The 57,671-nt window shown below is 44.8% G+C and carries 58 protein-coding genes and 1 pseudogene (2 of these 59 running past the window's edge); 23 read left to right on the top strand and 36 right to left on the bottom strand.

What is annotated here, in order from left to right; genetic code table 11:
- Nucleotides 1-116: the 5' end (the start) of a hypothetical protein gene (locus tag AACR11_RS23870; protein WP_017189428.1), read on the bottom strand. Its footprint begins 595 nt before the window's first position; 116 of the gene's 711 nt are visible here — the first part of the coding sequence; the start codon lies at nt 114-116; its stop codon lies beyond the left edge, outside the window.
- 86 nt (nt 117-202) lie between these two features.
- Nucleotides 203-2,659 carry an EAL domain-containing protein gene (locus AACR11_RS23865; protein ID WP_029790934.1) on the bottom strand — a complete coding sequence of 819 codons (2,457 nt, stop codon included), beginning with the start codon at nt 2,657-2,659 and terminating at the stop codon, nt 203-205.
- 408 nt (nt 2,660-3,067) lie between these two features.
- Between AACR11_RS23865 and AACR11_RS23860 the strand changes: the two genes are divergently transcribed.
- The gene (locus tag AACR11_RS23860) at nt 3,068-5,452 is read left to right on the top strand and encodes a YgiQ family radical SAM protein (protein WP_029790933.1); all 2,385 of its coding nucleotides are present in this window, start codon (nt 3,068-3,070) and stop codon (nt 5,450-5,452) included.
- A gap of 84 nt (nt 5,453-5,536) precedes the next feature.
- On the opposite strand, the gene AACR11_RS23855 is transcribed toward AACR11_RS23860, so the two are convergent.
- The 8 genes from AACR11_RS23855 to AACR11_RS23820 all read right to left on the bottom strand — a co-directional run bounded on the left by AACR11_RS23855 (nt 5,537) and on the right by AACR11_RS23820 (nt 15,661).
- Complete coding sequence (locus AACR11_RS23855; RefSeq protein ID WP_079325146.1) at nt 5,537-6,859, bottom strand: CoA-disulfide reductase; 1,323 nt, start codon at nt 6,857-6,859, stop codon at nt 5,537-5,539.
- Nucleotides 6,860-6,935: 76 nt separating this feature from the next.
- On the bottom strand, nt 6,936-8,342 hold the full coding sequence (locus AACR11_RS23850) for a cation:dicarboxylate symporter family transporter (RefSeq protein WP_029790931.1): 1,407 nt from the start codon (nt 8,340-8,342) through the stop codon (nt 6,936-6,938).
- Nucleotides 8,343-8,382: 40 nt separating this feature from the next.
- Nucleotides 8,383-8,766, bottom strand: a complete 384-nt coding sequence (locus AACR11_RS23845) for a RidA family protein (RefSeq protein ID WP_005444990.1) — start codon at nt 8,764-8,766, stop codon at nt 8,383-8,385.
- A gap of 24 nt (nt 8,767-8,790) precedes the next feature.
- A complete protein-coding gene (locus AACR11_RS23840; protein ID WP_005444988.1) occupies nt 8,791-9,459 on the bottom strand; it encodes a helix-turn-helix transcriptional regulator in 669 nt (222 codons plus the stop codon).
- A gap of 580 nt (nt 9,460-10,039) precedes the next feature.
- The gene (locus AACR11_RS23835) at nt 10,040-12,136 is read right to left on the bottom strand and encodes a methyl-accepting chemotaxis protein (protein WP_029790928.1); all 2,097 of its coding nucleotides are present in this window, start codon (nt 12,134-12,136) and stop codon (nt 10,040-10,042) included.
- Nucleotides 12,137-12,518: 382 nt separating this feature from the next.
- Nucleotides 12,519-12,911 carry a GtrA family protein gene (locus tag AACR11_RS23830; RefSeq protein ID WP_029790926.1) on the bottom strand — a complete coding sequence of 131 codons (393 nt, stop codon included), beginning with the start codon at nt 12,909-12,911 and terminating at the stop codon, nt 12,519-12,521.
- Nucleotides 12,912-13,148: 237 nt separating this feature from the next.
- Nucleotides 13,149-14,618, bottom strand: a complete 1,470-nt coding sequence (locus tag AACR11_RS23825; protein WP_029790924.1) for an ArnT family glycosyltransferase — start codon at nt 14,616-14,618, stop codon at nt 13,149-13,151.
- Nucleotides 14,615-15,661, bottom strand: coding sequence for a glycosyltransferase family 2 protein (locus AACR11_RS23820; protein WP_029790922.1), 1,047 nt, complete (start codon nt 15,659-15,661; stop codon nt 14,615-14,617). The genes AACR11_RS23825 and AACR11_RS23820 overlap by 4 nt, the downstream gene beginning before the upstream one ends.
- 152 nt (nt 15,662-15,813) lie before the next feature.
- Here AACR11_RS23820 and AACR11_RS23815 point away from each other — a divergent pair, with 152 nt between their 5' ends.
- Nucleotides 15,814-16,491 carry a response regulator transcription factor gene (locus tag AACR11_RS23815; protein WP_005444974.1) on the top strand — a complete coding sequence of 226 codons (678 nt, stop codon included), beginning with the start codon at nt 15,814-15,816 and terminating at the stop codon, nt 16,489-16,491.
- Entirely contained in the window at nt 16,488-17,774 is a 1,287-nt protein-coding gene (locus tag AACR11_RS23810; protein ID WP_029790921.1) for a sensor histidine kinase, read from the top strand. The genes AACR11_RS23815 and AACR11_RS23810 overlap by 4 nt, the downstream gene beginning before the upstream one ends.
- A gap of 99 nt (nt 17,775-17,873) precedes the next feature.
- Here AACR11_RS23810 and AACR11_RS23805 read toward each other — a convergent pair whose 3' ends face one another.
- Nucleotides 17,874-19,127, bottom strand: a complete 1,254-nt coding sequence (locus tag AACR11_RS23805; RefSeq protein WP_029790920.1) for a leucine-rich repeat-containing protein kinase family protein — start codon at nt 19,125-19,127, stop codon at nt 17,874-17,876.
- Between the two features lie 233 nt (nt 19,128-19,360).
- Here AACR11_RS23805 and AACR11_RS23800 point away from each other — a divergent pair, with 233 nt between their 5' ends.
- Nucleotides 19,361-20,257, top strand: a complete 897-nt coding sequence (locus AACR11_RS23800; protein ID WP_005444968.1) for a 1-aminocyclopropane-1-carboxylate deaminase/D-cysteine desulfhydrase — start codon at nt 19,361-19,363, stop codon at nt 20,255-20,257.
- A gap of 11 nt (nt 20,258-20,268) precedes the next feature.
- On the opposite strand, the gene AACR11_RS23795 is transcribed toward AACR11_RS23800, so the two are convergent.
- Nucleotides 20,269-20,811, bottom strand: a complete 543-nt coding sequence (locus AACR11_RS23795) for an isochorismatase family protein (RefSeq protein ID WP_009698436.1) — start codon at nt 20,809-20,811, stop codon at nt 20,269-20,271.
- A gap of 179 nt (nt 20,812-20,990) precedes the next feature.
- Nucleotides 20,991-21,851, bottom strand: coding sequence for a LysR family transcriptional regulator (locus tag AACR11_RS23790; RefSeq protein ID WP_005444964.1), 861 nt, complete (start codon nt 21,849-21,851; stop codon nt 20,991-20,993).
- A gap of 114 nt (nt 21,852-21,965) precedes the next feature.
- On the opposite strand from AACR11_RS23790, the gene AACR11_RS23785 reads away from it, so the two are divergent.
- The gene (locus tag AACR11_RS23785; protein WP_009698437.1) at nt 21,966-23,030 is read left to right on the top strand and encodes an HlyD family secretion protein; all 1,065 of its coding nucleotides are present in this window, start codon (nt 21,966-21,968) and stop codon (nt 23,028-23,030) included.
- Nucleotides 23,031-23,039: 9 nt separating this feature from the next.
- Nucleotides 23,040-24,059: a DUF2955 domain-containing protein gene (locus AACR11_RS23780; RefSeq protein ID WP_029790917.1), complete on the top strand. Its 1,020-nt coding sequence runs from the start codon at nt 23,040-23,042 to the stop codon at nt 24,057-24,059.
- 95 nt (nt 24,060-24,154) lie between these two features.
- Here the strand turns inward: AACR11_RS23780 and AACR11_RS23775 are convergent, their stop codons facing one another.
- Both AACR11_RS23775 and AACR11_RS23770 read right to left on the bottom strand, forming a co-directional pair.
- The gene (locus AACR11_RS23775) at nt 24,155-24,628 is read right to left on the bottom strand and encodes a MarR family winged helix-turn-helix transcriptional regulator (protein WP_029790916.1); all 474 of its coding nucleotides are present in this window, start codon (nt 24,626-24,628) and stop codon (nt 24,155-24,157) included.
- A 41-nt stretch (nt 24,629-24,669) separates the two neighbouring features.
- Nucleotides 24,670-24,861 (bottom strand): hypothetical protein, encoded by a 192-nt coding sequence (locus tag AACR11_RS23770; protein WP_005444950.1) that lies wholly within the window; start codon nt 24,859-24,861, stop codon nt 24,670-24,672.
- 177 nt (nt 24,862-25,038) lie between these two features.
- Here AACR11_RS23770 and AACR11_RS23765 point away from each other — a divergent pair, with 177 nt between their 5' ends.
- Entirely contained in the window at nt 25,039-25,932 is an 894-nt protein-coding gene (locus AACR11_RS23765) for a DMT family transporter (protein WP_029790915.1), read from the top strand.
- Between the two features lie 87 nt (nt 25,933-26,019).
- Here AACR11_RS23765 and AACR11_RS23760 read toward each other — a convergent pair whose 3' ends face one another.
- Nucleotides 26,020-27,048 carry a methionine synthase gene (locus AACR11_RS23760; RefSeq protein WP_005444948.1) on the bottom strand — a complete coding sequence of 343 codons (1,029 nt, stop codon included), beginning with the start codon at nt 27,046-27,048 and terminating at the stop codon, nt 26,020-26,022.
- Between the two features lie 28 nt (nt 27,049-27,076).
- Nucleotides 27,077-28,051 (bottom strand): DUF1852 domain-containing protein, encoded by a 975-nt coding sequence (locus AACR11_RS23755; RefSeq protein WP_005444946.1) that lies wholly within the window; start codon nt 28,049-28,051, stop codon nt 27,077-27,079.
- A gap of 378 nt (nt 28,052-28,429) precedes the next feature.
- On the opposite strand from AACR11_RS23755, the gene ati1 reads away from it, so the two are divergent.
- Together ati1 and ati2 are read left to right on the top strand one after the other, a co-directional pair.
- Nucleotides 28,430-28,879 carry an Ati1 family type III secretion system chaperone gene (gene ati1, locus AACR11_RS23750; RefSeq protein ID WP_005444944.1) on the top strand — a complete coding sequence of 150 codons (450 nt, stop codon included), beginning with the start codon at nt 28,430-28,432 and terminating at the stop codon, nt 28,877-28,879.
- Between the two features lie 42 nt (nt 28,880-28,921).
- Nucleotides 28,922-30,409: a T3SS effector inositol phosphatase Ati2 gene (gene ati2, locus AACR11_RS23745; protein WP_009698443.1), complete on the top strand. Its 1,488-nt coding sequence runs from the start codon at nt 28,922-28,924 to the stop codon at nt 30,407-30,409.
- A 151-nt stretch (nt 30,410-30,560) separates the two neighbouring features.
- Here ati2 and AACR11_RS23740 read toward each other — a convergent pair whose 3' ends face one another.
- The 8 genes and pseudogenes from AACR11_RS23740 to AACR11_RS23705 all read right to left on the bottom strand — a co-directional run.
- Nucleotides 30,561-31,832, bottom strand: a complete 1,272-nt coding sequence (locus AACR11_RS23740; protein ID WP_029790914.1) for a membrane protein — start codon at nt 31,830-31,832, stop codon at nt 30,561-30,563.
- Nucleotides 31,833-32,060: 228 nt separating this feature from the next.
- Nucleotides 32,061-33,827 (bottom strand): hypothetical protein, encoded by a 1,767-nt coding sequence (locus AACR11_RS23735; protein WP_029790912.1) that lies wholly within the window; start codon nt 33,825-33,827, stop codon nt 32,061-32,063.
- 266 nt (nt 33,828-34,093) lie between these two features.
- Nucleotides 34,094-34,786: an ABC transporter ATP-binding protein gene (locus tag AACR11_RS23730; protein WP_009698445.1), complete on the bottom strand. Its 693-nt coding sequence runs from the start codon at nt 34,784-34,786 to the stop codon at nt 34,094-34,096.
- 19 nt (nt 34,787-34,805) lie between these two features.
- Complete coding sequence (locus AACR11_RS23725; RefSeq protein ID WP_029790910.1) at nt 34,806-36,089, bottom strand: ABC transporter permease; 1,284 nt, start codon at nt 36,087-36,089, stop codon at nt 34,806-34,808.
- Nucleotides 36,090-36,091: 2 nt separating this feature from the next.
- Nucleotides 36,092-37,306: an ABC transporter permease gene (locus AACR11_RS23720; RefSeq protein WP_005444932.1), complete on the bottom strand. Its 1,215-nt coding sequence runs from the start codon at nt 37,304-37,306 to the stop codon at nt 36,092-36,094.
- Nucleotides 37,303-38,574, bottom strand: coding sequence for a TolC family protein (locus tag AACR11_RS23715; protein WP_029790908.1), 1,272 nt, complete (start codon nt 38,572-38,574; stop codon nt 37,303-37,305). The genes AACR11_RS23720 and AACR11_RS23715 overlap by 4 nt, the downstream gene beginning before the upstream one ends.
- A complete protein-coding gene (locus AACR11_RS23710; protein ID WP_029790906.1) occupies nt 38,567-39,703 on the bottom strand; it encodes an efflux RND transporter periplasmic adaptor subunit in 1,137 nt (378 codons plus the stop codon). The genes AACR11_RS23715 and AACR11_RS23710 overlap by 8 nt, the downstream gene beginning before the upstream one ends.
- A gap of 169 nt (nt 39,704-39,872) precedes the next feature.
- Nucleotides 39,873-40,172: pseudogene (locus tag AACR11_RS23705) on the bottom strand (hypothetical protein); the annotation flags it as partial.
- A gap of 77 nt (nt 40,173-40,249) precedes the next feature.
- On the opposite strand from AACR11_RS23705, the gene AACR11_RS23700 reads away from it, so the two are divergent.
- A complete protein-coding gene (locus tag AACR11_RS23700) occupies nt 40,250-40,789 on the top strand; it encodes a TetR/AcrR family transcriptional regulator (protein ID WP_029790904.1) in 540 nt (179 codons plus the stop codon).
- Nucleotides 40,790-40,898: 109 nt separating this feature from the next.
- Nucleotides 40,899-41,408, top strand: coding sequence for a GNAT family N-acetyltransferase (locus AACR11_RS23695; protein ID WP_029790902.1), 510 nt, complete (start codon nt 40,899-40,901; stop codon nt 41,406-41,408).
- A gap of 60 nt (nt 41,409-41,468) precedes the next feature.
- Here AACR11_RS23695 and AACR11_RS23690 read toward each other — a convergent pair whose 3' ends face one another.
- The 10 genes from AACR11_RS23690 to AACR11_RS23645 form a co-directional block, all read right to left on the bottom strand.
- A complete protein-coding gene (locus tag AACR11_RS23690) occupies nt 41,469-41,792 on the bottom strand; it encodes a helix-turn-helix domain-containing protein (RefSeq protein ID WP_009698450.1) in 324 nt (107 codons plus the stop codon).
- 4 nt (nt 41,793-41,796) lie between these two features.
- A complete protein-coding gene (locus AACR11_RS23685; protein ID WP_009698451.1) occupies nt 41,797-42,165 on the bottom strand; it encodes a hypothetical protein in 369 nt (122 codons plus the stop codon).
- Nucleotides 42,166-42,357: 192 nt separating this feature from the next.
- Nucleotides 42,358-42,768, bottom strand: a complete 411-nt coding sequence (locus AACR11_RS23680) for a hypothetical protein (protein WP_029790899.1) — start codon at nt 42,766-42,768, stop codon at nt 42,358-42,360.
- 2 nt (nt 42,769-42,770) lie between these two features.
- Nucleotides 42,771-43,298 (bottom strand): GNAT family N-acetyltransferase, encoded by a 528-nt coding sequence (locus AACR11_RS23675; protein ID WP_009698453.1) that lies wholly within the window; start codon nt 43,296-43,298, stop codon nt 42,771-42,773.
- On the bottom strand, nt 43,295-43,729 hold the full coding sequence (locus tag AACR11_RS23670) for a GNAT family N-acetyltransferase (RefSeq protein ID WP_029790898.1): 435 nt from the start codon (nt 43,727-43,729) through the stop codon (nt 43,295-43,297). The genes AACR11_RS23675 and AACR11_RS23670 overlap by 4 nt, the downstream gene beginning before the upstream one ends.
- A 17-nt stretch (nt 43,730-43,746) precedes the next feature.
- Nucleotides 43,747-44,502 carry a class I SAM-dependent methyltransferase gene (locus AACR11_RS23665; protein ID WP_009698455.1) on the bottom strand — a complete coding sequence of 252 codons (756 nt, stop codon included), beginning with the start codon at nt 44,500-44,502 and terminating at the stop codon, nt 43,747-43,749.
- A gap of 25 nt (nt 44,503-44,527) precedes the next feature.
- Nucleotides 44,528-45,157 carry a class I SAM-dependent DNA methyltransferase gene (locus AACR11_RS23660; RefSeq protein WP_029790895.1) on the bottom strand — a complete coding sequence of 210 codons (630 nt, stop codon included), beginning with the start codon at nt 45,155-45,157 and terminating at the stop codon, nt 44,528-44,530.
- A gap of 107 nt (nt 45,158-45,264) precedes the next feature.
- A complete protein-coding gene (locus AACR11_RS23655; protein ID WP_005444895.1) occupies nt 45,265-45,777 on the bottom strand; it encodes a protein disulfide oxidoreductase in 513 nt (170 codons plus the stop codon).
- Nucleotides 45,774-47,885, bottom strand: coding sequence for a protein-disulfide reductase DsbD family protein (locus tag AACR11_RS23650; protein WP_009698457.1), 2,112 nt, complete (start codon nt 47,883-47,885; stop codon nt 45,774-45,776). Before AACR11_RS23650 ends, AACR11_RS23655 begins: the two co-directional genes overlap by 4 nt.
- A 66-nt stretch (nt 47,886-47,951) precedes the next feature.
- The gene (locus tag AACR11_RS23645; RefSeq protein ID WP_005444886.1) at nt 47,952-48,365 is read right to left on the bottom strand and encodes a hypothetical protein; all 414 of its coding nucleotides are present in this window, start codon (nt 48,363-48,365) and stop codon (nt 47,952-47,954) included.
- A gap of 139 nt (nt 48,366-48,504) precedes the next feature.
- On the opposite strand from AACR11_RS23645, the gene AACR11_RS23640 reads away from it, so the two are divergent.
- From AACR11_RS23640 to AACR11_RS23605, 8 genes are all read left to right on the top strand, one after another.
- Complete coding sequence (locus AACR11_RS23640; RefSeq protein WP_005444884.1) at nt 48,505-49,410, top strand: LysR family transcriptional regulator; 906 nt, start codon at nt 48,505-48,507, stop codon at nt 49,408-49,410.
- Between the two features lie 176 nt (nt 49,411-49,586).
- Entirely contained in the window at nt 49,587-50,918 is a 1,332-nt protein-coding gene (locus AACR11_RS23635) for a paraquat-inducible protein A (RefSeq protein WP_005444882.1), read from the top strand.
- Nucleotides 50,911-52,557 (top strand): intermembrane transport protein PqiB, encoded by a 1,647-nt coding sequence (gene pqiB, locus AACR11_RS23630; RefSeq protein WP_005444880.1) that lies wholly within the window; start codon nt 50,911-50,913, stop codon nt 52,555-52,557. The genes AACR11_RS23635 and pqiB overlap by 8 nt, the downstream gene beginning before the upstream one ends.
- Nucleotides 52,557-53,126 (top strand): PqiC family protein, encoded by a 570-nt coding sequence (locus AACR11_RS23625; protein WP_009698461.1) that lies wholly within the window; start codon nt 52,557-52,559, stop codon nt 53,124-53,126. Before pqiB ends, AACR11_RS23625 begins: the two co-directional genes overlap by 1 nt.
- A 221-nt stretch (nt 53,127-53,347) precedes the next feature.
- Nucleotides 53,348-54,127: a hypothetical protein gene (locus AACR11_RS23620; RefSeq protein WP_005444876.1), complete on the top strand. Its 780-nt coding sequence runs from the start codon at nt 53,348-53,350 to the stop codon at nt 54,125-54,127.
- A gap of 84 nt (nt 54,128-54,211) precedes the next feature.
- Entirely contained in the window at nt 54,212-54,694 is a 483-nt protein-coding gene (locus tag AACR11_RS23615; RefSeq protein ID WP_029790893.1) for an SRPBCC domain-containing protein, read from the top strand.
- A 159-nt stretch (nt 54,695-54,853) separates the two neighbouring features.
- Entirely contained in the window at nt 54,854-55,093 is a 240-nt protein-coding gene (locus tag AACR11_RS23610; RefSeq protein WP_005444872.1) for a hypothetical protein, read from the top strand.
- A 107-nt stretch (nt 55,094-55,200) separates the two neighbouring features.
- Nucleotides 55,201-55,653: a hypothetical protein gene (locus tag AACR11_RS23605; protein ID WP_005444870.1), complete on the top strand. Its 453-nt coding sequence runs from the start codon at nt 55,201-55,203 to the stop codon at nt 55,651-55,653.
- Between the two features lie 88 nt (nt 55,654-55,741).
- Here the strand turns inward: AACR11_RS23605 and AACR11_RS23600 are convergent, their stop codons facing one another.
- Nucleotides 55,742-56,104, bottom strand: coding sequence for an HMA2 domain-containing protein (locus AACR11_RS23600; protein WP_223295770.1), 363 nt, complete (start codon nt 56,102-56,104; stop codon nt 55,742-55,744).
- 140 nt (nt 56,105-56,244) lie between these two features.
- Between AACR11_RS23600 and AACR11_RS23595 the strand changes: the two genes are divergently transcribed.
- The 4 genes in view from AACR11_RS23595 to AACR11_RS23580 are tightly spaced (each overlapping or abutting the next) and all read left to right on the top strand, a layout consistent with a single transcriptional unit that may run on beyond the window.
- Complete coding sequence (locus tag AACR11_RS23595; RefSeq protein ID WP_005444868.1) at nt 56,245-56,577, top strand: HMA2 domain-containing protein; 333 nt, start codon at nt 56,245-56,247, stop codon at nt 56,575-56,577.
- Nucleotides 56,574-57,341 (top strand): YtxH domain-containing protein, encoded by a 768-nt coding sequence (locus tag AACR11_RS23590; protein WP_009698467.1) that lies wholly within the window; start codon nt 56,574-56,576, stop codon nt 57,339-57,341. The genes AACR11_RS23595 and AACR11_RS23590 overlap by 4 nt, the downstream gene beginning before the upstream one ends.
- Nucleotides 57,334-57,639 (top strand): hypothetical protein, encoded by a 306-nt coding sequence (locus AACR11_RS23585; protein WP_005444866.1) that lies wholly within the window; start codon nt 57,334-57,336, stop codon nt 57,637-57,639. Before AACR11_RS23590 ends, AACR11_RS23585 begins: the two co-directional genes overlap by 8 nt.
- Nucleotides 57,629-57,671, top strand: the 5' portion of a protein-coding gene (locus AACR11_RS23580; RefSeq protein ID WP_005444865.1) for a hypothetical protein. It continues 278 nt past the right edge of the window; only the first 43 of its 321 coding nucleotides appear in the window; it begins with the start codon at nt 57,629-57,631; its stop codon lies beyond the right edge, outside the window. The genes AACR11_RS23585 and AACR11_RS23580 overlap by 11 nt, the downstream gene beginning before the upstream one ends.

Below are 57,671 nucleotides of genomic sequence, written 5' to 3'. Positions count from 1 at the left end.
GGACAAATATCACCTTTGATCAAAAGCAACGTCAACAGCGCTTGAGCGCCAAACAGCATTGGAGGAAAAGTTAACAGCAGTTGTTGAATCATGTTGAATACAAACTCAAAAGTCATTTTGGGGTGGCGATAATAGCAAATCGCCTATCGCCAAACCACCTAAACCCAACATGCTACTGTGCTTTATTACGGCCAAGCCACGACTAGAGCGTGGCTAGATACGTCAATACATCTTCTTGGGTCAATAAACCGCGGTATTCATTTTGCGAGTCACATAAAATCCAAGGAAATTTTTTGCCTGTTTTGACCAACTCGCGAACTTGTGAAACTGAAATACTCGCATCTATTTGCTCAAATTCCGTGTTCATAATTTGGTTTACCGGACGTTTCCAAATGCGGTTTTCTCTTTCTGACTCCAAATCAGTCCCCATTGCAGGCGTCAAATGCAAGTTCACCTGCTCTTTGGTGATCAGTCCGACACAGCGTTTTTCATTCACGACTACGAGCGGCGCATCCGGGCTCAGGTTCATAAATTCAACCGCTAACGACAATGGCTCACCCGGGTCTAAGCGACGAACGTCACGATGACTCAATGACAACAAAGGAGCGTCGTGAGTTGGCTTAACCTTGACGTCCTTAAAGCGTTTCTGATGGCATTGCGGCTTATCTAGTAACACCAATGGCACCGCCTGAGAAAACAAAAAGCCTTGCATATAATCCACACCCACATTCGCAAGCACTTGTAATTCCTGTTCCGATTCAACGCCTTCGGCAACGACTTTAACGCCAAGTTTGTGTGCCAGTTCCGTAATCATCTTCACGATGTTGTATTTAGTGCTCCCCTCTTCGATATCTTTGACAAACTTACGATCGATTTTAAGCAGATCAAACTGCCCCTTTTCCAGATAAGAAAACGAAGAGTACCCCGTACCAAAGTCATCAATGGCGATCTTAATACCCTGCCCTCGTAGCTCTTCAAGGGCAGTGGTGTGTTCTTGGTCTTGTTCAAAGTAAGCCGTTTCAGTGAGCTCAATAGTGATTCGACTTGGATCTACTCCACTTTCAGCGATCAAATCAAACGAGCTTTGCAATACTTGCAACGAATCCAATTTGGTATTTAATGAACGATTAATAGTTAAACCAATATCCTCACCATACACTTTTTGAATATGAGGCAATTGCTTCAGCGCCGTTCGGCATACCACATCATCCAAAGCGGCGACCAACTCCAAGTCTTCGACTACAGAAATCATTTCTTGCGTGTCATAGGTTTTGTTATGGTGGTAAAAGCGCGCCAAAGCTTCGAACTTCACCACCTTTCCGCTACGAGTTTCAATGATCGGTTGGTAATACACATCAACCAACTGACTCTCAATTTGCGTTCTTAAAAACGCTTCTAAATGATGACGCTTAACCAACTCATCGTGCAGTTCACTGTTGTAAAAATTGAAGTAGCTCTTATCCCCAGAAGATGAGGAAACCATCGCTTGAGCAGCGTGTACTAGTGCCTGTCTTGGGTTATTAGTATCGTAGCCTAGGACTGACACCCCCATTTGTCCCTCTACAATCACATCATGCATACTGGTTCCTAATTCATTTCTTAGTTCAACAAAGAAGCCTCTTAGTGCAATTTGGATCAGACGTAGAGGGCTTAACCACTGACAGTGCGGAGTTTGCAAACACACCACAAACACATCTTTTGACAATTGACCGGCAATACTCGCGTGTCGGCTGCGCATCACAAAATCAGCAAAACCGAGTTGTTGTTCGAGTATGGTTTTTGGTGAGAAATTAGGACGCAGAGTCATAACGATATTAAGCTCTTTGTTACCAGTTTCTTGTACTAGCTTGGCAAGTCGAGATTCGAACTCTTCACGTGGAGGCAGGAAAGCAGACCATTGTTGGGGTTGTTCTCCGGCTTTCTTCATCCACAATAACGATGCAGAAATGTCCGTCGAAAAACCAAGAAAGAGCGTTCGACCCGAAGTGAAGTTCAAACGATAAATACATAAATGATGCGCTTGATTGCTACCGTTGGCAGTGCGGCTCAATAGGTTCCCATTCCAGAAACCTTCTTGATCAATCTGTTCCCAGATATCGTCATAAAAAGCTTTGCTGTGATGGTCCGAGCTAAAAATGTAGGTTTTCAAACCAACAATATCACGATTTTCATACCCCATTTGCTGCTCAAAGGCTCGATTACAGCCAAGAATTCTTGTTTCCTGATCGGCGACTAAGATGCCAACGTTTGGCAAATCAAAAATCGTTTCGAGAATTTTTGCCAGCTCTTCACAACCTGTAATACTGAGTTGGGGGATAACCATACCTTGAACCACATGATCATTAAGACGTTCAAAACTCAAATCAACGTGGACCAGCATGGATTCGTTAGGCATTAAACAGCAAGACAAACTGCCATGCCCGCCATTAAGCTCTACTTGAGAGACTTTCTCCCTCGCAGCCCCCTGTTGACCCAGCAGCATGTGGTCAAACAAATCATCCAACCCTTTTAATGGCTCTTTTAAGCCGAATATGGACATCATCCCTCGTTGGTCACATTCGAACTCTCGAGTATAGATATCATAAGACCACTCGATGATTTGATGTTGACCGGACGCTGGGTGCACTTCTCCTTGTGCAATAGACAATACTTCACTCATTACCTAGCCCCCTATTTTTAGCCTTTCACTCTGTCTAATGATTTCCCATCGTGTCGCCGCGTTTTGCTGTTTTTTTATGATTGCAAAGTGGTCAAAACACAATCTGGAATGTCTACGCATTCAGTCATTATTTGGAGTCAAAATGACGTATGCATTTGTATGCACTAGTTAAATTATAGGAAGAGTTTTACATAAGCACACTATTGCGTAACGATAATTTTTAATCTTAGACAAAGGCAATAACCACAAGGGCTAGAAGGAGATAACACAAGAAAAGCCACCTCTAATTGCGAGTCATTTTCATCTAGAAATAAAAGTGGCTGAACTAAGCTTGATTAAGAGAGTTGGGTATAGATACCTGATCATCAAATCGCTATAATTCGCGCTCCTTGGAACAGAGAGCAAAATATGACCAACGACATTACTCCTATTCATGAGTACAAAAAATACTGGGCTGAGTGTTTTGGTACGGCACCTTTCTTGCCGACCAGTCGCAAAGAAATGGATGCCCTAGGATGGGATAGTTGTGACATTATCATTGTCACGGGTGACGCGTATGTGGACCACCCGAGCTTTGGTATGGCAATCATCGGTCGTCTGTTGGAGGCACAAGGCTTCCGCGTCGGTATCATTGCTCAACCAGAATGGAACAACAAAGATGCTTTCATGCAGCTTGGTAAGCCAAATCTGTTCTTCGGAATCACCGCGGGTAACATGGACTCCATGATCAACCGTTACACGGCGGACAAAAAACTTCGTCATGATGATGCTTACACGCCAAACAACGAAGGCGGAAAACGCCCAGATCGTGCAACGTTGGTGTACTCGCAACGTTGCCGTGAAGCTTATAAAGGCACACCTATCGTTCTTGGTGGTATCGAAGCTAGCTTACGTCGCGTAGCTCACTACGATTATTGGTCAGATAAAGTGCGCCGCTCTGTTCTGTTCGATGCAAAAGCTGACATCCTTCTTTTTGGTAACGCAGAACGTGCCCTAGTGGAAGTGGCTCACCGCCTGGCTGATGGCGAAGATATTTCTACCATGACCAATATTCGCGGTACGGCAGTTAACCTACCAGCTGAACCAGAAGGTTACACCGTTATCGATTCTTCTCGTATTGAGAAACCTCGTAAAGAAGCGTTCGTACCAAAGAACCCATACGAAGTGGAAACTCAGTGCGATACCAAAAAAGAAGAGCCTGTTGCACAGCCAATCACGATTCGTCCATCACGTCATGATGCAGCGAACACAGCGGTGCGCCTACCAGCCTTCGAAAAATTGCACAACGACCGCATTCTTTATGCCCATGCCAGCCGTGTTCTGCACTTAGAGACCAACCCATATTCGGGTCGTGCTCTATTGCAACGTCATGGCGACCGTGAGCTTTGGGTAAACCAAGCGCCAATTCCTTTGACGACAGAAGAAATGGATTACGTATTCGGCCTATCGTACGCGCGTGTTCCTCACCCTATGTATGGCAAAGCAAAGATCCCGGCTTACGACATGATCAAAACTTCGGTTAACATCATGCGTGGCTGTTTTGGTGGCTGTTCTTTCTGTTCAATTACCGAACACGAAGGTCGTATCATCCAAAACCGTTCGCAAGAGTCCATCATTAATGAGTTGGAAGAGATCCGCGACAAAGTTCCTGGCTTTACGGGCACAATCTCTGACTTGGGTGGCCCAACAGCAAACATGTACCGTCTTGGTTGTAGCGATCCGAAAGCAGAAGCAAACTGTCGTCGCCCTTCTTGCGTGTTCCCGGGCATCTGTAACAAGCTAAACACAGACCATAAACACACCATCGATCTTTACCGCGCCGCGCGTAAAGTAGAAGGTGTGAAGAAAGTCATGATCGCATCTGGCGTACGTTACGACCTTGCGATTGAATCACCAGAATACGTCAAAGAGCTTGTGACTCATCACGTCGGTGGTTACCTGAAAATTGCACCAGAGCACACAGAGAAAGGTCCACTGGATCTGATGATGAAGCCGGGCATGGGTACTTACGACCGCTTTAAAGAGATGTTTGAGAAGTACAGCGCGGAAGCGGGTAAAAAACAATACCTGATCCCTTACTTCATCTCGGCGCACCCAGGTACTGAAGATGAAGACATGCTGAACTTGGCACTATGGCTGAAGAAGAACAACTTCGAATGTGACCAAGTACAGAACTTCTACCCATCACCAATGTGTAACGCAACGTCGATGTACTACTCAGAGACAAACCCTCTGAAACGCGTGAAGTACAAGCAACGTGAAGATGTGCCAGTAGCGAAAGGTGAACGTCAACGTCGCCTACATAAAGCCCTACTTCGCTACCACGATCCAGCTAACTGGCCGATGATCCGTGAAGCACTGATCAGCATGGGTAAAAAGCACTTGATTGGTGACAAGCCAACCTGTCTAGTCCCTGCAGAAGACATTGATGCACAGACACCAGCGCAACGTCGTAAGTCTGGTCGCCACGGCGCAAATCGTTTTGCAACCAAACACACCAAGAACCAACCAGGCTTCGGTGGTCACTTGAACAAGCGCTCTGAAGGTGGCTCACGTGATGGCAAGCCATCTGGTCACCGCAACGGTTCAGGCAAAGCACAAGGCGGCTCAAATGGACAAGGTCGTGGAAACCAAAACCGCGGTAATGGCGGCGCTAACGGTCAACGTCCAAATTCTGGCTCACGCCCTGGTAGCAACAACCAAAATCGCTCAAACGGTACGGGCTCGCAAGGTCAAGGTCGCCCTCAAGGTCAAGGCAAACCAGCAGGTCAACGCAAACCAAAACGTCGTTAATTCAATAGAACTTGAATGCTAAAAAGGGCTCTAGAAACAACTCTGGAGCCCTTTTGTTTTGTTTGATCTACGTGGATAACTAAATTATTTCGCTACGTTACCTGCAACGTTTAGTGCATCCCATGTACGTGCGAATGGTGGTGCGTAGCAGAAGTCCATATAGCCTAGTTGCTGTGTGGTCATCTTCGCAGTGATAGCAACAGCGAGTGCGTTGATTCGGCCTACTGCGCCCTTCTTGCCCACGATTTCACCGCCAAGCAATACATTGGTTTCTGGGTGGTAAACCAGCTTCACTTTAATGTCTTCTTGACCTGGGTAGTAGTCGGTTTGGTTCTTATCTGAAATGGTTGAAACCTTCACTTCCAAACCGTGTTCTTTAGCTAGAAGTTCCGATACGCCTGTGCATGCCAGTTCGTAATCCAGCACTTTCAAGCAAGACGAGCCCAAGAAACCACTCATGTAAGTGTCTTTGCCAGCTAGTTTGTCAGCCATCATGCGCGCTTGTTTGTTAGCAGTGGTTGCCAGTGGAACATACACTGATTTTCCTAGCGCCATGTGGTGAACCACAGCGCAGTCGCCGACAGCGTAAATGTGTGCATCTTCTGTTGCGCCAAACTCATCTACGAGTAGTGCGCCGTTCGCTGCTTTCGGTAGCTCGAACGCTTCTGTGTTTGGTTTGAAGCCAAGTGACATGATCACAACGTCTGCTTCAACATTGCCGTTGTCGGTTTCTACGATGTAACCGCCCTGCTCTGCGTCGCGAATGGCTGATACGCTGCAACCAGTTTTAAGCTCAGCGCCAGATTCACGAATCGCGCCTTCTACCACTTCAATCATTTCTGGGCTGAACTGACGACTCATCACGTGTTGTTCACGCTCAATGATGGTGACGTGTTTACCTAGTAGGTGCGCTGCATCGAACACTTCAAGGCCGATAAAGCCGCCGCCGATAACGCAAACGCGTTGTTTGTTGCTGCCCTTAAGCGCTTCTTTTACTGCCAAGCCATCTTCCATGCTGGTTAGCGTGTATACGTGCTCTGGGTTGAACTCGCCAAACGATGGCACGATTGGGCGTGCGCCAGTGGCAATCACTAACATATCGTAATTGATCGTGCTTTCTTCGCCTTGGTGACGAACTTTGATCTGCTTTTCTGTGCGGTCTAGTGCCACCATTTCAGTTTCAATGCGCACGTCTAAACCAGATTTAATCGCTTGTTCTGGCGTACGAGAAATCATGCGCTCAGTGTCATCAAACATGCCACCAGCAAAGTAAGGTAAACCACACGCACCGAACGAGATGTAATCGCGCTTATCTAGCACAATCACTTCATCTGATGGCTGATTACGTTTGTATTTCGCTGCGAAACTCATACCTGCAGCGCTACCGCCTACGACAACAACTTTCATATTTATTACCTAAATAACCTGAACTCAGGAAAAACGGAGAGCACCCATGTTGGGTGCTCTTTATTAAGTTTGGAAATTACACTGCTGCTTCTTTTGTTACTGTTGCAGCCACATCTGCGTTGTATTGCTCAGTGTTTAGTGAGCCATTCTTCTTCGCTGTTAGTACACCTGACAACATTGAGCCAGAGATGTTAAGCGCGGTACGAGCCATATCGATAAGCGCTTCGATAGAAACCAGAATCGCCACAACCGTAATGTCTAGACCCATGATGGTTAGTACCGCTACTGCTGCGAACGTTGCACCGCCACCAACACCTGCGATACCGAATGAAGCAATCGCGATTACAGCAATCAGTTGTAGGATGAAGCCTAGGTCAACTGGCATGCCCATTACTTGAGCCGCCATGATAGCTAGCATTGCTGGGTAGATACCCGCACAACCGTTCTGACCGATACTGGTACCGAATGTTGCTGACATGTTTGCTGTTTCTTCGTCCACACCTAGACGTTGAGTTTGAGTTTCAACGTTTAGTGGGATTGCCGCCATGCTTGAGCGAGAACCGAAGCCAAATACGAGCACTGGCCAGATTTTCTTCATGAACTTAGCAGGAGACAGACCGAACAAAGACACCATCACGAAGTGGATAGCGAACATTACACCGATTGCCACGTAGCTTGCTAGTAGGAATCGACCCATTTCTGCTAGTGCGAACAAATCGTTTGTCATCATGAACGTAGTCATCAGAGCAAATACACCGTAAGGCGTCAGCTTCAGAATTTCACGTACCATTGAAAGCACTACTTCTTTTGCTGAGTTGATGAAATCAACAAAGTTTTGCACTTTCTCTGGCTTACGGTTTTTCACTTGCAGGATACAGTAGCCAAGGAACATACCGAACAGGACGGTCGATAGCGTCGAAGTACGTTGAGAGCCCGTTAGCATGTCAAAGATGTTCGTTGGGATGATAGACAGAGCCATACCTGACAGGCCGCTGCTCGCCATCGCATCTTGCGTTGCAATCAGAGAGTCGCCACGCGCTTCAATAGCGCTGTTAGTGCCGATAGTGCTCACTAGTGCGTTTGCATCGATACCGAACAGGTAAATACTTGCGATGCCCACTGCAGCAGAAATAGCACAAGTGAAAAGTAGAATACCGATGATTTTTGGTGCGATACGCGATAGTGCACCGCCGCCTTCTACGTTCATGATCGAAGAGATCATCGCCACAAATACTAGTGGGATTACGATCATTTGTAGAAGCTTGATGTAGCCTTTACCGAACACAGAAATCAGTTCAGCAAAACCTGCCGTTGCAACGTTGCCTACGCCGAATACGAGCTGAATTGCACCGCCGAATAACAGGCCAGCAGCAAGCGCACTCAGTACGCGGAAGTTAAAGCTTTTCTTTTGTTTTTTAAAGTTCGCAAGTAATGCGTAGAACCCAAAGAACAGGATGCTCAATCCAATAAGTGAAACGCTCATGAGAATCTCCTATTGATACCCATTTATGTCCGAAAATCGGTTACTTTTTGTATGCAATGGCTTCAACTTCAACCAATGCGTCTTTTGGTAGTCTTGCTGCTTCAACGCAAGAGCGAGCGGGTGCGTTTTCTGTACCAAATACTTCTGTGTACACTTCGTTAAAGGCGGCGAAGTTTTCCATGTCTGATAGGAAGCATGTCGTCTTCAATACTGTGTCTAGACCCGCACCGCTTGCTTCTAGAACTGCTTTTAAGTTTTCTAGTGACTGACGAGCTTGTTCTTTGATGCCGCCTTCAACAAATTGCATGGTTTCTGGAACCAGTGGCAACTGACCTGATGTGTAAACCATGTCGCCGTAAGCTGTGCCTTGAGAGTAAGGACCGATAGCTGCTGGTGCTTGTTCAGTGGCAATAATTTTTTTCACGATACAACTCCTAAGTGATTAATTTTATTCTGATTTAAATTCTCGGATAAACTTGTAAACCGCCTGACGGCTAATCCCAAGTTGCTCTGATACTTGTGTCGTCGTTTCTTTTAGCTCAAATACACCGTTATCAAACAAACAACGAATAATGGCTTTGTTACGACCTTTAGCTGAAACCGTCTCATCTTGGTCAACCTCTTGCGTGGCAGCACTTAACGCTTGCTTGATGACATCATTGGCGTTGTTACTGAAGGTCTCACTGACCAAGGTTTGTGATACGTGACATTGTGGCATCAGCGTCTTGACGATCTCAGGGAATGGGAAAGATAAATTCATGTTGATACATAGCATGCCAATCGGCTTTTGCTCTGGACCAGCCAAAATGCACGTGGTCGATTTCAGTAGCGAACCATCGGCGGCATTGGTGAAATAACTCTTCGGAGAGACCTCGCCCGTTTTCTCGAAGGTGCTCCACATACGTAAGCCCAAATCAGTGATTGGCGAGCCAATTTCACGCCCAGTATGATGACCATTCACAATCTTCACGACTGAATTTTCTAAGCTTTCAAATGAATGAATAACGACTTCGCAATACGGTCCGATCAAGTCGGCGATTGTATCTGCCAAGCGAAAATAGTTGCTTAAACATGCTCTGTCTTCGTCGGTGAATCTAACTTGCTTTACGCTCATCATTTCGGTTTACATTTTTGAACTCAATGACTAAAAACTACTCCTTTCGGGTAGGTTCAGCAATACAGAGTAAACTTCTGTAAACCGCAAACTCACGCTCAAAACACCAGCAAAAATCGAATAAATGATCAAAATCACGCACAATAGTTGAACAAGATCACCAAAAACATATGAATTCGGTTTAATTTCTTAAACCTTGTCAAAGTTTAAATATTTAAAATCAAAGATTGCATTTTTGAACACTTTAATGATCTAGAACAAGTTCTAAAATTCAGTAAAAACCACATACGGTAAATTCTCATTCGACATGCAAGTTGATTTATAAAATCAACTTCAATCAAAACGCTCAAACCACGACACAAGATGAATAAAATTTCATCTCACATACCCAATTTGTATATCTAAGTCACCTTGAGATATGTGGGCGTACAATCGACTTCTTTCCATTCCATACCTATAAGACGAATCTGAATTTAAAAAGACGCAGATACAGAAGAAAAAATTGGACAGGTTATTTAGGACATAAAAAAACCGAGCGCTCGATGCGCTCGGTTCGATAAAACTATAGGGTAGTAAAAACAAACTAGGAAAGCTTGAATTTACTGAGTTCTCCGTGAAGATCGCCAGCTTTGACCGTCAACTCGTTACTGATTTCAACCGATGATGTCATGGTGTCCATCACCTCTACCGCCGTATCGTTGATGATCACAACATTGCGGTTGATCTCTTCTGACACGGAACTTTGCTCTTCTGCTGCAGAAGCAATCTGATTGTTCATGTCATTGATGACTTCAATCGCTTGGTTGATTTCAGACAGAGCCAAATGCGCTGCTTGAGTCTCGCCCTTGGTATCAATGGCTTGTTTCTGACTTTGCTCCATCAACACGACAATAGATTGTGTCTCTTGTTCTAAGCGAGCCAACATAGCGCGGATTTCTTCTGTTGAACCTTGAGTACGATTTGCTAGATTTCGAACTTCATCCGCTACTACTGCAAAACCTCGACCCGCTTCACCTGCACGTGCCGCCTCAATCGCTGCATTCAGTGCCAACAGGTTGGTTTGTTCAGCAATGCCACCAATCTCACTCAAAATACCCTGAATCGCGGTACTAGAATCGACCAAGTTTTGCGTTTGCTGCTGTGCATCGTTGACTTGCATCGCTAAGTTATCGACCGCACTCGCCGCATTGTCCATGCGTGTCATGCCATTTAGGCTGTTGCTTTGCACTTGGCTTGCTGCAGCAGCCGCTTGAACCGCAGAGTTTGCAACTTCTTGCGCGGTTGCACTCATCTCATTGATTGCAGTTGCCAGTGAATTCACTTCATTCACCTGCGCGTTGAGTTGATCACGAGATGCCGCTGCTCGCGTTTGACCTTCTGTGGCGTTCTTATCTACCTGATCTGCCGTGCTCATTACCGTCAACAACATTTCTTGCATACGGGATAAGAAAGTATTGAACCAGTGGGCAAGCTGCGCTGTTTCATCTTTGCCTTTCACTTCAATGCGGTAGGTCAGATCGCCTTCGCCTTGTGCCGCATCTTTAAAGCGCTCGACTAAGTTATTGAGTACTTTACCTAAAGAGCTGGCAATAAACGCCATAGCAGCAATACCTAAAAGAGCAGCGATGATCCCCGCCCACACACCTTTTTCAAGCGCTTTTGTATTCTGCTCATCACTCCATTGTTGGTAGGTGTCGACGCTTTTTGTAAGATAGTTGCTGGGAACTGACACCATGACTACCCACGGAGCATCACTCGTTTCAATTGACGTAATCGCATATTCGTCACCACCAAAAGTAACGAGACCAGCGCCTTTTTCTTTCGCGATCGACTGAATTTTTGCCCACTGTGCGGCAAGCTCAGAAGACACCTTCTTGCCTACCATTTCTGCATCACGACTGTTTGCCAATGTAATGCCTTTCCATGATGTGATAAGGATTTTTCCTTGCCCTTCAAACAGGTCTCGTGCAAACAACTCACTCTGACTTTGCAGCTCGTGTAGCGAGAGATCAAAACCGAGTGAGCCAATGATTTTACCATCCTGCTTAATTGGCTGACTGATGGTAGTGATCAACTCTTGTTTACCACGAACTGGATAAAAGTACGGCTCCATTACGAAAGTTTTGCCTGTTTCGTAAGGCATTAAGTGCCAATCGTCTTTACGCTCACCGTTGTTGTTTAACTCCGTATTACTAAAGCTCTCCATTGCGACAGCGTCAAAGCTATTCTTATCGTTTGGAGAGAAGAAAGGTGCGAGATAGCCTTGGCTGTTAAAGCCGATTTCAGGACTAAAAGTCGTTTGCTGTGACCATGTTTTGTCTTGCCAAACCATATAACCAGCAAATACGGCTTTGTTTTGTGCTTCTAATGCGGCAGTAAACTGTTTAACAATAAGATCTGCGCTCGCATCTGTCTCTGCACTTAGCTCAATAATCGAACGTACTTGTTTAAGGTTTGCCAACACAGGATCGAGTTGGTTGGCTACATTCAAACCTTGCTGAATTGCGGTATTTTGCAAGTCGGTGTTGGTCGCATCTGTTAACTGCGTTTTGACCTTCTCGTTCACTTGTTTGTTTACATCGGTAAATGCGTTTGTGGTCATTCCCATGGCAATAAGCAAAGTGAAAGCCATCGCTCCACCAGCGCTGACCGCAATTCGCGTTCGTATACTGTTAAACATAGAAACCTCTGTAACTAAAAATAAGTTGGCGTTAGTTTTTGAAATATCGTGGATTTTAAACAACAGAAGTGAACAGGAGGCGCCAAGATATGAACAGAAAAAGAACAGAAAGATCAATTTTATTAACAGAATTAACTGGCGAGGGGATTTTATATTTAAAGGTAATGAGCTGCACAATAAATAAAGTGATTAAGTTGATAGTATAACTCTTTGTATTTACGGAACTTAAACCTTACAAAAAAGATGGCTTTTATATGAAAGTAATCAAATATTAAAGTAGAGGTATGCTTACGAGTCGATTAATCATTTCGTGATTTAGATCACATTTAATTTTCCTCATCTTTTTGTTTTCACTGCAATTATTATCTGGATAACCAAGCCATTATTCGCTCGATTGTTGGAACACCCAGTGCATACTCAGCAAGTAATTGCTCACCATACCCGCCAAAATTCCCATCACTAAAGCAATGTAAACTGTTGTCCCTTGTGTACCCAATAAGAGTGTGGTGACTTTGAAAACGGCAAAGTTTGGTAATGCGCTGATGCTTGCGCTAAGCATAAACTTTTGCCATTGGTTAAATGCTCTATCCTTTGTTGATTGCGAAAACGTCAAACATCGATTGCCCAACCATGTTGTGGTCGCAGCAACGCAAAATGCCAGCCCTCGAGCTATCATTAATTCGACCCCAGCCCATTGAAATAAAACCATAAAAATGAGGGTATCGACGATGAAGCCGACACCACCCACCATAGCAAATGTCAATAATCTACTCATCACGTTACCCTATACCCAAGTGACTTCAAGATGCAGAATTCAGAGCGTTGTCATTGATTCGAGAGCAAGGAAAACAACGCTGTGTAATAGCCAGCTCTTCCCAAGTTGTTTGACGCAGCCATTTGTTTGACTAAAAAAGCGAGTCAAAGACACGCTCCCAAAGGGCGCTCTTTGCAAATATAAGGGCCTTGGCTTGTATACTTTGTTGCCGATTCTTGATTTCGACCCACTAGACCTTTAAATCGCCGCCGCGTCTAAAAACCAAGTCGTTCTCGCTGAACCTAGCATCTCGAGGTTATTTGGGTATATAACGCAGGTATAGAGCGTGCGCTTTGACTTAGCAGTAAACTCATTAGTACAGCTCAAGGCGTTATCATGGATCAACTTGTCAACTTGTCGTTCTTTACCAATGAGGTAGAACTTATTTAGTTGATTGAGCTCTGTTACATCTTCCAGTTTTTTCGCTTGTCCTTGGCTATAAAATTGACCAGAGAACGGACGTTTCCCAATGTAAAAAACAGGTGCATTGTCGGTGATCTCTGCAAATAGAATACGATCACTTCGGCTGTCTGCTTTGCCCATGTTTAAGACCAACATAGCGATCATAAGCAGCACAGGTAACACTGCTGCCGTGCCAGTAAGCCACTTAAAGTCATATTTATCCACTAACATTGCAATCAGGATACCCAATGCTGGAACACCTGGTAGCACGTAGGCCGGCAAAATGTTCCCTGCCATAGTGAACAAAACCATTGGCGAGATCAGCCAACACATTAAGAAACTGAACAAGCCTTGATGATCCGTTTCTATTGATTTGATTGTGTGTCGGCGCTTCCACACCAGAACAGGCAACACGAGCGACCATGGCGCAGCCGATTGCAGCCAGAATAGCCAAATCATGCCACGTGGTTGGTCATGAGCAGAACCATATAGATCCCCCTCCCATCCACTTACGACAAAGCGTTTAAAGTGCTCACCAACAATGAAATAATCAATGAACCCCGGCGTCGCCATCTCCGCCATGATGTACCAAGGCAGTGCGATCGCCAACATCAACGCTAAGCCTGAAATCAATGGAAAACGCAGCCACAAGGCTTTAAAAGCACCAAAAAAGCCATGCTGAATAACCAGCCAAGGAAAGACAGCAATCCCCATGATAACAATCGCAACCGGACCTTTTGCGAGTAACCCACACGCCAGACCGAAGAACCCCAGATAGCCCCAAAGTTGGCTGTGTTTGTCTTTTCCGAGCCAACAATAATAAAAGCCAAACATAGCCATTGTCATAGCTAACGTGAGTGCCATATCCGTCATCACCGCGCCCGCTGCAATCGAGAAAATGCCACATGTTGCCAACACTAACGATGCGACAAGCGCACTAAAACCAGCACGATACGCCATGGCTGCAACAAAAATAATAGTCGCGACACCCGCTAACCAATGAGGTGCGCGCACCGCAAACTCATTTAGCCCAAATAACTCAATGCCATACGCACTCATCCAAGTAAACAGAGGTGGCTTACCCCAAAATGGCACGCCGTAATCAAATTGTGGGGTGAGCCAATTACCGGTCTCCACCATCAAACGCGCCATTTCGCCATAGCGAGCTTCTGTCGTATCCATAAGTGGATACGTAGCCAAAGAAATAAGGCGAAGTAACAACGCGAACGCCAACAACAGCCATAGGTGGGTTTTATTAATACTCATGACGACGCAGATTCTCCAAATTTAAACTTCATAGCTTGGATGGTTTGATGTTTTGCTGGTCGCTCGAAAACAGACTGGATAAGATAAAGAGGTCGTTGCTTGGTTTCGATGAAAATGCGCCCGATGTATTCACCAAGCAATCCGATAGAGAGCAATTGGACACCACCAAGTGCGAGTTGAACCACCATCATGGATGGATAGCCGGAAACTGGCTCTCCAAATACGACCGTTTTCATCACAATGAATGCGCCGTAGATAAATGCACTGAACGCAACTAACGCACCTGCAAGCGTTGCTAGGCGTAAAGGACGGATAGAAAAGGAAGTGATACCGTCCATCGCGAGTCCGATCAGCTTGAGGTAATTCCATTTGGTTTCACCGCAAAAGCGAGCATCACGTTCAAACGGCACCGTAACTTGCTTAAATCCAGGCCAAGAAAAAATGCCCTTCATATAGCGATTACGTTCTGGCAGAGCATTGATGTGTTTGACAACGTTGGCGCTTAATAAGCGAAAGTCTCCAACATTTTCCGGAACATCAAGCTTCGCCATACTGTTTAGGACTTTGTAAAAGCACGCCGCTGAAAAGCGCTTAAACCATGTCTCGCCATGGCGTTCGCTGCGCTGCATGTTGACCACGTCGTAACCTTCACGCCACTTAGATAGCATCTTTGGAATAAGCTCTGGTGGATCTTGTAGGTCGGCATCAATCACGATCACAGCTTCGCCATGACAATGCTCAAGACCGGCACTCATCGCCGATTCCTTACCAAAGTTACGGCTAAGTGCTAGACAGCGAACGTCGCTAGAAGATTGAGAAAAGTTTTGAGCAATCATTAAACTGTCGTCTTTGCTACCGTCATCGACATACACGATTTCACATCGCTCAGGTATGTCATCCAATACTGCTGTGAGACGACGATGGAATTCTGGCAAGACTTCTTGCTCGTTAAAGAATGGCACCACAACAGACAAGACTGTTTTAGGCTCAGCGTGTTGGCTCACCTTTGAAAAGGTTGCGGCGTGAATGTTGAAGGTTGACATGCTACTCTTCCACTAAATCCAATGAATGGATGCAGTCTACAAGTCACCATGTGAAAGAGATGTTGTTGACATCTTTTTCACGCCCTTAGTGCATAATGTTCTGTTAAGAAAAGTCCCTAATTTCCAAAACCTGCCAAATTGGAGAGAAATACATGAAACGCGTACTTTTGGTCGAAGACAATCGAGAAATTGCAGGCATGCTGTTCGACTATTTTGAGTGTGCGGGTATGGAACTCGATTACGCTGACAATGGCGAGCTTGGTCTGAAATTAGCGATGGAAAATACCTTCGATATTATTCTGCTTGATCTAATGCTACCTCGCATGGATGGCTTGACTGTGTGCAATAAATTACGCGAAGCAGGCAACAATACGCCTGTATTGATGCTCACCGCGCTCGACAGTCGAGACGACATGTTAAAAGGTTTCAACCACGGTGCGGATGACTATCTGACAAAACCTTTCGATCTAGACATATTGGAAGCACGCATGACCGCTTTGATTCGCCGTTATCGCGGTACGGTCGCGTCTTGCAAGTTAACCTATGGTGAAGTCTCAATCGATCAGAAAACCCGTAAAGCATATCGCCAAGATAAGCTTCTCGCCCTCAATCCGACCACTTATACAATTTTGGAAATGTTGGTGAAGAACGCACCAGATGTCGTCACTCGCGAAGACATTGCATTTCGTCTATGGCAAGAGAACGAGCCGAACAACGACGTACTGCGCAGCCATATCTACCAACTGCGAAACCAAGTTGATAAGCCGTTCGAACGACATGTGCTCATTACGGTTCCAAAAGTTGGCTTCCGCTTGGAGACAGGTGCATGATCAACCGCTTACTTGCCAGTACTCAAAGCACACAAAGTATGACAGGGCGACTCGCTCTGTTTTTTTCTTTCGTTTCTGTCGTTATCGGTATTTTCTGCTTTGCACTCATCACTGGTGCTCTTTTATGGTCAGAAGATCGTGTCGGCGAGCGCCGGATCATGATCGATAAAAAAGAGGCGATCGAACACTTTCAATCTCATCCAAATGCAGGCGTTATACAATTAGACCTCTTGACCACCGCCTACAACGACATTGCCTTAGTACCTGCCCCATTTCAGAAGTATTTAATAGGTAAAAAACATTTTTTGGATGAAGTCGGGGATGAGCCAAGTTCAAGAATGATTTATATGAGCACCTACACCAGTAAAGGTGTAGAGCATCCAGTAATCCTCGTATCCCTGATTGATGAAATCGAAATTACCACCGAAGAGTTCATCATGGTGGTTGCTATGGTGCTGTCTATCGTCGCAATCTTGGTGTTCTTGTTTGGTAGCTTGTTACTGCGGTTATCACAACGCTTGATCGAGCCTGTTAACGCCCTAAAAACGCAACTTGACCAACACCAAGGTGATCCAACCCAAACCTTTAGTGTGCCGGAAAGTTCGGCAAAAGAGTTTCAAACCTTAGCGGATGAGCTTAATGAGTATCGCCGTAAGATCAATCAAGTAATCAAGCGGGAGCAAGCTTTTGCGCGTTACGCAAGCCATGAACTACGCACACCATTGACGGTAATGAAAGGCTCAAGCAGTTTATTGGCTAGAAGCGCCAGTACGGATTTTCAAACGCGACAGGTTCATCGTATTCAAGATGCAACGCAACAAATGTCGACGATGGTGGACGCCCTACTCGGCTTAGTGCGATATGAACGCAATACAGACGACTCACCCGTACGAAGCATTAGCGAAGAAGAGCTCACACAAATTATTGCGCAAAGTCAGGCGCAAGCGGATGAGAAAGCACTCAGTTTTGATGTGCAGATAGACGGTAACCCCAAAACGCGCGCTACCAATGCGGTCTTGACCATCATTCTTGGTAACTTGATCCGAAATGGCATTGCGGCAACGCCATACGGGGCGATCCATATTGGCATGAACGAAGATACCATTTGGGTTCGTGATGAAGGGGAAGGTTTTTCCAGTATCCCTCATTCAGAAGGACATGGGCTGGGTTTAATGATTGTGGATGACCTGTGTCACCGCTACGGCTGGCAATTTGACATCGGAACTCACCCAGATGGTGGATGCGAAGCCGTTATAAATCTTGCATTGGAACATCTGACCTAGCCAAGTGCATTCCCCCCTCAGGTCAAGGCACCGACTTGGCACTGTCGTCTGATGACGACTCCTGTGCGTCGATGCCTTTCGACTCCAAGCGTTGTAGAGTTAGGCGTTGTATAGAGATGCAGCTAGCGTACTCAATCGCTGATGCTTCTCAGAGTCCACCTCAGACGCGTCACCAACAGAAAGTAAATCTTCGATAAAGCACGCCAATGCCCTCGCCTCGATTGCTCTGATGGCTGCTTGCTGCTCGTCCGATAAATATCCGTAAATGCTCGCCGCGCCAAAGTCACTAAAAATCATCTGCCCTTGCGCGTTAACCAATGTGTTGTGAGCGTATAGATCACCATGACACACCTTGTTGTCATGCAGATGATTAAACACATCTACCATCTGCTCTACAATCAGTTCAATTTGAGTCATCGTCAACTTGAACCCTTCTGGGAAGGTGTCTCTAGTACAAGTTTCAAGAGTTGGTGGCAAACCCAAGTTGTAGTAGCTGTTTGGTATCAGCTCCATCACTAGAGCAAGCTCAGTACCATCATCCACTTGCGCGATAGATTTGACCAAGTTGTCATGATGACCAGCTTGTAAACATGCTTCAAGTTCATCATGAGGGAAACCATCACTGGTGACCTCGCCCTTGAACACTTTCACCGCCACTTCACTCGGGAAGTCATATTGAGCGTCAGTCCAGTTCGCGTGAGAAATCACACCACTCGCACCTTGACCAAGAACATGGTTAAGTGAGTAACTGCTTGTGGTCAATTTAGGCACACTGTCTAGCGAAGATGGATGCTTGCAGAATGGGTTACCTGCGAAAGCCAACCACGCCAATTTAGGCAGCTTCATCAATACATCCGGGAAGTACTCTAACTGGTTCGCAGATAAACGAATCAATTCCAAGTTGACCAAGTTTTCCATGCTGTTTGGCAGTTGCTTGATGCGATTGCCCGCCAGAGCAAGCTTTCTTAGGCGCGACCTTTCACCCAGACTGTTTGGAAGAACTTCAATCTCATTGTCTGTCAGGATCAGCCAGCGTAACTGAGTTGGTAGTGACGCTTCACTTACCTCTTTAATTTTGTTGGTTTTAAACCCAACCATCTCTAGGCTTGGAAGCTTTCCCAACACCTCTGGTAAGTGCGTGAACAGGTTGTTCGAAGCAAAAATGATTTTTAGCTTGGTAAGCTTTTCTAATTCTTGTGGTAATTCAGACAGTGCATTGCCAGATAAATCTAATACTTCAAGCGTGTCTGCAAGCTCTAAAATTTCCATAGGAAACTCTGTCAGCCCTTCCGCCAACTTTAGTTGTTTAATTCCTACTAATTGTCCTGTTTTTAATTGTTCTAGAGTCTGCAAAACCAAGCCTTCTGATTGAATAGAAATAAGCGGCGTAGTTTACGTGGCTTGAGGCAGAAAGGCGAGCCATGGAATATCGTCTTATTAAAGAAACCCATTGTGCTTATGATAGAGCATCAGGAATAACCGAATCTGATGCTCTGAAACCCAGACTTTTTATCTGGGTTTAATGGCGTTACACTACGCGCCCTTTTTAACGGCAAGGTCGCGTGGTTGGACACGTCAGCAGTAGCATGAAACTCTCTGAAAGCCCGATAACTCAACATAACTTTAATGGTCACACGTTTTTTCTTAAGCGTGATGACATGCTGCATTCTCACTTTTCTGGGAACAAAGCACGTAAATTTATGGCGTTGATGGAAACACAGAACAGCGATACCAAAACGCTCATCAGCTACGGCTCAGCTCAATCCAATGCGATGTACTCTCTTGCCGCTCTGGCGCAAATCAAAGGTTGGAACTTCGAGTTCTATGTTCAACATATTCCGTCTTGGCTTAAAGACTCCCCTATCGGCAACTATCGAGGTGCGCTTGATTTAGGAATGAGCATCACCGCGATGCAAGACCTTGGTTCAACACTGCATCCAACCGAATACATCGAGCAAGTACGAGGCTTGGACGATACGACCTTGGTCGTCCCGGAAGGTGGTAAAGCGAAGATTGCCGAAGCTGGGGTAAAACAACTAGCGAGAGAGCTGCTTGATTGGACACGCCTTGAAGGCAGAAAACAGTTTGTAGTGGCGTTACCATCGGGAACCGGAACCACCGCACTGTACTTAAGTAAACACTTAAAACCTCATGGAATCGAGGTCGTGACCTGTGCTTGTGTGGGTGATGCGCACTACCTCACTGAGCAATTCAACACGCTAGAAACCGAAAATCACCCCACTATTCTCTCAGTACGCGATAAACATCATTTCGGTCGTTTATATCAAAGCGATTACGAGACGTGGAATGCGCTCTACGATCAAACCAACCTAGAATTCGATCTACTGTATGACCCTTACATGTGGCAATGCCTACAGCCGTGGTTGGCAGAGAATGAAGATAAAACGTTGATTTATATCCACCAAGGTGGGTTACTTGGCAACGAATCGATGTTGCCAAGGTATCAACGAGAATTTGAATAAACGAAGTAGCGTTACTTAATAAGCGCTAGGATAGATTTGAACTCTGGCGCTCTGCAATCTTCTACCATTTCATACAAGCACATCTCTACGCTCGTCAGGCCGACTCCGTTTGCGGTTAACTTTGCTAGTGCCAGTGCTTTGTTTGCCGCTGTTCGCGAAGAGACACAATCGGTCACAAGCTCCACTTTGAAGCCCATTTGACGCAGCGATACCGCCGTTTGATATACGCAAATATGCGCTTCGATACCACAAACTAACCACGTATCAACATTGGCGTTTTCTACTGCAAGTTTGAATGTTGGTTCTTTCACACCATCAAAAGTGTACTTTGCGATCGGCAAGTGCGCCTTATCCAACACCTCTCGGATCGGTTCTACTGTTGGTCCCAAACGTTCCGGATTTTGCTCAAGCCAAACAATCGGTAAATTCAGAGCTTTCGCGCCTTTGACTAATTTGGTGGTGCTTTCAATCAAGGCTTCACTTTCGTGCATCAAGGTTGCGAGTTTACCTTGTACATCGACAACAATAAGACCAGTTGTATTTTTCGATAGCATTCTTATCTCCTTTGCGGGCTTGAAGCGCCTTTCTTTGTTGCTCCAAGCTTTCGAACATAATCAATGTATACCCAAGTAACCTCGAAAGACGCGGCGGCGATTTAAAGATCTAGTCATTCTAAATCAAGAATCGGTATCTCTGCCGTCAAGCAAAGTGACAAAGTGACTGTCTGCTCACGCTATTTGAATTTTTCTCTAAACAAATCAATCAACGCCTTTACCTTATTGGGTAAGAACAAATTAGAAGGATAAATCAGTGTCAAATGCTGCTTAGGATGGGTAAATTCCGGCAAAACCTCCACCAGCTTGCCGTCCTCCAGCGCTGGCTTTGAATGCACCTGTGGAATAAAGGCGATGCCATTACCAGCAATTGCCATTAGACGTAGCAAATTTAAATCGTCCGATCTCACAGCGACATGAAGTTCAGGGTCTAACAAATCGGCGTTGTAGCGATTTGTTAGCAAACGGTGATGCTTTAAATCTTCCATACTTTGCAGCGGTGGATGCGCTTCAAGGTAAGCTTGAGATGCAACGAAGTGGCTACGATATGGCAACAAGCTGAATTGAACGTAACTGTCATCAGACACTTTGGCCACACTCGGTAGGAGTTGTAGATCGAACGCTTGGCGCTTGAGATCCACACTCTCTTGATGGTTTTCAATCTCAACCGACATCTCAGGATAACGCGTGGTGTACTCGTTTATAATCCAGTTAAATGCTGCCGAGCTCATCAAGGCGGATGGAATCGCGACACGCACTTTCCCCGTCAACTCTTGTTGATATTCATGCATGACATTCAAGCCTTGCTGAATATGTTCTATCGGTTGCCCAACCAATTCAAACAAACGCTTACCATGTTCGGTTAACTCTATCGTTCGTGTTGTACGGATCAATAATGGGCAGCCTAAGGCTTTCTCTAATTCCTGCAAGCGACGGCTTACTTTTGAGCGCTGCAATTGATTTGCCTGCGCTGCCGCGCTAATGCCACCGTGCACCACGGTTTGGCTAAACAAGTGAAGATCATCAAAGCTTACGTTCATTGTCCTACTTTTAGGTCGCTCATGCACTTATTGCCATTCTACTGAACTGTGACCAACTTCTCTATAATCCTTTGTCTTATTTGCTTGTTAGCCCCATAAATTCAGGTATCAGTTATGACAGCGGATCATAAATTCAAACACTGGATGCGAACACTTATTGTCCTGTTCATTGTACTATTTTTCTACATTATTATTGCCGACCGCCACGCTCCCATCACCACCGAAGGTCGAGTGCAGGGCTATGTAGTGCAAGTTGCACCTGAAGTCTCAGGAAAAGTCACCGACGTACTGATTGAAAATAACCAGTCAGTCCACCAAGGTGATGTCCTATTCAAGATTGACGATAGAAAATACAAGATTGCTCTAGAGCAAGCCGAACTGTCTCTACAATCGGCATATGAAAAAGAAGCGACCCTTTACTCTCAACGTGAAGCTGCGCAAGCAAACATTGCGCGCGCCGAAGCGACTTATAACAACGCTCATCGTGAGTACACACGATTACAAAAGCTATCTAAACAAAAGGTGATTTCACAATCCACGCTAGACAACGCTTATGCGCAAAACCAAGTCTCTCGCGCGGCACTTAAAGCTGAACAACAAAACCTGAAAGTGATTGAAGCGCAACTGGGGGATAAAAAAGGGCAAAGCACTGCGGTACGTATTGCCCAAAATGGCATTGAAAAAGCCCAGCTCGATCTTGCCAATACGGCAGTCATGGCACCAAGCGACGGCGTTGTAACGAACCTACAGTTAGAAGTGGGTACCATGGCAAACACTAATATGCCAATGCTGACATTTGTCCCAACTGGTTCTATGTGGGTTGCAGCAGATTTTCGAGAAAAATCCGTCGCAGGAGTTGATAAAAACTATCACGCAATGGTGGCGTTCGATGCCAACCCAGGCTCAGTATACGATTTCGATTTATCCAGTCGTGATTATGGTGTTGCTGCGGCACAACAAACGCCGAACGGTGCACTGACCAAAGTAGAAGTAAACAATCGTTGGGTACGTGATGCGCAGCGCACTCGCGTTAATTTGACCAGCCAAGAGGCGCTTCCTTCATCGTTATTCGTCGGTTCACGTGCCACCATTGTGCTTTACCCAGACAACAGTCCATTCTGGGAACTGATGGCACAAGCACAGATCCACCTCGCAAGCTGGTTCCACTTTATCTATTAGGTGGCAGTGATGAAGACACTACGTATTTGGTTTGGCTGCTCAATGGGATTGGCATTGAGCATGATCTTTGGTTGGTCTTACGGCTTTTTTGCCATCATGCTGCCATTGTTCGTTCTTGGACGCATGGACCACTTCAGCTTACCCTTAGTTTTGATGGTCTTCTTCTCCGCAATTTGGACCACAGTACAAGCGACCTTTATTCTTGAATACCTTCAGTTTCATCCCTTACTAATGTTTGCTGCGGTGGGCATTATGATGTTGTTTAAGTGCGTTGCAATGATGAACCCAAAGACGTATTTATTTGGCTACATGGGGTTATTGGTTGGCTCGATTGTTCTGAACTTTGCTAGCTACGATTTCATGGATATTGAAGAGTTCAACGTCAATCTTTGGGTGATCTCTTTCAGTAACATCTTCGTCTGTGCTCTCACTTATTGGTTATTCCCAGAGCCAGAGTCGAAGATCTTGCAAACAGAAATGACCACGCCAGTAAAAAGCGATATCGACTACATCAGCCAAGTTGCTATGGGTTGGGTGGTAGCAATGGCGGCATTTTTGGTGTTCCAAATAGGTGATTTGTACGACTCGCTTTCGGCGCAGGCTTCGATCCTCATCATCCTAACGCCAATGACACTGGCGGGCTCAATGGCCATGGCGAAAATCCGTATCATCGGTACAGCGCTAGGTTGTATCGCGGGTATGGCGGTGCAGTTAATCTTGGGCAGTTGGTTTGGCTACGGTCTGTTGTTTTGGCTGGCGTTTACTATTGCAATGGGACCTTTCTGCTTATGGCTAACGAAAGGTCAGGTCAAAGCAGCTATCGCCTTCTCGGCAATGTCAGCGTTATCTGTACCACTCACCACTTCCTTAGTGCCTGAACAGAAAGACGCATTCTTCTCCATCTTGTACCGTTTTAGTTCGATATTCGTAGCAGTGCTGCTGACTGCCATGGTGATGTGGGTAGTACACCACTGGATTCGCGTGATGTTATTGAAGCATCCTGAGGTGAAGAACGTGGAATTGAATTAAGCCTTGTCTGAGGCGGAAAACGAAGTATGCCGCTCATTTTACTGTGAGCGGCATTCGAGCTTTATATCCCGTAATGCTTAACTAAGGTTACGCGCTTAAGCCTGAAGTGAGCTCATCAAACTCAATAGCGATTGTCGCTGTTCATTGGGAAGTGCTGCAAATAACGTTGCCATTTCACCAAAAAACTCGGGGCCCATTGCGGCAACCAGCGCTAGCCCTTGTTTTGACAACGATATTTTAACTGAGCGCTTATCAACTAAATCATGTTTTCGGACGACAAGCTCTTTTGCTTCTAAGCGCTCCAATCGGTTTGATAGTGCGCCTGAAGATGGCAATAATGTCTGCTCTTTGAGTGCTTTTGCCGTCAGCTCATAAGGCTCGCCAGAACGGTATAATGTCGCTAAAACATCAAACTCCGACGGGTTTAATCCATGCTTCTTGCAAAAGTGGCTTCTGGTGTCAGAAAGTGAAGTACCAAACCGAACAAACAATGTCACAAGTTCAATAACATTTCCGTCCAACTCTTGGTTTATCGATAGCCACTGTTCTGCAACTTGCTTGCTCGTCATGCTCAAAATAATGAATCCGTGTAATAACGCTCTATACCATTCTACTCTTGCTGCTTATCACCACTGTGCCATACACGGCGATGCTGCTTTTTAAAAACAAGCTTTGCATCGAAGTAGAGAACTTCAAGAATAAGACCGAACGTAAATAGTACCATTACTGAAATTGCGAAAACATCTACGAAAAAGCCTATTAGGGTTTTAATCACTGCTTTTACCAAATCCAACACCTTCATCACCTCTTATTTCACTCATGCTTTTACTCCTTTCTCTTGCCTGACGTCCGCATGATCTGATTTTAGATTCAGCAGATCAGAGAAAAGATCAATTAAGGTGACTTTAACCTCATTTTGTGTTTAAGTAAATTATGTTTACTTAAACATAATTTACTTAAAACTGGATCGAGGCAACGCATGAAAATCATCTTGGCAATCTTAGCGCCCTTACTTTGGGGAACGACTTACGCCGTCGTTTCATCAGAGTTTGTGGGTTGGTCACCTTTTGCACTAGCAGTATGGAGAGCCCTACCTGCTGGCTTCATCCTATTGATTTTAAAGCCAACTATGCCCAAGTTATCAGAGCTCCCTGCTCTACTTTTAATTGGCTTCCTTAATATTGCGTTGTTTTTTGGTTTGTTATTCGCTGCAGCACTGCGACTGCCTAGTACTTTGGTTGGAGTAGGCATGATCGCTTTGCCTGTTGTGAGCTTGGCAATCATGGGGATCGCGCATCAAATCAAACCCTCCGTGATCCAATTGATGTCGGCAATGGTGCTATTGGCGTGTTCCGCTTATCTATTCTTGACCAGCCGCGCACCCATCAGCCTATCAGCGGTATTACTCTTGGTTGGTGCCATGAGTGCATTGATTGCAGGAAGTGTTGTTGCTAAACACGTGATAAAGAAAATCCATTGGTGGAAGTTACTGACATGGAAGCTCATCTTTGGCGGCATCATTTTATTGCCTCTCGCCTATTGGGATGTTTTTTCGGGGGGAATCATCGCGGTTCCTTTATTGCCAGAGAACTTAGAACAATGGCTAGCGATGGGTTGGATTGTCATCGGGTTAACCTCAGTGGCCTACGGAGCTTATGTCTATACCATCCCTTTAATTACCACTAATGAGCTCAGCTTCTTTGGCACCTTTAACCCGATTCTGGCGATGATCTTAGGCGTCACACTCATGGGAGATTCCCTGACTCACGTACAGATTAGTGTGATGACATTAATGGTCGTCTGCAACTTGATCGCCCAGTTCTTTGAATACAGGAAGAAGCTCCCTACTGAGCAGGAAGTAATCAATTATTAACCTCTGGTGTCGTTAACATTGTGCGTAAAGAAAAAACCAAGCACTCAGTCTTGGTTTTCTCTGTATCCTTAACTATCAATACAAAAATTAATCAGCAATCTCGTTGCGGATGATTTGCGCCCCTAAACTCAGTGCATTCAGCTTTGCAGTTGAAACTTCACGAGGTAAAGGTGCCATGCCACAGTTAGTACAAGGATAGAGTTTGTCGGCATCGACATACTTAAGTGCTTCTCGCAGTGTATTTGCTACTTCTTCTGGCGTTTCAATCTCGTTGGTTGCCACATCAATTGCACCAACCATCACCTTCTTGCCACGGATCAGTTCAAGTAGTTCGATAGGCACGCGCGAGTTGTGACACTCAAGCGAGATAATATCGATGTTTGATTTTTGCAGTTTTGGGAACACTTCTTCGTACTGTCGCCATTCAGTGCCTAAAGTTTTCTTCCAATCCGTGTTAGCTTTGATGCCGTAGCCATAACAAATATGCACTGCCGTTTCGCATTTTAGTCCTTCGATAGCGCGCTCTAAGCAAGCAATACCCCAGTCATTCACGTCATCAAAAAAGACATTAAATGCCGGCTCATCAAATTGGATAATGTCGACACCTGCCGCTTCAAGTTCTTTTGCTTCTTGATTAAGGATCTTGGCAAACTCCCATGCCAATTTTTCACGGCTTCCATAGTGAGCGTCGTAAAGCGTATCGATCATCGTCATTGGTCCCGGCAGCGCCCATTTGATCGGTTGTTTGGTTTGCTGGCGCAAGAACTTCGCATCTTCCACAAACACGGGTTTGGTTCGGCTTACTGGACCTACAACCGTCGGCACGCTCGCATCATAGCGGTTACGGATAGTCACAGTTTTTCGGTTCTCAAAGTCTACGCCACTAAGGTGTTCAATAAATGTCGTCACAAAGTGTTGGCGAGTTTGCTCTCCGTCACTAACAATATCGACGCCTGCCAGTTCTTGCTCTTGTAAAGAGACACGCAGCGCATCGCGTTTACCATCAATGAGTTCCTCGCCTTGCAGTTTCCATGGTGACCAAAGTGTTTCAGGCTCTGCAAGCCAAGATGGCTTAGGTAAGCTGCCTGCTGTTGAAGTCGGTAATAGTGTTTTCATCGTCATTCCCTTTCAAATTCTAAATTGATTACGCGTAAGCGGCAGACCATTGCTCAAGGATTGATTGATAAGGTTTAATGAAATGCTCCTCAGCAAATTTCCCTTGTTCAATTGCAAGCTGGCTGCGCTCTTCGCGGTCATAAACGATTTGGGTCAACGAGTGATCGAGGTTCTTCAAGTTTGGCTGGTAACACTGCCCTGCTACCGCGTTCGCATTGTAAATCTCTGGTCGATAAATCTTTTGGAACGTCTCCATGGTACTGATGGTACTGATCAGCTCTAGGTTCGAATAGTCATTCAAAAGGTCACCGAAGAAGTAGAACGCCAACGGCGCGACACTGTTTGGCGGCATAAAGTAGCGCACTTGCAAGCCCATCTTTTTGAAGTACTGCTCGGTTAGTGATGATTCATTTGGCTGGTATTCAAAACCTAGAACCGGATGCTGGTTTTCCGTGCGGCGGTACACTTTATTGTCCGATACACTCAAGCAAATCACTGGCGGCTTCTGGAAATGTTGTTGGTACGATTCTGATTTCACAAAGGCTTTAAACAGCTTGCCATGCAGTTCACCAAAACCTGCTGGGATACTGAATTTCGGCTGGTCTTTATTGTGGTCCAACAGTAAAACACTAAAGTCATAGTCACGCACATAAGAAGAGAAGTTGTTGCCCACAATCCCCTCGATACGTTCGTTGGTTTTGCGGTCAACAATGTTGGTTTTAAGCACTTCGATGGAAGGGAATGCTTCACCACTGCCTTGGATATCCATATCAACCGAGATGATTTCTAATTCCACACAATAGCGATCGCCAGTCGGGTTATCCCAATGTGCCAATGCATTAAAGCGGTTGTCGATCATTCGTAGTGCATTACGTAGGTTGTCTTGACGACTGCTTCCACGAGCCAAGTTTGCAAAGTTAGTGGTGATACGGGTGCTGTCTGACGGTTGGTAGTTCTCATCAAAACGAATGCTTTTGATAGCAAAGGTGAAATCGTTATTCATGGTGACTTGGTATCCTATTTCCTTAGATAAACGCTGACTGATTACTCGCTCTGTTCTTGGGGATGGTTTTGTTTTTTGATTATCCCAATCGTCAGTTTGCGCAGCGTTCTACCTTGAAGGATTCGGACTAAAAACAGCTGTACAGTGCCTGACACCAGAGCAGTCTGTTTTTTATACTTGCTTCATTGCGTGAAGAATATTGGTATTACTTCACGTTGAACATGAAAGAAATTCATGGCTTAGACAAAACCAGCCAACAAAGCGAATGAAAGTAATTATAAAAACTTACGTCCATACTTAATATCTTGCGATTCCCTCATCTTTATAATTCTTCTCATTCAAATAAGAACTATCAGAAAAATACAGAGAAGGAACACAATGGATATTTATCAAGAAAGTATCAGCTTTTTAGGTAACGGCGCGGATTTTGATGAAAACGGATTATTTCAGTGCGAGTTATCATCGGATACGAATAACCATGATGACGCACTTTTCTTAACCGTATTTAAGAACGAAGCCACCATTAACTTACACATGTCTCTCACCAGCCCTGTGGAGTTACCAACCCCTCTTCCAGAAAAGATTGCCATCGCGATTGGCGAACACGCACTTGAACCTTTCCGTGGTGGTTTTGGTATCGGTCTAATGCCTGATAGCCGAAGATTAACTATCTACAAGGTTATTTCTCTCTCAAACAAACCTCAAGATTATGTGCAGAACACTTTTCAGCAACTGTTAGAAAGAATGGAGCAATGGCACCATTTTATTGAGCAAGCGGATAACGCAGAGACAATCCCAGAAACACTTCCTGCTGGGATCTTTATTTAATCTCTACTGCGAATTCCCCTATTTAAAATACGAGTTTAATGTATGTCTACAATTCAAATTAATAGCCAGCATCGAGGTAATTTAGACCTCGCAGATATTCAAAATATCAAAACTAACGCCAAAGAAGGCGATACCGTTAAATTTGGTTCTGTATTTGGTAAAGAGTACAGCGTAACTAAAAATAGCGATGGTGACGTTACTCTAAAACAAAAAGAGAATCGCAGTTTTTTTAATCGTTTCTTTAGTAAAGCCGATTCTTCAAAAAACGGTGATTTAAAGCTGAATCAGATGAATCAGCAACTGCATAAAAAAGAAGGCAGCGGCAACGTTAAGGTCTTAACTTTGACCTATAACCAAGCAAACCAAAAGATGCCGGAAGACACAAAGAACTACTTCCAAAACCTGATTCAAAAAGGCGACTATGATGTAGTCTTGTTTGCGGAACAAGAGTCTAAATTGCTTGCTAACGATCTTGAGCTTGATGGTATGAACCTTCTGAGTCAAAACAAAATGAAAGTTATGACGAAAGGTCTTGGTGAAGGTGTTAGCTACACGTCAATGTCTGTTTTTGCAAAAGACGGCGTCGATATTAATGTCAAAAAAGAGTCTGAATACCGTCACGGTATCGGTGGTCGAAACATGGAATTCTTCATGGGTATCACTGGTAACAAGGGTGGCGTAAAAACGGCTTTGGAGATCAATGGTCAAGCCTTAAACGTCATTTCTGCACACTTGGACTCTAACAAAGAAGTCAAACGTGAATTCGAAGGTAACAAGTTGATGGAGGGGATCAAACCGAACGAAGAGGTTCTGATCACTGGTGACCTAAATGAGCGTGAAAAGCGTATCGCTGAAGGTTCTGACGTAATGTACGATCCTGTCGCACACGATGATACGCACCTTGCCAAGCACGGTTTTAAGTTCAAACCACTTAATAGCCACACCTACATGCAACTTGATAAGCACACTGGCAACATTAAACAGAAAGAAGGTCGCGACCGTCCTGACTTCGGTGAGCTCGATAATACCGGCTTAACCAACAAAACAGGCAACTTACAAAACCATGAAACCAGTGTTATCACTGAAGGTTTTGAGAACATCAGCGACCATAAGCCAGTACAGTCTACTTTTGAAGTAAGAGGCTTTTCTCAAAAGCTGATTGAAAACGCACAAACACATACAGCAGCAGACTTCAAAAATGAAGCAGCGTACTTAAAGCCTGGTACTGATCCGGCAAAAGCGACGTTTGATGATGTGACCTCAGCGAACCAAGCTCGTCTTGGCCTAGAAAACTTGAGTAGTGATGAACAAGCGTTTGTAAAAGAGAACTTCGCTAGCTTTATCATCGGCAAAGATGCCATCTTTAGCCAGCTAACAAGTGGCTTTATGGAAGAGATGGGTCAGCTTCACACTGCTAACCTGACCACAGGTCAACTACAGACTCAACAAATTGCATTGAGCGAGAAATACGAACAGCTAAGTGACAAAGTAAACGCTCAGTTTAACCAGCAGTTCGTTGCTAACCTTTAAGACAGACGCAACCAGAATACCTATTTGTGAATCTATCTAGATGAATAGGAATGATGAATACAAAAGGTGATCGTAAGGTCACCTTTTTGCGTTTTAGGACAGAGCCAATCCCGCCTCCCACTTCCCCGCAAGACCGATTAACTGCGACTTTCTACGGTTGAACCGGATCGAGCAATAGTGATTCACGAATCTGCTTTTCTTTGAAACTCGATAAGACAAACATCATCAGATAACCAAGACACAAAGCGACAATGATGGCGACGACATTGTGGGTAAATGCGGATATCACGTAGAACATAACAACTAAGGTCACGATACCTGACAAGCGAATAAACAAGCTGGTTTTGAAATAACCATTCGCTTTGATATACGCAAGTTGATAAGCGTTGAGCATCATGAAAATAAAGAAGATAGAAAAATGAAACAGCACTGGTACTGCACCCATATATTCCGGCGGGAAAAGCCCAGCGACAATGTTTGAACCAAACAGCAGCATCGTCGTGAAGAAAACAGCGCTGACAATAAACGACAGTTTAAACACCCAACGTCGTATCAACTGAATCTCTTGGTATTCCCCGTTACGGATTTTGACCGACAGCTCTGGCAATACGAACCGGTAGATAGGGAAAACAAACAACATGGTCATATACGTAAATACTGGGCGAACTACCACCTGAAAGTCCCCCAGCTCATCGACACTAAAGTAACGAATCGTCAGTAACACCGCGATGTAGATCATCAGAATGCTGGCACCCGCCTCAAGCGTAGCTGTAAAACTCTTCTTCACATAACCAAACATGTCCGGATCTAAACGTACCGGTTTAATTGGGAGAGTAGAAATCACTTTGCGGCGGCTGATGTACATGTACAAAGCGGTAATGAGTGAAGAAATGGTCAACCCATAAAACAATGCCGTTAGTGCGCTGTATCCAGCAACATAATAGGCGAACAAAAACAGAAGAACATTGAGTGAAGGGTCAAGCCAAGTCGTACGGTTAGTAATATCGTACAGGCGGTACATCGCGACGAGGTTCGTAAAGTACAGTTTAAGTCCAAGACCAAAGATTATCCCGACTAACTGAAGATACTCCACTCCGATACTAAGGCTGTGTTTGATATAGGGAATCACACCTCCCCAAGTAATCAAAACAACCAAAATCAGAGTGAATCGAAAGATATTAATAATATCCGTATCATTCTGAGTTTGAGAATAAGTAACGACCATAGAAGATCGAAACCCAGTCATTAGGATCATAGAAAGCGAGATGATATCAACCACACTGTGAAACAGGGCTAGGTCGGTTTTCGGCACCCAAGCAGCAAGCCAGATTTTGAATGTAAACCCGATGCCTATACTGACTAAGGTCGCCCATATTCCAGAAAGAAACGCATTCTTTACTTTGGTCACTGATTCTGACTGCATTCCAGATACTGATGTCCATTTAACTGAGATCTTTCATGTTATTGAAAGTAATTCTCATTTACAAGCAAGTTTTATATGACCAAACAAAGGTTGCAGAAATACAATCTACTTAACTTCTCAACCGTAGAAAGCCCTTCAAACAAAGGGCTGAACAGAAAACATTCGATCCATATTCCTAAACCAATCTCACTGAATCCTGCGCCTTGAGGTCACTTGGGTATATATCAATCACACATTACTGCGGATTCTTTCTTTGGCAAAGGTATAAGCGCATGCCAACTTGATTGATGTCCAGCCATGAGATTGACCCCCACTGAATTTGACCCGTAATCTCACTTGATCCCCACCATGAGACCAAGACAAGGTGTTTTGAATTAAAGAAGGAGTGTCTCGATGCACCTGAACTTTGGTAATCGAAAAGTCATGTTCTAGCACTGCATACTTGTTGTCCGCATAATAGACCACAACCACCAGCGCACTACCCAACAACGCTTTAGTGCCTTTAATAAGCTTTTGTGGCTCACTTTCTACCGCGTTAGCGAGTTGTTTACCAATATTGCCCGAGAGGCATTCCAACGTCCTACTTCGTCCTGCATCATCATTAATGAACGTTTCTTTAAGCACCTCAAGCGTGCCATTGAGCTCTTCTTGTCTGAGGTCGAAATAAGTGTTCCCCAGAATTTGCCCAATACCCGGGTTTTTACAGTTAATGGTATTGGTCGCCTTAGCAATTGCCTTCAGAGAGATAGGTTCCGTTACGTACTTATCTCCTACTCGTAGCACTAACTCAATATCGGCAGTGTTGAGGCGGTTGTCCAAATACGCATCAGGCACTAGCTCGATAGAATCGATCTTAAAGTCACCATGCTTTTCTTTCAAAAACGCGCTTAAACCATCCACTGCACCAACAGAAGTCGCTCGTATCCCTTCGAACTCTGTAGCAGTAATATCCGGTGAATATTTCGCGAACATCTCAATAAACGCATGGTTATCAAGCTGGATGACATTTGGGTTTACCTTGAGAAGCTGAGCATAAAAAATAGCTTCGGAGCACTTGCCGATTGCGTTGGAATTCGCTTTCCCACCTTCAGGTTTATGTGTAACAGACAAAGCATCGTTAAACTGCTGCAAAGATCGCGCATTACCCTGAGCGATCTTATTCTCAGCTTTAGGTGTTGCGTAGCTGGTCGCTAGCTTGATCGCAGAGTCAGGACCACTTTCAAACTTAAATCGGATCAACAGCGTAATATTGTCGGCAGTAATGCCAACGGAATTCGAGCCAACCTTGGATATGCTGACGTTTTTTATCTCGTGAACATCAATTTTAAATTCTTTAACACCCTTTAGCCTTTCGCCATCATACTGAGTAATAACATTGAAGGAGTCAGTCATAAATAAGGAGTTAAATGCCTTTTCGATGGTTTCAGAGGCTTGGTTATATTCATCCAGAAACAAGCCAAAGCATTTCTCTCTCAGCTCATAAAGAAGCTTACTGCGAAACTCTTCAAGTTCTTGCGTGAACTTAGGACAAGACTCTTTTAGTAAACGCTTCAATTCACGTTCTGTCGCCTCATTAGACACATCACCCACTATGCGATTAGCACTATCGAGTAAAAACTGACGGTAAACCTTAGCAAAGTAATCATTGAATTCACTCTGAAGGGAAGCTGATCCAAAGTATTTTGCAATAAAGCTTTTTGCTCCTAAATTCTTTGGCTGTATCACTCTTTTAGGCCTTATTTTGAACAGGTTGACACAAACAACGTCTCCATTAGCTAGATGCAATGTTAGATCAGGAGCGACATTTGAGTTGTCAGCCTCAAATTTGTTCGTGACTTGAGAGATGTTACTTTGCTGCTCAATGATAAATCGCGCAGTCCCCGAAGCAATCCCATCAGCTTTCGGAAGCGTTTTCGCCTGTAAATAGCGCTGGATTTCAGAAGTAACCGCTTGAACGTGGAGATCTCCACTTTTTCTTGGCGTTGGGTTTGGCATAAGTTTATCCGCTATGAATGTCATATCACGCTAGCATGAAACGTAGATTCGACAATGGCACATTAGCGCAATCTCAGCAACTAGAAGAGTTTATCTAACAGATTGATAAGCTTATTTAAAAACCTAGCTCACGCTTTTTTTCGCTCAATATTCAATAAAAAAGCGCATCTCAGACAAACATCCAAGTGCGCTTTCATCAACAACAGTCAAGTATCAACAGTTAAGTATCAACGCTTAAGCGAACGATAGACACCTAAGGACAATCTCTAATCCGGTTTGCGGTCTGAAATCACCTTACCATCTTTAATCGTGATGATGCGTTTAGTACGCTCTGCCAAAGCGTTGTCGTGTGTGACGATGATGAGGGTTCGACCTTCTGCATGAAGTTGGTTGAACAAGGCTTCAATCTCTGCACCTGATTTGGAATCCAAAGCACCAGTTGGTTCATCGGCAAGGATAATTTGCGGGTCATTAACTAAAGCTCGTGCAATCGCAACCCTTTGTTTTTGACCACCTGAAAGCTGGTTCGGCTTGTGATCGAGTCGATCCCCTAGTCCCACTTGTTCTAATAATTTTGCGGCACGTTGGCGACGCTCTTTAGCTTTGATACCCGAATACACAAGCGGTAATGCGACATTATCTAGAGCCGTTGCGTATTCAAGCAAATTAAAGCTCTGAAACACAAAACCAATCTTTTGATTGCGAATCCCTGCTAGAGCATTAGCAGTTAAGCTTGCAACATTTTGACCACCCAAAAGGTATTCACCATCCGTCGGTTTGTCCAGGCAACCAAGCATATTCATCAGCGTCGATTTGCCAGAGCCAGATGGTCCAAGAATAGAAAGAAACTCTCCTTGGTTGATGGTTAAGTCAACGCCGTCTAGTGCACGTACTTCGACCTCACCACTCGCGTAGTACTTACAAATATTAGTCAGCTCGACAAGCGGCTTGTTCACCATGCTTTCTCCAGAGTTATTATTATTCACTTTGTAGTGCCTCCAGCGGACTCACTTTGGCTGCCCGATTGGCAGGTAACCAAGCTGACGCGACGCCGATAAACACCAAGGTAGAGATCACTATCGCAACCACAGTCCACGAAAGTTCTGGAACCGGTTTACCGAGATCCTCATAGAAGACATTCCCTTCTAGATTGATGGCACTGATTGCGGAAATGAGACTGTAGGTAACACCGAGCCCCAACGCGCCTCCCATCATCATGGTCATTAACGATTGAACTAAGTAATGCAGACGGATCGCCGTTGGCGTTGCCCCTACCGCCATACGAACTCCAATATCTCGGGTAGAGCGTTTAACAGTCGCGTACATCACATTCGCGATCCCAACACCAGCCACAGCTAGCGTGACAAAACCAATAATGCCGAGAAAGCTTTGCAAACCAATCAGGAACTGCTGCATGCTCTTTTGTTGCATGAACATATCTTCCACTTGTACGACTTGTTCATCACTGACACTGGCTCCATGTTTACGCGCAATCAATTGGCGAATGGTTTCAGCCAACCTCTTGCGGTCGGTCTCCGATTTTGGCTCAACATTAATACCACCAATATCACCATTTGCATGAAAGCGTTGCCAAGTCGCAAGCGGAACAAAGCTCGAATAATTGATGTCATCGCCTTGCTCAACGCGTCCACTGTTTTTGGCAAGTACCCCGACCACGGTAAACTCTTCGCTACCAATTTTAACCTTTTTACCAACCGGATCGGCTTGCAAGGTAACAGCGGCAAACCAGTTAAAATCATCAACTGGGTTGAACAAATCCGCTGCTAATGAATAACCGAGCACAACCACTTTGCGCATCTGGTTTTGATCAAGAGGATTCAACCATCGCCCGCCGGGTAAAGGCTTCAGATTAGTCATTGATGCGTAATCCGTTGGAACCGCGAGCGGCTTTTGCCATGATCCTCGGTTTCCTGCTGTGATGTTTTCATTCCATTTCGCGCTGGGTGCTACACTGGCTACTTCAGGTAATGCCTTGATGACTTTAGCGTCATCTATTTTAAGCGTAAGAAATTTACCTTGATGAAAAGCGCCATGATCAACCGTCGCAATCCCCCCAGTCAGATAGATCAGATTACCATTGCCATTTTGCGCCGTTTTCAGCACGCCCTGTCGAATTCCCTCACCAACAGCCAGCATGGCAGCGATACAAAGCGTTGCCCATGCCACCGCCAAAATCGTTAAGCCTAAACGCAACTTTTCTGCTGACATCTCTTGGAAGATTTGTCTCATTGGTAACAGCATGATTATGCCCTCGCACTCAAAGCAATTACTGGTGTGAGACGAGAGGCTCGTCTTGCAGGAAAGTATGACGCCATCAGTGCCAAAATCAGCGTGACTAAGAGTGACCATACAATAGAGCCGAGTGTTATCACCGGTATACCAACCCATTCAGGAAGGGTGATTGAGCTAAGTAAGGTCACAATACTATAAGCAAACATCAGCCCAACTCCGGTTCCAACAGCAACAAGAATGAGCCCTTCTAAAATAAACTGATTCAGTATCGATTTTTGAGTAGCGCCTATCGCCAAGCGAACCCCAATCTCTCTTGTTCTCTCAGTCACCGACAGAAACATAATATTGGCAACACCAAGTGCACCAACAGCCATGGTCATAGCACCACTTGCACCCAAGAACACCTGAATGCCACGGAAGATCCCCTTAATCAATGAGGCTCCTTCACTAAAATCTGGCATATCAATCGCATCTCTATCGTTAGGATCAAAATGAAGCAATTTCGCATAAAAGTCAGCAACGTTTTTCCTAAATGAATAGGCATCCATACCCGCGGCAGGCTTCATCAACAACATCCATGGCTTGGTGTTCCACAGATCTCGATAGGTCGTTTGAGGGATGAAGACGGTACGGTTATCACCAAAAGAAATACCAGAGTCCTCATTTTTGAGTACGCCAATTACCAGAAAAGGAATGCCATTAACTTTCACTGTATTACCGATGGTAAGTGCACCCATCTTCGCGATTTGCTCACCTAATACTGCGACGCGTGTGTGATTGTGGATATCACTCGGTGAGATATGGCGCGAGCCAGTTTCAAACTTGCTTTGCATTAGTGAAAAATACGTCGAATCTATGCCACTCACATTACTCGATAAACGTTGTCCTTTTTCATTGGTAACGCTGCCATCCCACTTGGCATACACACTGGAAACATCCTCGACAAAACCCGCGCTCTTGATCATCTCAACTTGCTCTTGTGAAATACTGATTTGACGCCTAGCCGGTAAGCCTTGCCAAGCCTTACTTGTGCTTGAGGGAAATGCCACTTGGACGTTGTTCATCAAAAAAGAAAGCTGTTGAGTTTGATGACGATAGAAACCCTCTCCCAGCGCAATCAACACCACCACTGAAATGACACCCCAAGCAATAGCAATGATCGCCAACGCACTTTTCATACGATGCGCCATCAAAGTTTGCCAGGTTTGCTGCAATAGATTGGTCATGAGTTAAAAGCTCGAGAAATCAACGCCATCGTGTCATCATCCAGCTTTCCTGCGGTTTGAAGCAAACCAATGCGCTGACGCCAATAGCTGTACAAGTTGGTTTTTAGGCTATTTTTGGCTTCAAACAAACTGTTGTGTGCACTGATCACCTCTGAGACTTCCAACAATCCTGCATCGTAAAGCTTCTCTTTACTGCGTAAGACTTTCTCGCGAGAAAGCACAAGATCGTTTGCCATCAGCACTTGGTTCCAGTTGATCTCGACCTGAGTAAACTGCTGGATAACGCGTTTATGAATATCGATTTCAACTTTACGTAAATCTTGTTTCGCACTGAGGATATTAAGTGACGCTTCATCAACTTTAGCGCGCGTTGCACCGTTGAGGTCAATTGGCACGCTCAAGGTGATGCCAGCGTTGAACTCACCGTCTTTGCGTCGATCATCATCGTTGTAACCAATGTCACCTTTCAACGTGGGATAGTAACCACCTTTCGCTGAATCTTTGGCAAACTCACTGGCTTTGACATTTTGCGCAGCGACTAATAGCTCAGGACTGCTGTCTTTTGCCAGTTTCAACCATTGCTCTTGGGAGTTCACCAACATTGGTGGCTGGATGAGCGAATCAGTACGAATTTGATCGACATTTTGTGGCGTTTGGTTGATTAAAGCTGCCAGTGTCGCTCTTTTCACTTCTAAGTCAGCTTGAGCACTTAAAATACCCGCTTGTTCAGAAACCTGTGTCGCACGAATCTCTTCTACATCAACCGATTTCACTTTACCTGCACGATACCGCTTCTCGATTATTTTCAGTAACTTATTACCTTCTTCTAGCTTAGATTGTGCCAGTTGCAAATCGCCTTGCGCACTCGCAACATCCAGGTAAGACGATAGGAGCCTTTGCGCCAATTCGTTATGTGATTGAGTCAACTCCAACTGCGCTTTAAGGTAGTTTGCATTTGCTCGGTCTAAGTCTGACCACAAACTGCTGTCCCAAATGGTTTGAGAGAGGGATGCCCCGTAGCGGTTGATATTGTCTGCTGACTCACTCCAGTTTGAAGACGCCGTGGCAGTCAAACCGGGCAAAAGTGAACTGCGACTCGCATCAACACCGACCTCGCCAAGTTGCACGCCAATCTTAGCTTTTTCATAATTTGGGTCGTTTTGTTTTGCCTGTTGCCACGCTTGCTCGATAGAAATCGCATAGCTAGGTAAACTTAACGTGGCAGCTAATATCGCGCAGCCTAATTTGGACAAAGTTAACTTAGCCATGAGCGGCTCCCATCATCATGCTGTTGTCGATGATTTCTTCATTCAGTTCGACACCATCAAGCACTTCCACATTAATTCCATCTGATAGTCCGAGTTTGACTGGTTGTGAGTGGAAACCTTGTTCAGAAGTGTCTGGGATCAAAACGCTTGGTGTATCGCCATTAAACTGAAGCGCACGCTCTGGCAGTGTTAAAACATTTTCTGATTTCTTTAGCGTGATTTTTGCCGTCGACGAAAAACCCGAGCGCAAACGCACTTCTTTCGGAATACTTAGTTCGCCCACTTCAACGCCAAAGCCATTATCGAAACTTTTCGCGGATGCGTTTCCAGCAGGTGAGTTTAAGTTCTCAGACTGAATGGCAACTTTAGTCAGCACTCCAGAGATCTCAACATCTGGATAAGGAGCGACAGTGATCACAACTGGCATGCCCGGGGAAAGCTGAGCAGCATCATGTTCACTCACGCTGCCTTTGAAAATCAGGCTATTCATATCAGCCAGTGACATCATTGCCGTTGCTTCTTGGCTTGATTGTGTAGAAATAATCGGCTCACCGACTTCCACTTTACGGTTAAGAACAGTGCCATCAATCGGCGCATAAATGGTCGATGTCAAACGTGCATTCCCGATAGAGGCTTCGCCGCTACGAATCAACTCAAGGTTCTGACGTTTTTGCAATACATTCGCTCGAGCAGACTTAACCGCTGATCGCGCACTCACATACTCGTCATAGTTTTTAGGAATGATGTCCTGCTTGACCAAGCTCTCTAGGTTAGCAAGCTTTTGTTTGGCTGATTCAAGATCCGCTTCACTGCGCATCAAATCGGTAGACGCATCCGTCAGTGCTTGAGGTGTCGGGTTAGGACGCACCTTAATCAAGGGTTGCCCTTGTTTTACTTTTTCGCCGACGTTGACATAGATTTCACCAACGATACCGTCAATTTGTGACTTAATAGAAACCGAGTGCGCTGGAACAATATTACCAACAGCGACCGCTTGTTTTTCAATGGTTCCTTTTTCCACCGCTAGAGTTGGAAACGCTTCCGGCTGAGCCGAAGATTGCAGATAGTAATACGCACCGCCACCGAGCAGCGCAACGCTCACAGCAGAGACAAGCCAAGTTTTTGCCATCATTGATACCAGTTATTGTTGTGTAGTCTTGTGACCATCTCGTGAACACAAAGTTCTAGGATAATATCGGCTTTAATGTAGGATATTTGTCATATTTGGTATGGCTATGTAATCACTAAAAGACAATAGCCGGAGTGAATCGCTGAACTTGGCGTAAAATGATCATTGGTTAAATTTCAACACGGCGACCAGTTGGTAAATGCTCTAGGCGATCAACAAGCACTTCTTTCAGTAAATGATACGCCTTCATCCCCGTACAGTGACCCGTGTAAAACTTCTCAACAGGATATTCTGACAAGACTTTACCTAATGCTTTGATGTCGTCTTTAGTACCACCAATACTATTAAATACGGGCAAGCCCACGAGATGAAAGCCACCCACTACCGCTTCGATTTTGCAGTTTGGAAATGACTCAATGCTTTTTACTTCACTTCGAAAGCACCAACCTGCTGTTTTGATCCTATTAAGACTTGACGGAAGATCAAAAAACACACTATTATTCGCAAAACTGACCAATTGGTCAGTCGGTATTTAGAGCGAGTACTATGGACAAAAGACAGCAGATCATTGAAGTTGCAACGCAGTTATTTGCGGAACATGGTTTTGAGAAAACGCCTGTCTCCACCATTTGTGAGAAGGCTGAAATTTCAAAAGGCTTGGTGTTTCACCACTTCAAAAATAAAAACGAACTGTTAAGAGAAGTTTTTGTTCATATCACTCAGATTATCGAAGAAACAGATAAGAGTGATGAACACGTATCAGAGAATGACGATCGCTTAGAAGCAATGATCCACTCGATCTTCGATGGTATGACCGTTCCTGAACACCGCAAGATTTATCAGTTCAATTTTAGTGTGATGGTTCACCCGACCACGAGAGCGATTGTTGTCGATCTGATAGACGAACGCTACCAAGGTTTACAGGTATCCACTGAAGAAGTTTTTCGCTCACTGGGGCACTCGAACCCTGTTGTCGTGACAAAAATGTTCATCGCGGAGATCGATGGTATTGCCATGAACTATTTACTCAATGAGGACTTCCCTATCGAAGAAATCAGGCAAGAGTTCATCAAAAAGTACTGCTAAACCAACCAAAAAATCATGCACATCTCGTTGCGTGATTTTTTTGATCAAACTAACTGACTGCACGGTCAGTCGGTTTAGTAAATTAAATATAAAAACTAAGGAGAAACCAATGAATACACCTTATCAAATTCAATACGAAGCGTTCGCGAAAGCCGGTGGGCTATATGATGAGAGACACGCCAAACTCTATGCAGAATTTGCCGACAATCTTATTGCAGATGGCAGCTTTTCAATCGTCTATGAAGGCGTAGCACACGCCTGCTATACCCCTATCGTGATTGACGCAGCACCACACCTAAAATGCTATGTACTTGCACCACTTGCGGTACTACCTGAGTTCCAAGGCAAAGGTTATGCGACAAGATTGATGGAAGAAGCAGAAAAGCAGTTAAACGCTGACGTTATCTTTGTAATGGGCGATCCGATACATTATGCGAATCGTTACAACACGACTCACAGCGTATTACTACCTGTACCGTCCAATGCGCCTTTAGATTGCTGGTTTGCACGAGAGTTAGTACCAGGCACGTTAACTGGGGTTGGTGAGTCCACTTCATCCATCAAGGGACCTTTTTCTGATCCATTGATGTGGAGTCATCCAGACGAGCAAGTCGTCTAATATCAAAATCAATCTGTTATGCCCAGAGCACATTGCTTTGGGCATGCGGTGTAACCCAATCTATCTTAATAAGAGCATTGCAAGTGCACCGACCAATACACCGAATACAAACATTCCTACACTAATTAATATAAGGTTAGGAGAATTGCTAAAAGATGAAGGTTCGTTACTCCCATAGTTATCAGGTTTAGCATTGACCAAAAGTGCCGTGTATTCGGTATCAAATGCAGCCGCCAGAGAACGCCCCGTCTCCAAAGAAGCACTTCCGTGAAGCTCAACACGTTGTATGGTGCGTAAACTTAACCCACAGATATCGGCGAGTTGTTGTTGGGTCCATGCTTTGTGCTGCCTTAGGTGGCGAATTTTTGAGGTATCTAATTGCATCCATTCACCCTTTCCCACCAAAAAACACAGCAATAGTGACAAAACCAACAAGCAAACCACATGCAAAAGCAACACCAATGCCTTTGAGAATTTGGAGATGAGTTAGCCCAAATTCATACTCATCAATACTTCGATAACCCTTTTTTAGGAAGACCGTTATCATCCACTTACCGTTTAGGCAAATTTGGACTTCTAATTTCTCTCCTTCAATCTCAATCATATGACTGGATTTAAAGTACCAATTGGACTTTTGGGATACGAGTTCACCATCGACGTAAACCCACTCTTTGCCACTTAACATTGAGATTTGGACAGTAATGTCATGTCCTTTCCATTCAAAGTAGCTGGTTAAAATTGTTTTCCCTGTTTGCATCACATATCCCTATTCATTCAATGATGTTCACATCGTGCCGCAAGGTCGACACTATAAAAACGACGCACAGACGACAGTCGCCTTTTTGTCATGTGACACTATGGCGACAATGGTATGACAGTTATTAATTTTCAATAAGTTAAGTAATCAACTTGAGGACAAACCCCTGCCGTCTCCGTGGTTCAATATCCACTATTGCGGGCATAGAGAAAACAACTCTTGTTCTTCAGTTTGATATTCAGCCGCCTCTTTAGCGATAGCGATATTTTGCTTACTCGCCTTAAACTCAGAACCAGTGCCGGGCCAAAAATACCCTTGGTCATCATGACAGAGCACAATAATCGATGCTGCAGCTCCTAAATTTGGCTCATCTCCCTTCGCTGCATACATTTTGAAAGATATGTGAGACGAAAAATTCCCTCGAATCTCTTCGAGTACGTCAGCTTGAATTTCGTAGTATGCATCAACACCTTGCTTTATTTCTTCAAAACTCGTGAGCCGTAAAACGGCGGAATACGGTGCTTGATTGATCGCAACTCTAAGTGGTTCTTTTGCCATAACTTCTACCGCGATAAAAGCAATAAACCATAGCGTCCACTTCATGCTTATCCCCTTTTAAACCGCATACTTAAACAGTCCTGCGGAAACATACTTAACGCAGGAAATACCGTGTATTCCTTCAGCACGCCTTGTTTCTTAAATCCACATTTTTCCAGCACGCGAATACTGGCTTGATGGTCGATATGTGGGGTTGTGTAAATCTCCTCGACTCCGATGCTTTTCAGATGCTCGATACCAAGCTTACACGCCTGAGTCGTATACCCTTTACCTTGATAATTCCTAGAAATCCCAAAGTGAATTTCGCTACGACTTTTTTCAGGGATTAAGACTAAGCAACCAATGGGAACGTGGGTCGCGTTTTCTTCAATTGCGAACACCAAGATATTAGGGTGAGCCAACTCATATTGAGCTCGCCATCGACTGATCGCTTGTAACGTTTGGTTTGGGCTTTGATGGGCTTGTCGATTGAGGTACAAACACGTTTGCTCATCGCCAAAGTAGTTTTCAAACAAAGGAACGGCATCTATTTCTTCAAGGTATCTGATTGCCACATCTTGCGCTTCTCGCCTCATTGGCTCTCACCTTGATACACGTCTGGGTTCCATATCTGCATAAAGTTCTCGACGGACTCGATAGGCTTAAAGCCGAACTGTTCATACAGACCATGAGCATCACGCGTCGCAAGCATCATTCTGCGCAAACCTTGAAGATTTGGATGGGACACGATTTCAGAAACCAACCATTTACTAATGCCTTGCCCACGGTATTCCGGGAGTACGAAAACATCGGCAAGATAAGCGAAGGTGGCTTTGTCAGTAATTAGGCGAGCAAACGCGATTTGTTGATTGGACTCAGTAAACACGCCGAAACAAAAGGAGTTTCGCACCGCTTTATCTAGCGTGTCTCTCGGCACTCCTTTCGCCCAATAGCTCTGTGAAATGAAGTGATGGATGCAATCCAGATCCATCTCTTCAAAGGCAGTGCTAATGCGATATCCTTGCATGGTGTTCTCCCAATAAATCAAAGCTTCTCTGCGACGCAAATTAGGTTGTTTGAGTTTTCAGAAAACTTATCTTCTGTCCAAGAGCTGTATTTTTCGGTAATACATAAACCCGCCTGAGCAAGAAACACTTCAATTTCAGATAACTTTCGATACTTCAAATCAATGCTTGAGTGAGTTGTTGAACCATCTTGGTAGTGACGTTCTTTCTTCAAATAAAGGATTGCACTTTTAGCGTCATAACGTTCGCTCATTCCCATGTACTTTACTTCGCCTTTGTCGGGCAATTCATAGGTTTGCCACAACGACATTTCAGCATCAATTTCCAAGTTATCGGGCGTTGGTAAACGGGTATCAAAGATGAAACGCCCACTTCTATTGAGGTGATTGGAAATCGAATTAAGGACACCAACTAGCATCTTATCGGAGAGGAAAGCTTGGAAAGCATTGCCCGTCATGATCGCCATATCAAAGCATTTATCGAGAGAGAATTGAGTGGCATCCTGATGCAAAAAAGAAACGTTATCCAATCCCTGCGCTTTGTGTTTAGCATGTATTAACATCCCCTCGGCAATATCAATACCAACAGCGTTATCGAGTGGCTTTGCGACAGGTATGGTGACAATACCCGTACCACAGCACACATCCAGCAAACTTCGAGCACACATCGCGGTAATGTGCTTTTGTATCAGAGCGATATCATCTTCGTAATGTTTATCATACTGAGTATCGTATTCCATGCCTGATGCAAACTCACTGAGATCTTGTGTCTTCAAAAACAGTCCTTGTTTATTTAAGTGATTAACTTGGCTTTCGTAGCTCTAAGAGCAGGTAACGGCATATATAACCTGCACCTGATGTATAACCGACAAGATTTTCAAGCGATACGACTTTAAGCCCTGCGTTTTGGCTGAACTCGCGAACTTCGTTCTCGGTGTAAGCGGTGTGTACGACTGTGCCACTGTTGGTGTTTCTCGGCAGATCTTTTCCATCTGGGTCGTGACATTGGAAACTGATAAAGCAACGCCCATCAGCATTTAGCAGCTCAGCAATACATTGAAGTAGCGACTGGGGATCGACGAGAAATTCCGTGAATCCGAGAGCGGTAATGATGTCGAAGGTTTGATTGAAAAGTGGGGAAAAAGGTTGGTCAAGATCATGAACATTGACGCTTTGATATAAGTTGGTTTCGCGCGCTTTGTTCACCATATTGGAGGAGATGTCCAAGCCATGTAGAACGACATCAGGGTAATGAGATTTTATGACTTTCCCGATGCTGCCTGTGGCGCAAGCCAAATCAAGGGCTGAGCCTTGCTGTAGATTGAGTGTTTTTAGCTTCCCGTCGACCCAACGTGGACCAACATATTGGCTGTCTTCAATTAACTTTTGGTAGCGCTCAGATACTTCATCATACATTTTGGCAACGTCCATGATTCCTCCTTGAATTCTTGAACGCTTGCCAATGTAGCACGCCCTACTCACCTATACACTTATGTCCTTGTAAAAGCGTGAAAAAAGTCGACGTGCTACGCATTGATTTAAGCCATCCAGATCCTCGCTAAAATACCTACTGGTGTGGTAACACCCGTTGTAATTGAGCTTATCTTCCCATCTTTTACAACATAGATAGTCGGAGTTACGCTAATGCTCCATTCTTGCATGATGGTGCTTTTGGGATCATTGACATTATCGAACTGGTAGTCTTTTGCCTGAATGAATTTTTGTACACGTTCTTCTGGACCAGAGGCACCAGAAACAGCAACGACTTCATAATAGTTGCTCAACCAACTCACGCTAGGGCTAACAAACTTACACGCAGGGCACCACGTTGCCCAAAAATACACGACAACAGGCTCGTCATGGCTTTTGGCAATCACATCGACGAACTCACCGTCCGCCATGATTGCACTAAGAGGCGGCGCATGCTCTTTGGGAATGTCTTTGGTGCGGTACCAATCCATCGCGACCGATATAACAGTCACCATGAGGATGATTTGTAGCGCTTGACCAAGCCAATATTTCAGCGACTTGCGCTTTTTTACGGTGTTCACTTAATCACACCTCCGCTTGCTTGCTCAATGGCTTTCACCACAACATCGTCAGTCAAAATCACTGGTAAAGGAATGCCTTCTGGTGCAGCAGGACCATAAACTATGTTGAATGGCACACCAAAACGACCATGTGCTCTTAAGAAATCGGTAACTGAACTATTGGGATGCGTCCAGTCGCCTTTTAACGTCGCAACATTAGGGCTTTGCAGCAATGAGTAAACTGGATCTTGCCAGATCACACCGATCTTGTTGGCTTTACAAGTGACACACCAGTCAGCAGTCACATCCACAAATACTACGCGACCATTTTTCACGTGTTCCGCAATCGCTTCATTCGATAACTTTTCCCAAGCCAAGTCTTCAGGCAATGGGGTTGCCCAATGATTCGCTGTCATGCTGCCTAGCATCAGTCCACCAGCGATTAAGATGAGCGATGCCGTACCTGACACTGCCAGCGCTTTGTTACCGTAGACTCGCTTGACACGCGCCATAATAACGATGAATGCAACCAAGCCGATTAAGATGACCCAAAATACTGGTAAGTGATTCGCCATCAATGACAACAACCATGCACTGGTTGCCAGCATCATGATGCCGAATACGATTTTCACGACATTCATCCACTGCCCTGGCTTTGGTAACTTCAACGCGATACCCGGGAAGATAGCGACTAAGATCCAAGGCAGTGCCATGCCTAATGCCAGTGCGGTGAAAATAGCAAACAGCGTTGCTACGTCCGCACCCAGTGCAAACGCAACGGCGGTACCTAAGAAAGGCGCAGAACAAGGCGTTGCAAGCAGAGTCGCGAACATTCCTTGCACGTAGTGTCCAAATAGCGAGTTATCGCCCTTCGACGCTAGCCAAGTATTCGTACCTGAAGACAGGCGAATTTCAAACAAACCAAGCATGTTGGCGCCAAATAATCCGGTCACCAGCAGCATTAAGCCTAAGAACCAAGGGCTTTGGAATTGCACACCCCAGCCGATAGCATTACCTGTCAGCTTCAACACTAAGATAAACCCAGCCAAAAGCCAGAACGAAGTCAGAATACCTAACGAAGAAGCGATGAATTGAGTGCGAATTTGGCGACGTTCAACACCTTGTGCGGCCACAATGCTGCTTAACTTCATACCTAGTACTGGTAGTACGCAAGGCATGATATTCAGAATCAAGCCGCCTAGTAGCGCAAACAAGAATATGTTCACCAGTGAAGTGGTTGGCAAAGCTTGCGTGATAACACCCGCTTTTGCTTGCGCGGTTTCTTGCGCCAGTAGGTTGTTATCTTTGATTGAGACGTAAAGCGATTGGTTATCCAGCTCTACGTCACCCAACCAAGTATTCACTAAATAGTTTGCGGTAAGCGTATTGCCCTCTTGATGCAGCCCTTCCAACTTGAAGCTGTAATCGCTCGTTGTTTCATCGACACCATCGACTAACACTTCTGGCTTCTGCCATCCTTGTGAGTTGGTCAGTTTGATTTGCAACTTAGATTGGCTCGCATCCCAGTTTGCTTGCGTAACTTCAACAAAAGGAGAAGGCTGAGGCACACTGCTCACTGCTTGCGCGTAAGTAAACATCACTCCTTCATCAACTTGTAAGTCGGAAGGTAGGAAAGACAGTTGAATGTGATAATCCGTCAGGACACAAATGGTCGTGCACGAAGACAGTGTCAGCGTCGCATCAATCGTCACTGGTTTATTCATGTCTTCGACGTGTAACGTCATTGGGAAAACGGTGTCACCTTTATAACCCAGCGTTTCAATACCAAGCAGTTCGTATTTCTGCGGGTACGGCCATTGCCAATCCACTTTGGTTAGGTTTTGTGATTTTTCCCAATCAATAGAAGGCGCGACGCCACCTTCACCCGGTGAACGCCAGTAGGTTTTCCAATCGCCGGTGAGTTTGACATCAAGATAACCAGTAAGTGTGTTGGTATTGGGATCTTGTTGTCCGGTAAGTACAAAGCGCGTCTGTACAGGTGGATGTTGAGGGTTGGTCAGCCACCCGGTGTCTGTCGTCTGTGCTTGGGCAAATAACGAGAATAAGCTCAGCGCTAACGTCATGAAGATCATAACCGCAGCTTGAGTTGTTTTTTTAATGTGGTTCATAGTGATTCCTAGTTAAAAACAAGTGTAGAAAATACTGACGGAAAAATACTCGTCAGAAATCACTTGTTATTCACGGAATACACATAGGGTGAGATGGACCCGATACTTATGGATTATCGGTTCTGTCCATTGCCTTTGGTTAGCAAATGCGCAGCAGCGCCACACGGCTAATACGAAGAGACCAATAAACAGCACAACAACCATGGTTTCCAGTTGCTGTTGAGCAAATTGAATCAGTTTTTCAGATAACTCACATTTACCCGTATCGTGCCCACTGTCGGCTCTCTCAATCTTTGTGACATCATTAACTCGCCCCCCATCAACCAACACCGAGGTCGTGTTCGAGTCATATTGCATGGCGCAACTGAACATCAAGCCGGAGTTTTTCAACAGGCACACCACAATCACCCAGCCAATCAAAGCTAGGAGCCATTTCCCTTGATGTTGGGATGCAGCAGATTGTGAAGTGGATGCAAGCATATTCGTTTTGATTGTCAATCGTTGGCGGGAATCATACGCAAGTTTATATAAACCTCAAGTGGTATGAATTTTCTGCGCCGCTCTCATTGGTAGCTAATTATGATAGTCTTATGACTACCATTTCCGTAAATAATTCAACATGCTCAATAAAGTTAATCTTGCTGATATTCGCTCCTTTGTTTTGATTGCTCAACTGGGCAACTTCACCAAAGCGGCAGAAGCCCTTTCAGTATCGCGTTCCCATGTGTCTCGCCAAATCAGTGGGCTCGAAGCGCAAATGGGCGTGACTCTACTCACTCGAACTACGCGAACATTACGTTTGACTCATGCCGGTGAACGTTTTTACCAAGAATGCGAAAAAGCACTGCATGATATCGACCAAGCATTAATTGCCGCTGTCGACGATACTCAAGAAGTTCGAGGGTTGATCCGAGTGAACTGCGTCGGCGGTTATATCGGCGAAGACATCGTCGCTAAATACGTCAATGAATTCATGTTGGAATACCCAGATGTATTTGTGGATTTGGACTTCTCTTCGCCTCGAATTGATTTGATCGAAGACCAGTTCGACGTTGCGATTCGTATGGGGGAACTGGAAGACGCGGGATTCGTTGCGCGTAAGTTGATGATGATCGACATGGTCACACTCGCGAGTCCACGTTACCTTAAAATACATGGCGAACCAGTCGCCCCCAAAGAGCTGGCGAAACACCGTACTCTCACAGGCTCAGTTACGCGTTGGAGCTACCGTAACGTTGCTACACCAACTGAACACAGTGACGTGATAGTGAAAGGTAATTTACGTTGTAAGAATGGTCGCGCTCTTGTGATGGGCGCACTCTACGGTAACGGCATTATTCGCGTACCCTTAAGTTACTGTGACAAAGAAGTAGAGCAAGGCAAGCTGGTCAAAGTAATGCCAGAATGGGAAATCCCATCGGTACCTCTGTCAGCGATTTTCCATCGTGACCGCTACCAGCCTAAACGTCTGCGAACCTTCATTGATTTCATCAAAGCCAAGTTTGAACAAGACGCGAAAGCTTAAAACGAACATTAGAGTGTCTCGTCGCTCCTCGCCCTCTCTGGATAACGCAGCAACCAGTCTCTAAGGCTGGTTTTTGCATTAAACAGGTAAGAAACGTGTAAACAATCCCGCAAAAACAAGCGCATAACGTGAAAAAGGGTTATTCTTAGTTATTAAAAGTACGAAATAATTAATGAATGAGCACCCAACCTAATTCACGTCAATTGATCTCCTGCGAAGAGTGCGGCTTGGTCGTTCGTATTCCTGATATCGAACAAGGTCAAAAAGCACAGTGTCCTCGCTGTGAGCATTCGCTAACTAAAATCAACGCGAAACCGTATCAAAGCGTTCTTGCTGTCTCGGTCGCTTGTTTGATCATGCTAGTTTTGAGTGTCTCTTTCCCATTCATGTCGTTCAGCGTTCAAGGTTTATCTCAAGAAATCACTCTAATGCACGCAGCGAAGATGCTAGCGGAATTTCATAATGCGCTCCTTGGCGCTTTATTACTTGCGACCGTTGTCATCCTTCCCGCTATCTACGTCGGTTTGATTCTTTTCCTTCATCTTGAAGCCTTGAAGTCGCTCAAGCATCCATTGAGTAAAAAACAAATTCGCATGGCGAAGACTCTGTGTCGAATTCTGTTTAGAGTCGAACCTTGGTTGATGGTCGATGTCTTTTTAATTGGCGTATTAGTGAGCCTAATTAAGATTGCTTCGCTGGCTGAGATAGGCATGGGCAGTTCATTCTGGGCATTCTGTGTGTACACAGTTTTGGTGGTGAAGTGTATTTCTATGGTAGATAAGAGCTGGCTATGGGGGCATTTCATCCCATCTATCGAACTACCAAATGTGAAAGAAGGTGATACGCACCATGACAATAATCACATTGGTTGCCACACGTGCCATCAGCTTAACCCTATCGAAGATACTAAACATCAAAAGTGCCTTCGTTGCCATAGCCCAGTTCATAAATACAATCCTGCGAATAACTTACAGAAAGCATGGGCACTGTTGTTTGCCTCTATCATCTTTTACATTCCAGCCAACCTTTATCCAATGATGTATACCGTTAGCCTTGGTCATTCCGAAGGTTCAACCATCATGGAGGGTGTGGTGCTGCTGTGGCAACTAGGCTCCTACCCAATCGCTGCCGTTATTTTCTTTGCTAGTGTCTTCATTCCTATGGCAAAAATGCTCGCCTTAGCATGGCTTTATTACAACGCGCAGAAAGCTCAATACTTGCCACCAGAGGAAAGTATCTCGCGTTTAAAAGTGTACCGAATGACCGAGTTTATTGGGCGCTGGTCAATGATTGATATTTTTGTGGTCGCGATTTTGGTTGCGTTAGTACAACTGCAAAACCTAATGGCGATCTACCCTGGTCCTGCTGCCCTTTCATTTGCGGCAGTGGTCATTTTCACCATGCTCTCTGCCATGATTTTTGACTCGCGTTTGTTATGGCAATTACCACAAAACGAAGCGCAGAAGCCAATGACGAATAACTTAACTGAGAAAGCTAAATATGAGTGATGAGAACAAAGCAACCGCTCAAATAAAACCGCAAAAGCAGGTCTCCGCAATTTGGATCATCCCGATCCTTGCACTGGCGATGGGAGCGTGGATGTTGTTTCAATACATCAACAGTACTGGTCCCGAGATCACTCTGAAGCTACCAACAGCAGAAGGCATTGAAGTTGGCAAGACCGAAATCAAGGCACTCAATGTAAAAGTGGGAGTGATCACAGATGTTAAGCTCAGCAAAGATTACGACCACATTATTGCCACGGCACAAATGAACAAAGATGCCGATCGTATGCTGCGTGAGGATTCGATGTTTTGGGTCGTCAAACCGCGTATTGGTCGGGAGGGAGTTTCTGGTTTAGAAACGCTACTTTCCGGTGCCTATATCCAACTGCAACCAGGCAACTCCAAAGTTGAAAAGGAACACTTTAACGTACTTGACGTTCCACCCGTTGCCTCCCCTGATGCAGAGGGTCTACGCATTGTCTTGACCCACCGCGAAGCAGGCAAACTCGGCGTTGGCGATCCGGTGATTTACAAAGGCTTCACCGTTGGGCGTGTAGAAACCACTAGCTTTGACGTGGATACTCGCCGAGCACTGTACCAACTGTTTATCTTCAAACCATACGACAGCCTTGTGCGCACTAAGACTCATTTTTGGCTAAGTTCAGGTGTTGACTTACAACTGAACGCCGAAGGTTTTGAGGTGAAGTTTGGCTCTCTTGAAAGCTTAATCACTGGAGGGGTTGTCTTTGATACCTTACCTGGCTTAGGAGCGGGAGATGAAGTCAAAGAGGATATGACGCACTTCCGTTTATTCGATGACGTTAAGCAAGTGCGTGAAGGCATGTACGACGACTACATCCAGTTTGTCATGATGTTTGAAGAATCAGTACGTGGTCTTAAACGTAAAGCACCCGTGGAATATCGCGGTCTACGTATCGGTACTGTAATGAAAGTGCCAATGCGTATGCCAACGCCAGACGAAGATTTCTCTGCGAAAAAAATTCCTGTCTTAGTTCGTATTGAACTTGGACGCGTGTACAACGACTTGCCTGCCGACAAGCTGCCTCTTTTCAAACAGAAACTGAAAGAAGAGTTTGCTAAAGGGCTTCGTGGAACACTAAAAACCGGCAACCTGCTGACTGGCGCATTGTACATTGATACCGATTTTTATCCTGATGAAGACCCATACGTCCCAAGCGAGTTTGAAGGCTTAGACGTCTTCCCGACCAAACAAGGTGGGTTCGCTCAAGTACAACGCCAAGTAAATGACTTCCTGACAAAAATTAATAGCTTACCGATGGAAGAGACGCTTCACTCATTAAATAAAACCTTGAAAACATCAGAGCGCACTCTCGCTTCTGCTGAGCGCGTTGCAAGCAGTGTCGACAAATTGCTTAACCAAGACGATACCAAAGCCATTCCACAAGACATTCGCAAGAGCTTAGAACAGTTGCAGAAAACCTTGGATGGTTATGGCCCGAATTCCACTATGTATAGTGAGATGGAGTCCACATTGAAAGAGTTGGAGCAGGTAATGACGGAGTTCAAGCCCGTTCTTAAGCAACTAAATGAAAAACCAAACTCATTGGTCTTTGGTGAAGATGAAGTGAATGATCCAATTCCTGTTAGAGGGCAAAAATAATGAAACGCGGACTTTTATTGATTTCTGCCCTATTGGCAGGTTGTAGCAGTGCACCAGAAAACACCGGGGCATTGTATGTGTTGCCTGAAGCAAGCTCAGCGAAAATCAGCGACACCATGATTGCACAACGTCCACAGCTTGTTGTTCGTCCAGCTCAACTAGCAAGCTATCTTGCTGACAGTGGCATTGTGTACCGAACATCTGAGACTCAAATCATTCAAGCAAAACACAACCAGTGGGCGCACAGTATCTCTGAGCAAATTACTCAACGCATGATTGATGATCTACGTGCTAAGCAAAGCCAATACTGGCCGGTAGAAGTGAACAACTTACTCGACCAAAGTGACCAAAGTAAACTTCAGTTATCGCTGAGTAAGTTTAATGGTAGCTATGAAGGAAACGCAGAAATTGAAGGCGAATGGCTTATCATTGATGCGAATGGCAAAGTGAAAAACAGTGCACCTGTAACAATCAAACTGCCTTTACAAGACGAAGGTTATGATGCGCTTGTTGACGCGCTTTCCGCTGGGTTGAATAACCTTACTGATCAAATCGCTGCTCAACTATAAAACTCTCTCGCCCACTCCAATTGAGGAGTGGGCGTTTTCTTCCTCAAATCTCTAATCGCCCTCTTCTCTCAACATCATCCAGAGAAAACACTATTAAGCCATATCTAGCGATACTGTGAGTGAAATAAAGCGTTTCCGTTAGTCGTCGTTTTTGAATTACCCCACTCCATGCCCTACGCTAATCTTTATGCAACTCATTTAATTAAAATATGGACGTTGATATGGTTAAGAAAATCCTGCCGGTTCTTTCTCTGCTCTCTTCTTATCTGATAACACCTTTTGCAATGGCAGACGATACATACTCGTCACCAAGCCATTGGCAGCATAGTGTTGAAATCTACATGCAGGCTCTGAATATTAATGGCGATTCCACAATGGGGAATTTCTCAACTGACCTTGACGTAGATCCTAAGTTCATCATGGATCATCTTGATATTGGTGCGATGGCAAGGCTTGAAGGAGTGTACAAAAATAAATGGGGTTATTACCTCGATTACAGCTTTATGGATCTAAATGGCAGTGCAAATAATCTATCTGGCATTTTACCTAATGTTACTTATCGTGCAGATCTGGACGTCAGACAAGGCGTACTTGAAGCAAAAGTGTTCCAACGAGAAATCCATTCATTTGGCATGATTGATTACATGTTTGGCTTACGTTGGTGGGATAACGACATCAAAGGTAAAGTCTACCGTAACGATAACCGCATTCTCGTAGACAGATTAAACATCAAAGAGGACTGGGTTGATTTCTTAGTGGGCGTGCGTTGGTTAAACAATCTCACTAAAGACTGGCGTTTTCATGCAAGCTTAGACGCTGGTCTTGGAGCAGATACGAACTTTACTTATGCGACACAAATAGGCTTGCGTTATCACATGAACGATTGGTCGGACATTAACCTGGCTTACAAATCGACTTGGGTGGACTATGTCAATAAAGGAACCTTCGAATACGATACTGCCTCTCATGGTTTTCTTATTGGTCTTGGACTATATTTTTAGTCCCCTCAACATAAGGTGCTGCAGCACGCTAACGCAGGATCTTCTAAGCTAGTAATAACCTTCTCACTTAGGCAAAGCTTAATGATGAATAAATCGGAAGTTATCTGGCCAGATTATTACCACCCTAAACATTCTCATATACACGTACGCAGCCAAATCGAGATCCCTGAACCACCAGAAGTTGTTTGGCAACATCTGGTTCGTGCTCCTGAGTGGCCGGCGTGGCGTCACTCTAAAACCATGGTTCAGATCTTAAGTGGCGATAGCACGTTATGCAAAAACACCATGTTTCGTTGGAAAACATCTTGGGTTGATTTTCACTGCACAGTAGTCGAATACACCTTGAATCAACGCTTGGCATGGAAAGGCAAAAAAGGAGGTGTTGATATGTACCACGCTTGGGTTTTAGAGCCGACAAAAACAGGTTGCAGTATTACAACGGAAAGTACCCAACGCGGTGGAATGACCTGGCTTACAAAATACTTCGCAACAAAACAGCTAAGAAAGTACCACCTAAAATGGTTAGAAGAGTTGTGCCGCCAATCTCACGGCAATTGCGAGAAATAATGAAAATATACACTCTACTTGCTACTTAATATGCTCAATAAATGCGCTCAGCCTGATCTCAATCATGTTTGAAGCACGTCGCTTAGGATACCCTTAGCGAAAACTATAAATCCCCAATCCTATGACCTAATGGTCAATAGATAAGGCGCTTGAGCAGCAATGTCGATTAACATTTCAGATCTAACCACCGCATTAAGCAAGGTGGAGCACATACATAAAGTCCAATTGGAAAATGTGCATCAATTCTTTAAGTCTAACGAAACTTTCTCGGTACAAGCCTTTAGCCAAATTGTGGCAACGGACTCTATTGATGAACGTTTTAAAGCTATCGACAAAGAATTTGCTTTGTTGGGCGATGCTAAAACTTACCTACTAGAAGCTTCTTACTTAGTTGCTTAGAAACCAAGCCAGCTAAAGTAAAAAATTGCGCTTGCAAACCTTAAATGAGATTTATTTTTAATCGCATTACTGTTAAATTATTGGCAGTTATCGTATGAGGTTTTGCAATGAACGCGAAGAAAGCGCTAAAAAAATTGAAGAAGAAAACCGTAAAAAAAATGGCTTCTTCTTCACATAAACAGCTTAGTGCTTTAAAGAACAACGCATTAGGCAGCCCTGCCACATCAAAATCTCACACTTTCTCTTCACAAAGTGAACTCGTTAATGAGCTGAAAGGCGTCGCAAACCAAGCTGTAATGAGTGCAGCGTATGAGCTCGCCGCGCCTCTCAATCCACTGTTATCTTGGTTTAACGATGCTGGCGGTGTCGTTGATTTCACCACTGCGCCTAAAAAAACCTCAGTACCGTTATCAAAACAGTCAGCGAACGATTCAACACCTGCATTTTCAGTTAAATCAGTCGGTCATTTGCCCTTGAAATCACCACCTTGCAAGCGTTGCCCTGCTCTCTCGAATGGCATTTGTAAGTGTGCAGCGAAGAAGTTTAAGCTTAGTGCTTAACGTCACAAGTAAAGCGATAGCCAAACGTACTTGATCAAAAAAGCCCGACTTGATGCCGGGCTTTTTAATGTTCTTTTTTCTCAACCGCTTATGCCAAATTCATGATAACTCGGCTGACCGATGGACCAACGATACGAGTCAATGCGACCCCTGTTAATCCTTTCACTAGACTTTTTGTTCCGCTCACCATTGCTTTCTCAACAAAAGAAGGCTTTTCGCTGCTTTGCGTCCAATGATGACTTTCTAGAATTTCCATCAAACTGTCACAATCTAGCTCACGACTATCGAAGCTGATCGCTACAGATCCTGCATATTTCTTATGCTTTACTTCACGTACAGCATCAATCCCTTCCAACTGACAAATCAATTCTTCGACTTCTTTGGGGTGATCTTTAATATAGTCAGAACGAACCCTAAGCCTATGATTTGTCTTGTGAATGTAAGTATTCATGCTAGCGCCAATCCAAATGATAACCATTACTGTTTTCAACAGTAGCATTGAAATTGATTAAGCGCAAAGCATTTGTAATTAGTTCGTCACATGATCCTTTTTCTCAATGAATCTGACCTCGCTTACCGTATAATTTTTTTATGAAACAGTACGTCGACCAGGCCTTAAAACTAAGAAAGTGGGTATCGATTGGCCACCATATCCCGGGAAGAGTAAGACTCAAATACAAGCTCGGCATCGTAGCGCATCTTGCCAGTTTCCGAAGTGACGACATCGAGAAAGCCATTTCTTCAATTCCGGCATTCAAAAACTATAAGTTGAATAATGCGACGGGCAGTATCGTCATTGAATACGACCCAACAACAGTCAACCCCAAAGCAATTGACGCGTTGTTTTCGGAATCAAAAGAGGTTGCTGAACGAGCATGCTACGCGATAGCTGAGCAACTAGACTTAGATGGAGAACGTTCATGAGTGACTCATTGAACAACGCAAATCCATACGAAGCCTACTTCAAGGCCATGATGGAAATGCAAAAGGAAATGGCGAATGCTTACATGGCAAGCATGCAAAACGGTGAAATGCCACCAATGATGATGCCTCATCAAATGGGTATGATGCCGCATTTCCCACATCCTGCATTTTGTCATCCTCACCAAATGCCGCCGGGCATGGGCGCACAATTCCATCCGGGAATGATGCCACCGCCCCCACACTGGCCGCATGCGGGGATGATGCAACACCCACAGCAACCTCAACAACCACCTCAAACCTCTGAAACACCAGAAAGCGATCCATTATTCGAGCAAGCTCAGGCGATGCTAGAAGGCGCTCTCGGTGAAGAAGCAGGCATGTTTAAAGAGATATTAGGAACTTTCGGTATGAACGATAAAGAGTTTTGGAAAGGCGCTATGGTAGGCGCTGCAGCAGCACTTCTATTAAGCAATGAAAATGTGCGCGGCAAACTAATGGGCTTGGTATCAGGTGCTGGCGACATGCTGAAATCTGGTGGTTCAAGCGTAAAAGAAGGCGCCGTAAACACTGCAAGTGCAGTGAAAGAGAACGTGTCGACAGGAAGTGAAATCTTTAAAGAGACTTATGCTGCGGGTAAACAAGGCTTCCAAGAATCGGTAGAGCGTCACAAAGCAGAACCTGCAATCAAAGAAGTTGCCGAAAAAGCACCTAGTGAAGAAAACGAAGGTGAAAACGGTCAACCTGTTATCAAAGAACATGAGTAATTCAGCCAATAAACTCAGTTCTGCCAATCGTGCCATGTTAGTCGGTGCTATCGCAGGTGGCAGCGCGACGATTGCCAGCCAGTGGAAAGAGCATAAAGCGGGCAATATCGACACTAATGAAATGGCTACCAGCGCCGCAAAATCTGCACTTAAGACTGCAGCAATCGCTGGTGCGACAACGTATGTGGCAGAAAAAATGGCCGGTCGCCCTGCACTCTCTATGCTGACAATTCTCAGCGTAGGTGCAGCGGGTCTTTACTTAATGGATCAAGTTTCGGAATCTAAAGATGAACAATAACAACCCATACTACGGTTACCCTTACTACGGCT

This window comes from Vibrio sp. L85, assembly GCF_963871815.1.
In the GTDB taxonomy this organism is placed as follows: Bacteria; Pseudomonadota; Gammaproteobacteria; order Enterobacterales; family Vibrionaceae; genus Vibrio; species Vibrio harveyi.
The sequence above is the reverse complement of the archived record's forward strand: the minus strand, read 5'-3'. Positions and strand labels throughout refer to the sequence as shown.

Bases quoted from the DNA above. Each gene is read 5' to 3' on its own strand.
- AACR11_RS23695 (WP_029790902.1), top strand. From the start codon at position 40,899: ATGAATACACCTTATCAAATTCAATACGAAGCGTTCGCGAAAGCCGGT.
- AACR11_RS23825 (WP_029790924.1), bottom strand. From the start codon at position 14,618: ATGAGTATTAATAAAACCCACCTATGGCTGTTGTTGGCGTTCGCGTTG.
- AACR11_RS23775 (WP_029790916.1), bottom strand. From the start codon at position 24,628: ATGACGAGCAAGCAAGTTGCAGAACAGTGGCTATCGATAAACCAAGAG.
- pqiB (WP_005444880.1), top strand. From the start codon at position 50,911: ATGAGTGATGAGAACAAAGCAACCGCTCAAATAAAACCGCAAAAGCAG.
- AACR11_RS23650 (WP_009698457.1), bottom strand. From the start codon at position 47,885: ATGAACCACATTAAAAAAACAACTCAAGCTGCGGTTATGATCTTCATG.
- AACR11_RS23765 (WP_029790915.1), top strand. From the start codon at position 25,039: ATGAAAATCATCTTGGCAATCTTAGCGCCCTTACTTTGGGGAACGACT.
- AACR11_RS23590 (WP_009698467.1), top strand. From the start codon at position 56,574: ATGAGTGACTCATTGAACAACGCAAATCCATACGAAGCCTACTTCAAG.
- AACR11_RS23595 (WP_005444868.1), top strand. From the start codon at position 56,245: ATGAAACAGTACGTCGACCAGGCCTTAAAACTAAGAAAGTGGGTATCG.
- AACR11_RS23640 (WP_005444884.1), top strand. From the start codon at position 48,505: ATGCTCAATAAAGTTAATCTTGCTGATATTCGCTCCTTTGTTTTGATT.
- AACR11_RS23795 (WP_009698436.1), bottom strand. From the start codon at position 20,811: ATGCTATCGAAAAATACAACTGGTCTTATTGTTGTCGATGTACAAGGT.
- AACR11_RS23855 (WP_079325146.1), bottom strand. From the start codon at position 6,859: ATGAAAGTTGTTGTCGTAGGCGGTAGCGCTGCAGGTATGAGTTTCGCA.
- AACR11_RS23615 (WP_029790893.1), top strand. From the start codon at position 54,212: ATGAATAAATCGGAAGTTATCTGGCCAGATTATTACCACCCTAAACAT.
- AACR11_RS23585 (WP_005444866.1), top strand. From the start codon at position 57,334: ATGAGTAATTCAGCCAATAAACTCAGTTCTGCCAATCGTGCCATGTTA.
- AACR11_RS23675 (WP_009698453.1), bottom strand. From the start codon at position 43,298: ATGAGGCGAGAAGCGCAAGATGTGGCAATCAGATACCTTGAAGAAATA.
- AACR11_RS23720 (WP_005444932.1), bottom strand. From the start codon at position 37,306: ATGACCAATCTATTGCAGCAAACCTGGCAAACTTTGATGGCGCATCGT.
- AACR11_RS23645 (WP_005444886.1), bottom strand. From the start codon at position 48,365: ATGCTTGCATCCACTTCACAATCTGCTGCATCCCAACATCAAGGGAAA.
- AACR11_RS23780 (WP_029790917.1), top strand. From the start codon at position 23,040: ATGAAGACACTACGTATTTGGTTTGGCTGCTCAATGGGATTGGCATTG.
- AACR11_RS23865 (WP_029790934.1), bottom strand. From the start codon at position 2,659: ATGAGTGAAGTATTGTCTATTGCACAAGGAGAAGTGCACCCAGCGTCC.
- ati2 (WP_009698443.1), top strand. From the start codon at position 28,922: ATGTCTACAATTCAAATTAATAGCCAGCATCGAGGTAATTTAGACCTC.
- AACR11_RS23730 (WP_009698445.1), bottom strand. From the start codon at position 34,786: ATGGTGAACAAGCCGCTTGTCGAGCTGACTAATATTTGTAAGTACTAC.
- AACR11_RS23620 (WP_005444876.1), top strand. From the start codon at position 53,348: ATGGTTAAGAAAATCCTGCCGGTTCTTTCTCTGCTCTCTTCTTATCTG.
- ati1 (WP_005444944.1), top strand. From the start codon at position 28,430: ATGGATATTTATCAAGAAAGTATCAGCTTTTTAGGTAACGGCGCGGAT.
- AACR11_RS23760 (WP_005444948.1), bottom strand. From the start codon at position 27,048: ATGAAAACACTATTACCGACTTCAACAGCAGGCAGCTTACCTAAGCCA.
- AACR11_RS23725 (WP_029790910.1), bottom strand. From the start codon at position 36,089: ATGCTGTTACCAATGAGACAAATCTTCCAAGAGATGTCAGCAGAAAAG.
- AACR11_RS23605 (WP_005444870.1), top strand. From the start codon at position 55,201: ATGAACGCGAAGAAAGCGCTAAAAAAATTGAAGAAGAAAACCGTAAAA.
- AACR11_RS23685 (WP_009698451.1), bottom strand. From the start codon at position 42,165: ATGCAAACAGGGAAAACAATTTTAACCAGCTACTTTGAATGGAAAGGA.
- AACR11_RS23680 (WP_029790899.1), bottom strand. From the start codon at position 42,768: ATGAAGTGGACGCTATGGTTTATTGCTTTTATCGCGGTAGAAGTTATG.
- AACR11_RS23635 (WP_005444882.1), top strand. From the start codon at position 49,587: ATGAGCACCCAACCTAATTCACGTCAATTGATCTCCTGCGAAGAGTGC.
- AACR11_RS23785 (WP_009698437.1), top strand. From the start codon at position 21,966: ATGACAGCGGATCATAAATTCAAACACTGGATGCGAACACTTATTGTC.
- AACR11_RS23740 (WP_029790914.1), bottom strand. From the start codon at position 31,832: ATGCAGTCAGAATCAGTGACCAAAGTAAAGAATGCGTTTCTTTCTGGA.
- AACR11_RS23850 (WP_029790931.1), bottom strand. From the start codon at position 8,342: ATGAGCGTTTCACTTATTGGATTGAGCATCCTGTTCTTTGGGTTCTAC.
- AACR11_RS23840 (WP_005444988.1), bottom strand. From the start codon at position 9,459: ATGATGAGCGTAAAGCAAGTTAGATTCACCGACGAAGACAGAGCATGT.
- AACR11_RS23815 (WP_005444974.1), top strand. From the start codon at position 15,814: ATGAAACGCGTACTTTTGGTCGAAGACAATCGAGAAATTGCAGGCATG.
- AACR11_RS23735 (WP_029790912.1), bottom strand. From the start codon at position 33,827: ATGCCAAACCCAACGCCAAGAAAAAGTGGAGATCTCCACGTTCAAGCG.
- AACR11_RS23700 (WP_029790904.1), top strand. From the start codon at position 40,250: ATGGACAAAAGACAGCAGATCATTGAAGTTGCAACGCAGTTATTTGCG.
- AACR11_RS23670 (WP_029790898.1), bottom strand. From the start codon at position 43,729: ATGCAAGGATATCGCATTAGCACTGCCTTTGAAGAGATGGATCTGGAT.
- AACR11_RS23660 (WP_029790895.1), bottom strand. From the start codon at position 45,157: ATGGACGTTGCCAAAATGTATGATGAAGTATCTGAGCGCTACCAAAAG.
- AACR11_RS23770 (WP_005444950.1), bottom strand. From the start codon at position 24,861: ATGAAGGTGTTGGATTTGGTAAAAGCAGTGATTAAAACCCTAATAGGC.
- AACR11_RS23835 (WP_029790928.1), bottom strand. From the start codon at position 12,136: ATGTTTAACAGTATACGAACGCGAATTGCGGTCAGCGCTGGTGGAGCG.
- AACR11_RS23810 (WP_029790921.1), top strand. From the start codon at position 16,488: ATGATCAACCGCTTACTTGCCAGTACTCAAAGCACACAAAGTATGACA.
- AACR11_RS23690 (WP_009698450.1), bottom strand. From the start codon at position 41,792: ATGCAATTAGATACCTCAAAAATTCGCCACCTAAGGCAGCACAAAGCA.
- AACR11_RS23610 (WP_005444872.1), top strand. From the start codon at position 54,854: ATGTCGATTAACATTTCAGATCTAACCACCGCATTAAGCAAGGTGGAG.
- AACR11_RS23800 (WP_005444968.1), top strand. From the start codon at position 19,361: ATGAAACTCTCTGAAAGCCCGATAACTCAACATAACTTTAATGGTCAC.
- AACR11_RS23755 (WP_005444946.1), bottom strand. From the start codon at position 28,051: ATGAATAACGATTTCACCTTTGCTATCAAAAGCATTCGTTTTGATGAG.
- AACR11_RS23820 (WP_029790922.1), bottom strand. From the start codon at position 15,661: ATGTCAACCTTCAACATTCACGCCGCAACCTTTTCAAAGGTGAGCCAA.
- AACR11_RS23790 (WP_005444964.1), bottom strand. From the start codon at position 21,851: ATGAACGTAAGCTTTGATGATCTTCACTTGTTTAGCCAAACCGTGGTG.
- AACR11_RS23860 (WP_029790933.1), top strand. From the start codon at position 3,068: ATGACCAACGACATTACTCCTATTCATGAGTACAAAAAATACTGGGCT.
- AACR11_RS23715 (WP_029790908.1), bottom strand. From the start codon at position 38,574: ATGGCTAAGTTAACTTTGTCCAAATTAGGCTGCGCGATATTAGCTGCC.
- AACR11_RS23600 (WP_223295770.1), bottom strand. From the start codon at position 56,104: ATGAATACTTACATTCACAAGACAAATCATAGGCTTAGGGTTCGTTCT.
- AACR11_RS23830 (WP_029790926.1), bottom strand. From the start codon at position 12,911: ATGAGTAGATTATTGACATTTGCTATGGTGGGTGGTGTCGGCTTCATC.
- AACR11_RS23625 (WP_009698461.1), top strand. From the start codon at position 52,557: ATGAAACGCGGACTTTTATTGATTTCTGCCCTATTGGCAGGTTGTAGC.
- AACR11_RS23710 (WP_029790906.1), bottom strand. From the start codon at position 39,703: ATGGCAAAAACTTGGCTTGTCTCTGCTGTGAGCGTTGCGCTGCTCGGT.